At 39.8% G+C, this 41,982-nt stretch carries 47 protein-coding genes and 1 pseudogene; 11 read left to right on the top strand and 37 right to left on the bottom strand.

Features of this window, described 5'->3' with window-relative positions; genetic code table 11:
- Nucleotides 1-369: 369 nt before the first annotated feature.
- Nucleotides 370-693, bottom strand: coding sequence for a YuiB family protein (locus PZE06_RS18910; protein ID WP_275791876.1), 324 nt, complete (start codon nt 691-693; stop codon nt 370-372).
- A gap of 226 nt (nt 694-919) precedes the next feature.
- Nucleotides 920-2,137 carry an NAD(P)/FAD-dependent oxidoreductase gene (locus PZE06_RS18905; RefSeq protein WP_306421269.1) on the bottom strand — a complete coding sequence of 406 codons (1,218 nt, stop codon included), beginning with the start codon at nt 2,135-2,137 and terminating at the stop codon, nt 920-922.
- A 432-nt stretch (nt 2,138-2,569) separates the two neighbouring features.
- Between PZE06_RS18905 and PZE06_RS18900 the strand changes: the two genes are divergently transcribed.
- On the top strand, nt 2,570-3,565 hold the full coding sequence (locus tag PZE06_RS18900; RefSeq protein ID WP_275791874.1) for an NAD(P)/FAD-dependent oxidoreductase: 996 nt from the start codon (nt 2,570-2,572) through the stop codon (nt 3,563-3,565).
- Between the two features lie 258 nt (nt 3,566-3,823).
- Here PZE06_RS18900 and PZE06_RS18895 read toward each other — a convergent pair whose 3' ends face one another.
- From PZE06_RS18895 to PZE06_RS18820, 16 genes and pseudogenes are all read right to left on the bottom strand, one after another.
- Nucleotides 3,824-4,390 carry a GNAT family N-acetyltransferase gene (locus PZE06_RS18895; protein WP_275791873.1) on the bottom strand — a complete coding sequence of 189 codons (567 nt, stop codon included), beginning with the start codon at nt 4,388-4,390 and terminating at the stop codon, nt 3,824-3,826.
- 282 nt (nt 4,391-4,672) lie between these two features.
- Nucleotides 4,673-4,765: pseudogene (locus tag PZE06_RS18890) on the bottom strand (iron-sulfur cluster assembly accessory protein); the annotation flags it as partial.
- A 204-nt stretch (nt 4,766-4,969) separates the two neighbouring features.
- On the bottom strand, nt 4,970-5,365 hold the full coding sequence (locus tag PZE06_RS18885; protein ID WP_275791872.1) for a phBC6A51 family helix-turn-helix protein: 396 nt from the start codon (nt 5,363-5,365) through the stop codon (nt 4,970-4,972).
- A 76-nt stretch (nt 5,366-5,441) separates the two neighbouring features.
- Nucleotides 5,442-7,874, bottom strand: a complete 2,433-nt coding sequence (locus PZE06_RS18880) for a phage tail tape measure protein (protein WP_275791871.1) — start codon at nt 7,872-7,874, stop codon at nt 5,442-5,444.
- Nucleotides 7,846-8,130, bottom strand: coding sequence for a hypothetical protein (locus tag PZE06_RS18875; protein ID WP_275791870.1), 285 nt, complete (start codon nt 8,128-8,130; stop codon nt 7,846-7,848). The genes PZE06_RS18880 and PZE06_RS18875 overlap by 29 nt, the downstream gene beginning before the upstream one ends.
- A 189-nt stretch (nt 8,131-8,319) precedes the next feature.
- Nucleotides 8,320-8,952, bottom strand: coding sequence for a hypothetical protein (locus tag PZE06_RS18870; protein ID WP_275791869.1), 633 nt, complete (start codon nt 8,950-8,952; stop codon nt 8,320-8,322).
- Between the two features lie 13 nt (nt 8,953-8,965).
- Entirely contained in the window at nt 8,966-9,448 is a 483-nt protein-coding gene (locus tag PZE06_RS18865) for a hypothetical protein (RefSeq protein ID WP_275791868.1), read from the bottom strand.
- Nucleotides 9,445-9,840: a hypothetical protein gene (locus PZE06_RS18860; RefSeq protein WP_275791867.1), complete on the bottom strand. Its 396-nt coding sequence runs from the start codon at nt 9,838-9,840 to the stop codon at nt 9,445-9,447. The genes PZE06_RS18865 and PZE06_RS18860 overlap by 4 nt, the downstream gene beginning before the upstream one ends.
- A gap of 63 nt (nt 9,841-9,903) precedes the next feature.
- Complete coding sequence (locus tag PZE06_RS18855; protein ID WP_275791866.1) at nt 9,904-10,290, bottom strand: hypothetical protein; 387 nt, start codon at nt 10,288-10,290, stop codon at nt 9,904-9,906.
- A gap of 691 nt (nt 10,291-10,981) precedes the next feature.
- Nucleotides 10,982-11,209, bottom strand: coding sequence for a helix-turn-helix domain-containing protein (locus PZE06_RS18850; RefSeq protein WP_275791865.1), 228 nt, complete (start codon nt 11,207-11,209; stop codon nt 10,982-10,984).
- A 99-nt stretch (nt 11,210-11,308) separates the two neighbouring features.
- Nucleotides 11,309-12,151: a hypothetical protein gene (locus tag PZE06_RS18845; protein WP_275791864.1), complete on the bottom strand. Its 843-nt coding sequence runs from the start codon at nt 12,149-12,151 to the stop codon at nt 11,309-11,311.
- 244 nt (nt 12,152-12,395) lie between these two features.
- Nucleotides 12,396-12,890, bottom strand: coding sequence for a hypothetical protein (locus PZE06_RS18840; RefSeq protein WP_275791863.1), 495 nt, complete (start codon nt 12,888-12,890; stop codon nt 12,396-12,398).
- Nucleotides 12,891-12,947: 57 nt separating this feature from the next.
- A complete protein-coding gene (locus tag PZE06_RS18835; protein ID WP_275791862.1) occupies nt 12,948-13,415 on the bottom strand; it encodes a hypothetical protein in 468 nt (155 codons plus the stop codon).
- A 57-nt stretch (nt 13,416-13,472) separates the two neighbouring features.
- Nucleotides 13,473-13,931, bottom strand: coding sequence for a hypothetical protein (locus tag PZE06_RS18830; RefSeq protein WP_275791861.1), 459 nt, complete (start codon nt 13,929-13,931; stop codon nt 13,473-13,475).
- Between the two features lie 945 nt (nt 13,932-14,876).
- Nucleotides 14,877-15,113 (bottom strand): hypothetical protein, encoded by a 237-nt coding sequence (locus PZE06_RS18825; protein ID WP_275791860.1) that lies wholly within the window; start codon nt 15,111-15,113, stop codon nt 14,877-14,879.
- Between the two features lie 22 nt (nt 15,114-15,135).
- Nucleotides 15,136-15,555 (bottom strand): hypothetical protein, encoded by a 420-nt coding sequence (locus PZE06_RS18820; protein ID WP_275791859.1) that lies wholly within the window; start codon nt 15,553-15,555, stop codon nt 15,136-15,138.
- Nucleotides 15,556-15,732: 177 nt separating this feature from the next.
- Between PZE06_RS18820 and PZE06_RS18815 the strand changes: the two genes are divergently transcribed.
- Nucleotides 15,733-15,987, top strand: a complete 255-nt coding sequence (locus tag PZE06_RS18815; protein ID WP_275791858.1) for a helix-turn-helix domain-containing protein — start codon at nt 15,733-15,735, stop codon at nt 15,985-15,987.
- Between the two features lie 882 nt (nt 15,988-16,869).
- On the opposite strand, the gene PZE06_RS18810 is transcribed toward PZE06_RS18815, so the two are convergent.
- The 4 genes from PZE06_RS18810 to PZE06_RS18795 form a co-directional block, all read right to left on the bottom strand.
- Nucleotides 16,870-17,274, bottom strand: a complete 405-nt coding sequence (locus PZE06_RS18810) for a DUF3102 domain-containing protein (protein ID WP_483314078.1) — start codon at nt 17,272-17,274, stop codon at nt 16,870-16,872.
- 101 nt (nt 17,275-17,375) lie between these two features.
- Nucleotides 17,376-17,900: a hypothetical protein gene (locus tag PZE06_RS18805; RefSeq protein WP_275791857.1), complete on the bottom strand. Its 525-nt coding sequence runs from the start codon at nt 17,898-17,900 to the stop codon at nt 17,376-17,378.
- Between the two features lie 685 nt (nt 17,901-18,585).
- Entirely contained in the window at nt 18,586-19,620 is a 1,035-nt protein-coding gene (locus PZE06_RS18800) for a tyrosine-type recombinase/integrase (RefSeq protein WP_275791856.1), read from the bottom strand.
- 218 nt (nt 19,621-19,838) lie between these two features.
- Complete coding sequence (locus PZE06_RS18795) at nt 19,839-20,201, bottom strand: HesB/IscA family protein (RefSeq protein WP_275791855.1); 363 nt, start codon at nt 20,199-20,201, stop codon at nt 19,839-19,841.
- 248 nt (nt 20,202-20,449) lie between these two features.
- On the opposite strand from PZE06_RS18795, the gene PZE06_RS18790 reads away from it, so the two are divergent.
- Complete coding sequence (locus PZE06_RS18790; protein WP_275791854.1) at nt 20,450-21,145, top strand: DUF2225 domain-containing protein; 696 nt, start codon at nt 20,450-20,452, stop codon at nt 21,143-21,145.
- A 203-nt stretch (nt 21,146-21,348) separates the two neighbouring features.
- Here the strand turns inward: PZE06_RS18790 and PZE06_RS18785 are convergent, their stop codons facing one another.
- Entirely contained in the window at nt 21,349-21,588 is a 240-nt protein-coding gene (locus PZE06_RS18785) for a YuzB family protein (RefSeq protein ID WP_275791853.1), read from the bottom strand.
- 500 nt (nt 21,589-22,088) lie between these two features.
- Here PZE06_RS18785 and PZE06_RS18780 point away from each other — a divergent pair, with 500 nt between their 5' ends.
- Nucleotides 22,089-23,156 carry an NAD(P)/FAD-dependent oxidoreductase gene (locus PZE06_RS18780; protein ID WP_275791852.1) on the top strand — a complete coding sequence of 356 codons (1,068 nt, stop codon included), beginning with the start codon at nt 22,089-22,091 and terminating at the stop codon, nt 23,154-23,156.
- A 50-nt stretch (nt 23,157-23,206) separates the two neighbouring features.
- On the opposite strand, the gene PZE06_RS18775 is transcribed toward PZE06_RS18780, so the two are convergent.
- On the bottom strand, nt 23,207-23,542 hold the full coding sequence (locus PZE06_RS18775; protein ID WP_275791851.1) for a YuzD family protein: 336 nt from the start codon (nt 23,540-23,542) through the stop codon (nt 23,207-23,209).
- A 249-nt stretch (nt 23,543-23,791) separates the two neighbouring features.
- Between PZE06_RS18775 and PZE06_RS18770 the strand changes: the two genes are divergently transcribed.
- Nucleotides 23,792-24,025, top strand: coding sequence for a NifU family protein (locus tag PZE06_RS18770; RefSeq protein WP_275791850.1), 234 nt, complete (start codon nt 23,792-23,794; stop codon nt 24,023-24,025).
- Between the two features lie 49 nt (nt 24,026-24,074).
- Here PZE06_RS18770 and thrB read toward each other — a convergent pair whose 3' ends face one another.
- The 5 genes from thrB to yutH all read right to left on the bottom strand — a co-directional run bounded on the left by thrB (nt 24,075) and on the right by yutH (nt 30,087).
- Nucleotides 24,075-24,986, bottom strand: a complete 912-nt coding sequence (gene thrB / locus PZE06_RS18765) for a homoserine kinase (protein ID WP_275791849.1) — start codon at nt 24,984-24,986, stop codon at nt 24,075-24,077.
- Nucleotides 24,983-26,047, bottom strand: a complete 1,065-nt coding sequence (gene thrC, locus PZE06_RS18760) for a threonine synthase (RefSeq protein ID WP_275791848.1) — start codon at nt 26,045-26,047, stop codon at nt 24,983-24,985. The genes thrB and thrC overlap by 4 nt, the downstream gene beginning before the upstream one ends.
- Complete coding sequence (locus tag PZE06_RS18755) at nt 26,044-27,342, bottom strand: homoserine dehydrogenase (RefSeq protein WP_275791847.1); 1,299 nt, start codon at nt 27,340-27,342, stop codon at nt 26,044-26,046. Before PZE06_RS18755 ends, thrC begins: the two co-directional genes overlap by 4 nt.
- Nucleotides 27,343-27,948: 606 nt before the next feature.
- Nucleotides 27,949-28,926, bottom strand: coding sequence for a 2-hydroxyacid dehydrogenase (locus PZE06_RS18750; protein WP_275791846.1), 978 nt, complete (start codon nt 28,924-28,926; stop codon nt 27,949-27,951).
- A 147-nt stretch (nt 28,927-29,073) separates the two neighbouring features.
- Nucleotides 29,074-30,087, bottom strand: a complete 1,014-nt coding sequence (gene yutH / locus PZE06_RS18745) for a spore coat putative kinase YutH (RefSeq protein ID WP_309145451.1) — start codon at nt 30,085-30,087, stop codon at nt 29,074-29,076.
- A 307-nt stretch (nt 30,088-30,394) separates the two neighbouring features.
- Between yutH and PZE06_RS18740 the strand changes: the two genes are divergently transcribed.
- On the top strand, nt 30,395-30,895 hold the full coding sequence (locus tag PZE06_RS18740) for a phosphatidylglycerophosphatase A family protein (protein ID WP_275791845.1): 501 nt from the start codon (nt 30,395-30,397) through the stop codon (nt 30,893-30,895).
- 264 nt (nt 30,896-31,159) lie between these two features.
- Here the strand turns inward: PZE06_RS18740 and PZE06_RS18735 are convergent, their stop codons facing one another.
- The 3 genes from PZE06_RS18735 to PZE06_RS18725 form a co-directional block, all read right to left on the bottom strand.
- Complete coding sequence (locus PZE06_RS18735; RefSeq protein ID WP_275791844.1) at nt 31,160-31,927, bottom strand: TIGR01457 family HAD-type hydrolase; 768 nt, start codon at nt 31,925-31,927, stop codon at nt 31,160-31,162.
- A gap of 281 nt (nt 31,928-32,208) precedes the next feature.
- Nucleotides 32,209-32,646, bottom strand: coding sequence for a DUF86 domain-containing protein (locus PZE06_RS18730; RefSeq protein ID WP_095311352.1), 438 nt, complete (start codon nt 32,644-32,646; stop codon nt 32,209-32,211).
- A 30-nt stretch (nt 32,647-32,676) separates the two neighbouring features.
- Entirely contained in the window at nt 32,677-33,978 is a 1,302-nt protein-coding gene (locus PZE06_RS18725; protein WP_275791843.1) for an EAL domain-containing protein, read from the bottom strand.
- A 274-nt stretch (nt 33,979-34,252) separates the two neighbouring features.
- Here PZE06_RS18725 and glpX point away from each other — a divergent pair, with 274 nt between their 5' ends.
- The 3 genes from glpX (at nt 34,253) to PZE06_RS18710 (ending at nt 35,907) form a co-directional block, all read left to right on the top strand.
- Nucleotides 34,253-35,224 carry a class II fructose-bisphosphatase gene (gene glpX, locus PZE06_RS18720; RefSeq protein ID WP_095311356.1) on the top strand — a complete coding sequence of 324 codons (972 nt, stop codon included), beginning with the start codon at nt 34,253-34,255 and terminating at the stop codon, nt 35,222-35,224.
- 24 nt (nt 35,225-35,248) lie between these two features.
- On the top strand, nt 35,249-35,515 hold the full coding sequence (locus PZE06_RS18715) for a DUF3055 domain-containing protein (protein WP_095311358.1): 267 nt from the start codon (nt 35,249-35,251) through the stop codon (nt 35,513-35,515).
- Nucleotides 35,516-35,646: 131 nt separating this feature from the next.
- Nucleotides 35,647-35,907, top strand: coding sequence for a hypothetical protein (locus PZE06_RS18710; RefSeq protein WP_095311360.1), 261 nt, complete (start codon nt 35,647-35,649; stop codon nt 35,905-35,907).
- A gap of 38 nt (nt 35,908-35,945) precedes the next feature.
- Here PZE06_RS18710 and PZE06_RS18705 read toward each other — a convergent pair whose 3' ends face one another.
- On the bottom strand, nt 35,946-36,221 hold the full coding sequence (locus PZE06_RS18705; RefSeq protein ID WP_095311361.1) for a YutD family protein: 276 nt from the start codon (nt 36,219-36,221) through the stop codon (nt 35,946-35,948).
- A 144-nt stretch (nt 36,222-36,365) separates the two neighbouring features.
- Between PZE06_RS18705 and PZE06_RS18700 the strand changes: the two genes are divergently transcribed.
- The gene (locus tag PZE06_RS18700) at nt 36,366-36,929 is read left to right on the top strand and encodes a YhcN/YlaJ family sporulation lipoprotein (RefSeq protein WP_275791842.1); all 564 of its coding nucleotides are present in this window, start codon (nt 36,366-36,368) and stop codon (nt 36,927-36,929) included.
- 177 nt (nt 36,930-37,106) lie between these two features.
- Here PZE06_RS18700 and lipA read toward each other — a convergent pair whose 3' ends face one another.
- Nucleotides 37,107-38,024, bottom strand: coding sequence for a lipoyl synthase (lipA, locus tag PZE06_RS18695; RefSeq protein ID WP_275791841.1), 918 nt, complete (start codon nt 38,022-38,024; stop codon nt 37,107-37,109).
- Nucleotides 38,025-38,272: 248 nt separating this feature from the next.
- On the opposite strand from lipA, the gene PZE06_RS18690 reads away from it, so the two are divergent.
- Nucleotides 38,273-39,262 (top strand): M23 family metallopeptidase, encoded by a 990-nt coding sequence (locus PZE06_RS18690; protein WP_275791840.1) that lies wholly within the window; start codon nt 38,273-38,275, stop codon nt 39,260-39,262.
- Nucleotides 39,263-39,385: 123 nt separating this feature from the next.
- Here PZE06_RS18690 and PZE06_RS18685 read toward each other — a convergent pair whose 3' ends face one another.
- The 3 genes from PZE06_RS18685 to PZE06_RS18675 all read right to left on the bottom strand — a co-directional run.
- Nucleotides 39,386-39,499 (bottom strand): methionine/alanine import family NSS transporter small subunit, encoded by a 114-nt coding sequence (locus PZE06_RS18685; RefSeq protein ID WP_275791839.1) that lies wholly within the window; start codon nt 39,497-39,499, stop codon nt 39,386-39,388.
- A complete protein-coding gene (locus PZE06_RS18680; RefSeq protein ID WP_275791838.1) occupies nt 39,499-41,007 on the bottom strand; it encodes a sodium-dependent transporter in 1,509 nt (502 codons plus the stop codon). Before PZE06_RS18680 ends, PZE06_RS18685 begins: the two co-directional genes overlap by 1 nt.
- A 447-nt stretch (nt 41,008-41,454) precedes the next feature.
- Nucleotides 41,455-41,982: group II intron maturase-specific domain-containing protein (locus PZE06_RS18675; RefSeq protein WP_275791837.1), on the bottom strand; the 528-nt coding region annotated here is incomplete at its 5' end.

Below are 41,982 nucleotides of genomic sequence, written 5' to 3'. Positions count from 1 at the left end.
TTCCTCCTGGCTATTTATTTTCGGTTGGCGAACCAAAAATATTTTAGCACCATGAGGAAGTTTTTTTAATACCACGCTGTAAGCTTTTTGGAACCCTAGGCATAGCCCAGGGTTTTCTTTTCTATAAAACAAACAAAAAACCGTCATTTTGATCAATCACTTTTCAAAATCACGGTTTTTAATTGCAGTTGCATGTGGAGAATAGAGTTTTTTGTTTTAAGCTACAGTATCTGTTTCTCTCTAATGTCATTTATTAAAGATGCCCCCATAAGAGGACAGATCTTTAAACCTGTCTACTTTAAAGGGAGCATGTTACTACTTAAATGCTGTTTCAAACTGATTGGCATTTCACTTGGCACTCGAAAGACTTTAAAACATTTGATAGCCTTTTTTACGTAAAATCCGGATGACGATACCAGCTACGATAGCACCAGCTAATCCACTACCCAAAATTAATAAATCAGATAGAGCAAGGTTAGCAAATCCAGTGATTAATTCACTGAAAGCTGTTTTACTATTGGTAAAATATTCGATAAATCGCACATCATCAACGATAAATATCGTGATAATGGGATAAACTACAGCCATAATCCAAGTCATACGTAAAAGCATATTCAAAATAAAACCGATTCCAAAAAATAAAACAAAAAATAACAGCATGGAGATCGGCAAAGTAACAATCGTTATTTGCATTGAATACAAGCCTCCTTAATATCAACATAAGTGTACTGAATGTCCTTTTGCCCGTCAATGAAAAAGATGGTTATGAGCTAAAAGTTATTTAGCGGAAGTTCCTAAACGATACAACTATGCTCCAACACTTAAAAAGTGCTCAAACAAAAACAGCTGTAGACATGAACTCTTTACATTCGAGCCTGTCTACAGCTATCTAATTGCTTTTTTATGATTTTTTCATTTATTAAAGAATATTAAATTTTCCTTTTTTCAATACTAAAGAAGGTCCGCCAATCATGTAGAGAGAGCGATTATCGATCACTTTTTTCATAAATGAAGCGGTGCCGCCAGTCATTTTCTTACCAAAGGCTACACCAATTGCATCATCTTCCCCTAATGAACAAACTGTTCCTTTAATATCCGGTGTAAATGCCTCAAGTTCTTCCTTGCCACGAATGAGTGCGACCAGATTCTTTGCACATGTCACACCTTGCTGCATCGCAATTTGCGCTGTCGGAGGATATGGACGATTGATTTCTTCATTAATAATTAAAGAAGAATCGCCAATGATAAAGACATCATCATGACCTGGTGCCCGTAAATCTGGTTGCACCTTTACACGGCCACGCATTGCTTCAAAGCCAGATTTCTCAATAAGTGAGTTTCCTCTAACTCCAGCTGCCCATACAACCGTTCCAGCTTTAATTTCTTCCACTTCATCTTCGCCTTTTCCAACGATAATTCCGTTCTCAGTCGCTTCCTTAACGGCAGTACCGATCATGAAGGTAACACCTTTTTTCTCTAACTGCGCAACTGCATAATTCACAAGTTCTGGATCAAAGCCTGGTAAAACAGTTGGAGCAGCCTCTACACAAATAATTTTTACCTTATGAGGATCGATATCGTATTCACGGCATAATTCCGGCACACGATTAGCTAGCTCTCCAAGAAACTCAATGCCTGTGAATCCAGCTCCACCAACAACAATCGTTAAGCGCTCGTCCTTTTTCTCTTTTTCATTATTGTATGTCGCAAATTGGTATTCAATATGCTCACGAATTTGACGTGCTGCGTTCACATTGACGATAGAAAATGCATGTTCCTTTAAACCTTTAATTCCAAAAGTTTCTGCTTCAGAACCAACCGCAATGACTAAATAATCGTACGGTAGCTCTCCTTCTTGTAAAATAACTTTTTTCTCAGCAGTATTTATTTGTTCAACTGTCCCTTTAATAAATTCTACTTTATTGCGATCAATGACATCTTTAATATCATAACGAACTCGGTCATGATGCAATGTTCCAGCAGATGCTTCATGCAGCCAAGTCGTTTCATAATGATAATCATGCTTATTTACAAGCTGAATATCGACTTCATTCACTCCAACCGCCTTTTGTAGTTTTGTTGCGGTCATTAATCCGCCATATCCGGCACCTAAAATAACGATCTTTTGCTTTTTCAAAGTGATCACTTCCACCTTTTTGTTAGAATTTTTTTCTCTCTTCTCTGCATACTCTTATATATCTTCACCACATTCGCTAATTATAATAGTATATATCAAGAAAAAAGATTGTGATCTTCTTCACGAATGCAGACAAAAAAATGTTAAAAAATTGTCACAGAATGTTAACATATTATCTAAATTACATGATATTCTTTTTTATTTTGTTTTTCAAGTTAAATATGCTTAAAAAGAAGATATATTTATAGTCCTTATGTTATAAATCTTCGGAAAAATCATAAAATAAGACCTTCTTATACTAGACTATTTTCGTATACTCCACGCAAATTTTCCCATGAAGCCGCGGGATTGACAGAGACGGATGTAAGTTTCAATTTATTTATGGTAATATATAAGTTGGTAATCGTACTATTCAACCTGGGGGGATTTGGAATGAAAGAGGATCAAAAAATTTATGATATAACGATCATCGGTGGTGGACCTATTGGATTATTCACAGCTTTCTACGGGGGTATGAGACAAGCAACTGTTAAAATAATCGAAAGCCTACCTCAGCTTGGTGGACAACTTTCTGCTTTGTATCCTGAAAAATACATATATGATGTTGCTGGTTTTCCAAAAGTTCGCGCTCAAGAGTTAGTTGATAATTTAAAAGAACAAATGTCTAAATTTGATCAAACCATCATCCTAGAACAGTCTGTTGAAAAAATCGAAAAACAAGATGACGATGTTTTTAAGCTTACAACCAACAAGGAAATTCATTATACAAAAACGGTTATTATCACAGCTGGTAATGGAGCTTTCCAACCTCGTCGACTCGAGCTTGAAAACGCTACCGAATATGAAGGGAAAAATCTTCATTATTTCATTAATGATCTCAACCAATTTGCAGGACAAAAAGTCGTTGTTTTCGGAGGCGGCGATTCTGCAGTCGACTGGGCTTTAATGTTAGAACCAATTGCAGAAAAAGTATCAATTGTACACAGACGTGATAAATTCCGAGCCCATGAGCATAGTGTTGAAAATCTTCATAATTCGAAGGTTGATATTAAAACCCCTTATGTTCCTGCCGAATTAATCGGGGATGTTAGCGGCATTAAGCAAGTAGTTCTTCAAGAAGCAAATGGAGACGAAAAAATAACTTTAGATGTCGATGCAGTCATCTGTAATTACGGCTTTGTTTCTTCCTTAGGCCCAATTAAGGAATGGGGACTTGAAATCGAAAAGAACTCGATTGTTGTCAACTCAAAAATGGAAACAAACATACCTGGAATATATGCCGCAGGAGACATCTGCACATATGACGGAAAAGTTAAATTAATTGCCAGCGGCTTTGGCGAGGCACCTACTGCCATTAACAATGCAAAAACCTATATTGACCCTAAAGCAAAAGCACAACCACTTCATAGTTCTTCTATGTTTAAATAATTGAAAGAGAGCAAAGTCTTCCTTTGAGAGGCTTTGCTTTTTTTTTGAATTTCCCCATTATGTAATAATTTTTATGCGACATCCTCATTCAGAAAAATCGTTATGAATTAAATTTAGATTAAGAGCATCATGACGAAATACTTGAAAAATGGAGGTTTAACTTTCGTTTCACTAAGGTCGACTAAAATGAACCTAAATAATCATTTGAATTTTTTTCCATTCATATAACATAGAAAATTACTCGAAGAAGGAAATGCTTTACAGATATGTTCTTTGCCTCATCCAAATTTGCTTTGTTAAAAAATAATGATTTTCTATTAATTCTTCCTCTCTTTTTTCAAATAATTTTCTTTCGGCCTTAAGTAATACAAAACCGATGTTCTCCATCGATTTGCAGGAATTCGTATTATCTTTCCATGCACCTGCATGAATTTCTGTAATCCCTAATTGAAAAAAAGCAAAATCATAAACAAGCTTACGCGCTTCCTTTGTAAACCCCTTTCTCCAATATTTCTTTCCAATACGTTGTGCCTCAGTAGCTATTTTTTTATCGCCGTTATTTATGGGAGCAATCCAGTACGTACCAATAAAATCATCTGATCCATTTCGAATAACTGACCAAGCAATAATATTTTCAAAATCGCGATATTGGCAAAGAATTCGATATGTTTCATTCTCATTTGCTGGAATTTTATTTCTTGTCCATAAATGCATATCCGGTTCCTGAAATATTTTGTAAAACACTTGATTATCGAGATCAGGATTAATATTTCTAAGCGTAACCTTTGTTCCTATTAAAGTAGGAGCTTCTTTAAAAAAATTCATTCATCCCACCCTCTTGCATTAAATTGATCTCACTAAATGATATTGTTCTTTTTAGGAAAAATAAACCACCTGATTCGTTTGCAATTATACGAAATACATATTCACTCGCTTTACTCAGTTTTGCAGTTAATTTTAAAATTCGCTTTTTTAAACGACATTATTTCGTGTGGAAGTAAGGTTTCACACGCTTTTTAATTTAAAATAGAAAAAATAAAAAAACCTTCTCAATATCGAAATCTTGATTGAGAAGGTCAATTGTGGACAGTTTTTATTCAATATAGCTTAACAATTCTCCGGAGTACCTGTATTCGTAGCTGTTCTGAACGATGAGCCACATCCACAAGAAGCAATCGCGTTTGGATTGTCAATCGTGAATTAGTCGGATAGTTTTTCGCTAGCTTAATACGAAAATATCAGCGTTTCTTCTATTATAATAGGGTTGTTTTTCGCAAATAGTATTGTGGATAGCGAATCTTATGACGGTAGATGTCGCTAACACCATATTACCCAAACATTAATCAAAAAACAACCATATGTATCCGACGACGCCCCGTAGGACATCGCCGTCTTTCCGCTATATTACTTCGCTTGCCTTCGTGCTTTCATCGCCACAATTTGCGCCTTCATTTCTTCGACGTCGCTTAACGGCTGTTCGCTGCGTTTCGTCCTATCCTCTACGACAAGACTATCGTTTAGCATCGACACCGTTTTAAGCAATAATTCCGCCGCCTTTGCCGACGGTTGGTTCGGCTTAGTTGCTTGCGCAAATAAAGAATCGATGACGTCAGGAATGCGATTCATCGTGTTACGTCCGATTTCGCGTTTTATTTCGTCTTGAAACGCCACGTCTTGGCGCCAGCGATAAAGCGTTTGCCTGCTTACGCCCACCTTATCGGCGATTTCTTCGTGTGTAAGTCCTCCTTGTTTCGGTTGCGCTAAATACTTAATTGCTTCAATTTGTTCTCGTTTTAACATTTCATTTCCTCCTTAACGAGTTCAAACGGCGCGGAGGCGCCAAATGTGACGGACTCCCCGCGTGCGTTCGTAAAGATTAACCGCTCCATGTTAGCACCCCCATATCTTCCGCCATTCTTCGCATAATACGTTCTTGTTCCCTGCGTTCCTTTGCCGGCGAAACATCTTCCGGCAACTGCTGATTGACCGTCATGTTGACAACGCTTGGTCGGTGGTTTTCGTTTTCTAGCGCATGAGTAAACGCAAATGCTCGAGTCGCTACGTTCGGCGTATCGTAAGACATGTCGATAGATGACGAAACAGCTTCCGATACTTTTTCGCTCATTTTAATAAGTCCGTTAAGCGAGTCCGCCAACCCTAGTTCTAGCCCTTTTCCGATGTTCCGCCCTTGCCCTCGCGTTAATCGTGACGGCGAGTGTATGTCGAAAAAGCCCGTGACTGCGTTTGAGATACCGCTCGCGATTGATTCTACCGTTTCTCGCACTTCTCTTGTCATCGAACCGATTCCCTTAATTAGTCCTCGTATAATGTTTTTCCCTATTTCTACAAGGTCTACATCTTCAAAAAACTTTTCAATGTTGTTCCAAATGCTTTCTGCGGTCTCCTTAATAGATTCCCATGCGCCTTCCCAATCTCCTTTTAATAAATTCATCACCGTGTCAATAATGCCGTAAACGAAGTCAATTGAGTTCTGAACGGTTGTTTTTATTAATCCCCACGCTATAGTAACAACACCGGATATGATGGGCCAAACAGCTTCAAATATTCCTTTAATGATACCGAGGGCAGACTCTATATTATCTTTGATGCTACTAAGGGTTCCCTCAATTACTGATTTGATGGCACCCCACACCGTTGAAGCAATATTGGTGATAAAGTCGCCATGATTTTGCCAAAACTCTTGGATTTTACCTAAAATGTCTTGTATAAACCCCCACACCGTTGATAAAACCTCATTTATCACATTTAATATTGCTGTCCAGATTTCTTGCGCCTTTGACAATATGGAGTCGCTATTTTCAGACCAAAATTCTCGGAGTTTTGTAAGTTGTTCATTGATGAAGTTAATCGCTAGGCTAATGCTATCTTTAATAAAAGCAAAAGCTGTGTCTACTCCGTTTCGGAACCACTCTACGTTCTCATAGGCTGCTTTTAGACCTATACCTATCCCAGCAATCGCGGCTATCACTAACCCAATCGGACTCAGTATGGCACTAAAAACCCCACCTAATGCGGATAAAGCCGTTCCAAGCATCCCAAAACCGATAACCATCGACGGAATCGCACCAACTATCATCAAAAACAATCCGCCAAAAATTAATAAACCCGCACCTAATGCGGATATAATGGCAATCATTGACTTTGTTTTTTCGTTTAATCCGTTAAACCAATCGACGGCTTGTTGTACAACCGAAGTAATAGCCGACAACGCTGGTAACAACGCACTCCCTAACGATATTGAGGCTCCCTCAAATGCCGATTTAAGTAACGTTAGTTGTCCGTTTAAGTTATCAAGCTGCTTGTTGGCTACTTCCTCGGCTGTGCCTCCTGAGTCTCGTAGCGCTTGCGTCATGTTCTCAAGGTCGGTCGAGCCGCGATTCATTAAAATTTGCCAATGTTTAAACGCTTCCGCTCCGAATAGAGTCGTAAGGGCTGCCGATTTTTGTTGCGCATTCATGCCTTTCATGCCGGTTTCTAACTCTTTAATAACGTTTGGCATCGACTTCATATTACCTTCACTATCAAAAAAGCTAAGTCCTAATTTTTTCATCAACGTTTCCATTTTAGCCGTGGGTTTAGCAAGTCTACCGAGTGAAGTTGCGAAGGCTTGCCCCGCCATTGACCCTTTAACCCCGCTATCCGCTAATGCCATAATAGCCGCCGATGATTGCTCGATATCCCATCCGAGTGCATTTGCGTTTGCCCCTAGATATTTAAGCGCCTCGCCTAATTGTGCAACGTCCGTATTTGCGCTTGTTGATGCTTTGGCAAATACATCGGCAACATATCCGGCTTTACTAGCTTCAATTCCAAACATCGACATCATATCTGACGTAATATCCGCCGCTGTAGCCAAGTCGAGCGCTCCGGCACTCGCAAGGTTAAGCATGCCCGGAAGTCCCGCAATCATTTCCTCTGTTTTCCAGCCGGCAAGTGCAAGATACTGTAATGCCTCCGCACTTTGTGACGCCGACCACGCTGTCAACTCTCCGGCTTTTCTTGCTGCTTCGGTAAGTTTGGCTAACTCATCAGCGTTGGCCCCCGATATAGCACCGACACGGCTCATCGTGCTTTCAAAGTCCGCGGCAGTTTTAACCATTCCGCCAAGCCCAGCGGCGACTGCTATGCCCGCACCTGTTGCGATGGCACCGACTTTTTTTAGTGCTTGCGATGATTGATTTAACCGACTCTGCATATTCGTAATTTGACTCGTCGCATCTCGCATGCCGCGCGTTAAGCCGCTAATATCTGCACCGATTTTAACGAGTAGGTTTTGTACCGCCGCCATGCTGCGCCTCCTTCTCCATATTCGCAAGGTGTTGCGCCGCTTGTTTTTGGTCGCCCGTCATACCGGCATTTATAGCCGCGATAAACTCATCGATTGTTTTAACGAGTTTAGGGCCGTGAGTCTTGTCTTTGATTTTTAGTGCCGTCTTTTTAAGCGCTTGAAGCTCCGATAAAGCTTCGACATGGTTACGGTTTCCGCGAAGTTTTTGAACGGCTGCCCCAATGCGTAGAATTTTACTTACATCTCTTTGTCTCAACTTAGATACCCCCATATGGTATATTTTTAGTAAAATAAAAAGCAGCGTCACATGGACGCCACTCTTATCGTGTTACTCCCTTAAATGCTCGTTGTATAACTTACTAACCCTCGAGTTTACAAATTTGCAGGAAAATTGCGGGGCTATTAATACGGTATATGCAAACGGATGATAAGCGATAGTGCCTGCTCATCCCATTTTTTTATTCGGAAATTCTCTTCTATCATCAACTTCTCCAAATGATAGCGCTCTTTTTACTTCATATTCAGTAATCCCAAGCGGTCTATATTCACCCCTGTTCCAAAAAAAGTCAGGGTCGTAAATACTTACAATTCCGCCTTTTCTGGTAATACTGTTATACTCTCGATTTGTTGAGTCTTTTATATCGTGAAAGTACTTTACAGTCTCAAGATATTCTTTCTTAAGTTCCGCTATTTTCTTATAAATGCGTGCCTCTTCCGCACGATAATACTCCGTGTACTCTTTTTCAGCAAGCGCCTCAATTTGCGCATTTATTGACGCTAACTCACTAATATCGGACTGAAAAACTGTTGTTTCACGCTGTCGGGAACCCGCAACTTTTGCAGTCAATATCACTTCTTCCCTCTCGAGTTTACTTATTTTTTCCTCTAGTTCATCGCTAGGAGTTTCTGCATATTCAATAACGGCCTTTTTCAACTCTTGTTTTACTTGTGATAATTTGGTTTGATTGGCATCATTAAGTTCTTGAATCCTCCTCTTCTTTTCAATAGATTTCTCTTGCAGTTCTTCACGTTTTTTAATTAAATCTTCTAGTGCCTTGCTTTTTTTAAATTTTTGCATCCTATCAATCTCCCTATCTGATTATTTTATGCGGATTAATAAATCGGTCTTTAAACAGTTGCCACCGACCTTTTATTGTTCGTAGATTCTCCACTCTATCCACCGCTTCGTCTATGGCTGTTGCTTGGAAAATATCTGCATCCTCGATGTCGTATTCGCCAGCGCCTACCTCATATGAGTCAAAGCGACGGATTATCCGTTGAGTCGTCCGCTCAAGCGAAGGATATAGCGCACTTTCAACGCCCATGACCTCCAAAGCAAGTGGATAAAGTGTCGAATCGAAGTTAATGTGGAGTTGAATGACGCCCTCCATCTTGGCGGCTTTGCGTAACGCCCTTTGCATTGCAATATGTCCGCAATAGCTTTCGTCATGTCTACGCTCGCCAACAGCAACAAAAGTGCCGCTATCCTTTATGCCCTCATAGTTTGAGATAACATACGAGTAAACGGTGTGCTTATCGTCGCCCGCCGTTGCTAAATACAACGAGTATTTCATTCGCCAACACCCTCTGCCGCTTCAAGCGCTTGGATTTTCGTTTGGATTCTCATGAGTTTAGTTAGTTCTCTCGCGTCACCAGTAGGACGTGCAACAAAGCCCTCGTCTCCCCACGTTTTACCGTCGCCAACATAAGCCGCCTTTTCTTTTTCATACAGTTTTTTTAGTTGCTCAAGACTCATATCCGCTAATGGGTCAGCCGGCTTGTTTACCTCATAATCTCCTTGACTGATTTCCGATGCCGCCTCTATCATGCGTTTTTTAGCTTGCCGATACTCACTATCTGTTATGTCCCGAAAAGGTCGTAGTGTTCTTTCATACCTCATTACTTTTTGTTTTGCTTCTAGTACCTCGCGCTCTAGTTCCGCTCTTTTTTCTTCCCAATTTGTCATTTTAAAACCTCCGTAATATTTGTTTTATATAATCCGGCAGTACTTCGCTAATGGTATACGTCATTACTCGTTTCCGGACTCTTGGCTTTCGCTTTCGTTTATCCTTTCGCATTCTTTTTGTAACCTCCCTATCACATCGTCCGCCGATTCATGTCCAATTACACAAGGGACACTAGCGCAATAGTGTACTGCCTTAATCGCTTTTTCAATCGCTTCAATTTCAGCTAATTGTTTATTTTTAGCCATTGAATGCCAACGACTATATGCAACTTGCTCCCCTTTATCAGTTAATACCTCGTAATCTAGCAAATACGTGTTGTTGACTTCCGACGCGGAATATCGAATATGTGCGATTTCATTTGCAAAGAACGGGCGATACCCGTCTCGTTCTAAATAAGTCTCAGTAACACCACTACGACCGTATTCGCTAACTCTATAAACACACTCCATAAAGTCGCCTCCATTAATTTATAAAGTGTTCCCCTCATTACTTGTCACGCTTTTAAAGTGCAGTATTCAGTAAAGTAGGGTATTTGGTACGAACTCCAAATAATTGCATTTCAAAAAGTTGTTATATCAAGGTCTTTGCAACGTCAATCCCGTGACATTTTCCTACGCTCTTTCTGTTTTCTAGCCCTCGCCTTATCCCGTTCATTCAACTTCCGACAATCATCGCAGTATTTCGACCGATTACCTCGTTTTACAAACGACGTCCCGCATCGCAAACACTCCGCTAGATTCTTCTTTGTTCCTTTCAACGGATGCCTTCTCGAAAATGATTCGAGATACTCATCATTAAGTTTTGCGTCTATCGGCAACACATAGCGCATGAAATACGGGCAGACATTACCGGGTAGGCTGTCCGTCTTAATACATACGACACATTGACGGCTCATTTGTAAGTCGCATCGTCCGCCTTCTTTGAAATTAGCGCAGTTGTGGCGGGCAAGGCTTCCGAGTTTTGATTGTATCGAGTTAACTTTCCGTTGGTTCATGCGAAAGCCCTGTTGAATAAGGCCGCGATGAGTCGCCCGTTTTTCCAAACTTCGGCTATCGGCTGGCGCCCTTTTCCTATTTGTTCATAAATTTGTTTTCGATTATCTGTGTACACTGTTGATACTCCTCGTATTTTGTGATAATGTTAATTTGGGAAAATATCTTCCATTTTTCTATAAGACTCAAAAAAATATAATAAGTTGTCATCTATTTCAAATTTTTGAGCCAATCGCGCGCGTACTTTATCGGAAATTGGACGCCTGCCTGATTCGATGTTAGCGATTGCCGATTTCGATAAATTAAGTTTTGCGCCAAATTCTTCTTGTGTCATGCCTTCTCGCATCCTTAAAGCCCTAAAGAGATTTCCATTCATCACAAACCCTCCTTTTGTTTTCAAATAAACCAATAAAATAACGGACAAACACCGCGCGCCAGTATTTGTCCTTCTATTATATAATGGACTTTTCCTCGGCTAAATCACCCTTTTCGCCCGTTCTCTCGCTTTTATTCGTTCTCTCTCTAATTCGCAAGTAGATTCGTCCGTCACTTCATAGACTGGCGTTTTTCCTTTCACACGATGCGCTTTTATTCCGTATTGCATATCGCAAACATGACGTCGAAGGTCGTGAGCATAGAACGCACTTCCGCAAATCTCACATTCTCTTACTCTCGATAAATCTAGGCTCTTAATTTTACGCATCGTTTCCGCCTTTTTGAATCCGTATTCCTCTGCGAATGTCGTAGCATAAAACTCCGCAAACTGTTTAACGTGTCGTAGTTCTGCGCGAAATTTGATTATGTCCGGTGAATGTTCTGCGAAAAGTACGTCTTCGATAGAGTTTTCCGCGACAATACTATTTTCGCGAACAGAATACGGAGGTAAACGCGGCTCTTCTCCCTTTTGTTCTGCAATATCATCCTCGTATTGAAAATATATCGACCGTTCGTTTTCCTGGCGTTCCCTCGCACCGTTAACGGCATGGTCGGGATTATTGACGGGATATTCTTCCGAACGCTCTGCCACTTGGTCGACTCGCATGATAAAATCCGCCAATACTTCCGCGACCGTGTAATCACGGCTGAAATCTCTTTTGGCAGTCGCCGGATGCCGAATGAATGCCTTATCGATTTTCACCTTCGTCGGATCGAGCCATTGCTTCGCGAACTGTTCCGCTAGTCGATTGCGCTCGTCGGTCGTGTATGTTTTCGTGTAGTGCACGTACCAAAATACATTTAATGCGGCTTGTACGTCTTTTTCTTGCGGTGTCTTGAAATCTTTTCCGCCTCCCTCTTTCCGTACCTTAGTCAATTTCATTGATTCCCTCCTTTTTGCGTGACGGTCATCTAATGCCTGTCTGCTGTTGGTATATCCTTTTCTTTAAAAAAGAACTTATCGCGAAAAATAATATATATATATATAAAGGGCAGCGCGAATGAAATGAGCGCAATCTTTTGTTGTGTTGGTATGTTTACGTTGGTATGTTTACGTTGGTATGTTTAGAAGTATATCTAATACCTGTTAGGAAACGGTTATCTAATGCCATTCTCCTAACCGCTCTCTAATGCCTATCTCGCAAATAAATAGACGAATCCGGCACGACTTTTTCCCCGTCCTCATTCACGATATAGCCGTCGTCACTAATACGCGGACAGAATGAAACAATATACCACTTACCGTTCCAAACTTGCTTTTGACGAATGAGTCCGTTCGCTTCTAAAATATCGGACAACGGTTTAATACGTTTTTGAGCAATTCCCAAATCACTCGCGATGGTTGTAACCGCAGGAAAACTCGCCCCGAATCTATCGCTAGGGCTTCCGTCGGCTCGCGTATGAGTTCCGTCGACATACGAAAGTAGGTAAAAATATAGTGCAATAATGTCGCGAATCTGTGGCTTGTTCTGCTTTCGACCGAATGCAGCGTTATGCTCGGCAATTATCCGCGGAAATACCTTGCGCAATAGGTCGAGGTTATACATTTCGTAGTTCCTCCCCTCTAGTAGTTGGCGTTTGTTGTTCGGCAATGGCTTCGTTAATAGTTCTGTTTCAATCATTTCGAGTCCCCTCCTTATAAATTTTCGAAAAAGCCCGACGAGTGCCGGGCGGTTGCTTTATGCCGATGTTGCTATGTCGGATAACTCTTTAATCAATGATTCCGCGATAATTTTGTCACCTTTAACCTCTCTAACTAAAATTCTAAACGTTTTTTCTATAAACGATTGAGATTCCGATATATACTCCTCGCTTAATGGTTTTAGTTTTTCATCAATTGCTCCTTTTGTTATTGGTTCGCCACGAAATGCACTTTCAAGTAATAATTCTATTTCTTTATTCATACATCCAACCGTGAATAGCAATCTATCAAGCGAAGCTTTAGTTCCTTTTATCGGCCTTGAATTTCTTAGTTCATCGACATTTTTACTAATCATTAGGTCTAATTTATTACAAGATGCGTGAAAATAACTAAGGTTCCCACAATCCGCAGATTCTACCTTTTTAAAAACCAACCCTCTTGTTTCATTAAGCTTTCCGATGGTACTCTTAAAACGTAATACACTGATTAATTTAACTTGTGCCATTCCAATCTCTCCCTTAAATTTAATAGTTTGATATATGTCAACGCAGCCCGCCTGCGATTATTCCATTATTATTTCAACTTTTATGATGCGGCCATTTTCATCCCTCTTAGCAAAGACGTCATACAGTCCGTCACCATAACCCGGACTAAACCCTAAACAAAAACCGTTAAGTACCTGCCCACTTCTAGCCTCGTTGTCAATCAATTCGCCAATTTCCTCGCATTTATCTTCAAGCGATTCTTTTACGTAGCACGGGTCGGCAATCATTAACATTCCGCTATCGACACTTACATTGCCTAAGAACTCTTTAACAACAACCTCTTTCCTGTATAAGTTGTACCAATCCGTCAGTTTATCGACTAAACCGTCTGACTTAGTAACACGTTGCAACTCATACTTATCGCCGAGATCCATCAGTATCGCGACTCTTTCCGGGTCCTGCATTTTATCCAGAATGATAAAGTCCACCGCTTGTCCACTTTCTACTTCAATTACCTCATAAAATTTCTTTGCCATTAAAGTACATCTCCTTTTAATATGTTTTATAAAGATCGCAGTCACCTGCGGAATTTCCTCTTACCTTTATTGACGCACTACTTTTCATTTCGCACACATATTCGGAAAAATATGCTGTCGTACTATTAAACGAGACTTAATTTCGTTTCGCACACTTTCAAGTTTGAACGATTAATTAAGTTGAAGGAGCGGAACTGAAAAAATACCCCTCTATATATGATTTGCGCTCGATTTTGCGAATTTTGGGTCATCCCATTTATTGCCAAACACTTAAAACCCCATTATATAGCTACTTAGCATCGCCAAAAAAAATTTTCCACCTACTATAACTACCCCCCATCTCACAACGCAGTTTGGTACATCCTAATTATTTCCAAAAGGGAAGAAAACGCCATTATAGCGCGGTTTTAGCCCCGCAAAATATTTTTTTAAAAATTTCAAAACAAGTAGTAAGTTATATATGCGTTGGTGTAGATTAAAAAGCGTGAATCATTCTGTCATATAATAATACCCGCGAGTTTTTATTTTCGGACAAATTTTTCCGCCTTCACAAAATTAAACGCAAATAAAATCACGCCTGCGCACTTTTACGCAAAAAAAATTAAAAAAAACTATTGCGAACATACGTTCCTTTATGCTATTATTTAGACATAGCCAAATAAGCCTGATTTAAACGCCAATTTTAAACCAAGCTACTCAGCTATATTTTTTAAAATTTCGGGCACGGAGCCGCCAAACTCCACGCCCCAACTATCGACCGCCAAATCGATAGTCATACCGCAAGTGTTGCCGCACTTGCCTTCGGACTCGCCCCCGCCTAATTGAGCTGTCCACCTTTGACACGCTTGTTGCCGCAAGCATGTCCGAGCCAGTTCGCCTTTTGCATTAGGGCACTACGCTCAACCCTCCGCCAGCCGTTCAGCATCATCGGGTCGACGCGGCAATCTAAGCGGACTGTGCATCTGCGAAACTAGCAAATAGAGTTTTTGCAAACGTGCGGTCGAGTTCATCGCAGCCGAGACGGGCTTTAGGTGAAACCTCCGGAAAGATTTCGCGAAATTGAGCCGGTGAAAGATTAACGGGCTTAACATGCGGATAGTCAACGAGATATAAATTCCAGTAGCCAACGACAGTTTTAACGAATTTCACTTGAACAGGCTTAACGATTAATGGTTTTAACATAATAAATCACTCCTAAGATTAATTATTTTGCAAAACGACGAACTACTTCCAAAAACGAGGCTTTAGCCAGCCATTCAAAATCTACATTCGCGTCAAAGTCTATTAGTTCGAATCGCGAGCAGTCATCAAGGTCAACGTAGTTAGTAAATGACTTATGTACTACACGGAAAACCCAACTATCGCCGGACAAATCGATTAAAATGTTACCCGCCAAGATAACAACCTTTTGCTTCGATTCTCCAAAGTCCGGGTCATTTACCGCCGTATAAATTATTTCCTTATGTTCAACTAATTGCGAAATACGACCTTCGTCGTAAATCAAGTCAAATTCAGCAGAACATAACGGACATTTCGCGAAAATACTATCGGAATTAAAGCTAGTAACGATAAGGTGAGTGTACGACTTACATTCGTTACAGTATTCATTCTTTACGATTTCCACACGATAACCTCCATATTTTTTAATCTATAAATTCGTAATTTATGTTCGACTTCTTGTACATAGATTACAACATCTAAAATAACAAGTCAACAATTTTTGTGCAAAAAATTTGAGAAGTCGAATAAGATGTTTAATTTATGCTATAATTTATACAGTTAAAATATGGGGTGAAGTTGCATGGAAACGGCAAAAGGACGGAGAAAACCGGAGAGATTAAAACCATCCTACAAACCGATGGAAATTACGTTAATTAAGCGTGATAAAACAAGAACGGATTTACGCCGGGAATTAAAAATATCACCGTCTACGCTTGCGAAAATGAGCAACGGTGAGTTTGTTGCACTTGATGTTATCGCTCTAATCTGCGAATATTTAGATTGCAAAATTGAAGAAGTAGTCGAGTTTATTGAAATTAAAGAAACCGCCAATTAAGGCGGCTTTTTTTTGTTTCTTCGGGACGTTTGCGTTTTACTAATTCCCGCTTTTTTTTGAAAGTCGTTCTGAAGTACTCCCCTTTTTATCGTCTACATCATTTGATGTTAACGATATTTCTTGGTATTTTATTCCCCCCCCCTAGTTGGCGTTCTTTTTCTTTCCGCCTTTCTTTCTCATAATACACTCGGATAATTATTGCAGCTTTTTGTCGCCTTGAATCAGTCCGCGCTCGAGCGCCCGATAAATCAACCCGATTGCGTCGCTGTCCGTCAACTCGCCCGCAAGTAACTTCGCCCGCCATGACGGGTCGAGCGCTTTGTCGCCGTGTACGTCAGCGTTTGATAAACGGTTAAGCACGACGGATGTTGCGCCAATTCCCACGAACGGGAATCGGGCAAAACCGCCATCGATTTTACTAACCGTAGAATTTACGGTCACAAATTAAAAACAAGAATCGCTTTAATACGTTAACGTACGAAGTGTGACCTTATTCGTACAAATCGCCCGAAAGTGTGACCTTATTCGTACAACTAAAAACCGCCTTCCACCTTACTCCCCCAACGGTTACAGCGATTTTAGGTGTGAAATTTATTCTTAGTCTTGTAAACAAGCCTGTGTCGCTAACGCTCCACTATCTGCGATAAAGGTATTAAGTAATAAAAGCGCAGCGACATATATGAGCGATAGCGAATATTGGCGCAATCTTTTGTTTGTTATTATTAAGTTCGTTATTATTACGTTTGTTATTATTACCGTCACTGTACGGTGATTTAGGTCAATCACTATAGAGTGACTTAGGTAAATCACTGTAGAGTGATTAACGTTATCTAGCGTGCTTCTGCGCCCATTTCGCCATACCTTCGTGCACTTCTTCGTCAGTTAAAGCGCTGTAATATTGCGGATAATATAACTTATCGCGTTTGTTTCCGGCATAGTCGAAAGCCGTGCGCGGGCTTCCGCTTCCTTTAACGCCTTTTTCACCTCCCGAAGTTCCCGAACCGTCATTTCGTCGACTGTTTTCGTTTCGCCTGTTGACGGGATGGTATGCGGTTGGTCGCGTTGCTCTGGCGGTAACGTTGCGATTTCGTATAGTGCCCGGAAAGGTAAATGCGACCACGTGGTCGGCTTTGCGCTAAACTCTTCAGCAACTTTCATTAATCTTTGCGCTTGTCGTTCATGAATTTCGATACTTTCTAGCCACTTTCCGAACTCCCCATGCGCCAAATCGTTTTCCTTAACGTGTTTCAACCGGCGTCCAATCTCGAATATTGCTTCGCCAGCCACTCGTTGATATGCGTTTATCTCCGCCGTGATTACGTTTAGGTCAGTCGAGAGTTCCGAAGCGCCAAAAACCTCGGCTACTTAACCGAGGCTTGCTTACGCTTTTACCATGTTATTTTTGGCGACGTTCTCACCTTTGCGCCCTGTGCGATTATGTTTTCTGCCGGGTCTGCAATCGTAATTAAAACGTCAAACTCATCGTATAGTTCCCCATAGTAATCTTTCGTGGGCGTGCTGCCGTCTGTAAACGCGGATAATTGTCGGATGAAATTGTCGCCTATTTCTTGTGCCGTTTCTTTGTTGGTTGACGCACCTACAATCACCGCAAAGCTTATCGTATCGTTCTTTACAGATATAGCTGCGTCGCTCACTTCGGGCGTTTGCAAGGTTGTCTCAACGGCCATATCGATAGCTGTGTCAGTCACTTCAAGCACCACCGACTCGCGCTCTTTTTCCGGTTCGACTTCGACTTTTTCCGGCTTTTTATCATCGTTCACCTCTGCTTTCGGCTTGTCTCGCTCGAGTTCTTGCGTTTCCTCTCCTTGCGACGCAATGGCACCTAGTAATAAGAACACAAGAATCGCAAAAAACCACCAACGTTTGTAAAACGGTTTCTTCGCCTTTTCCATCGTCACCCTCCTTGTTTGTCTAACAACCTATACGTCTATTTTAGCGTAATTGTTTCGAATTTTGGAAAATTATTCTAGCGTGTGCAGTTCTTTTTTAGCGTGTGAATTTCGTGTGATGGCGTCAATTTACCCCCGGAGTATAAAATTTTGCACGAATTTAAGACGGGCCTGAGGAGGCGGCTAGGATTTTGACCACGCCCCCCCCCTTTATCACCCCACCGTATTAAAGCGGGTTGTATGTTGTCCTACGACTGAATATGAATGTATACCGTATGCAAATCGACTTCCCATAATATTGATTAGGTAAACTAGCGCCTTTATGTCGAATGTGTCAACGGTGCATACTCGCGCCCATTCCGTAGTTAACATAACGTATTATGCGTATGCACTCATTTATACAACGTTGATATAACGCTGTTCATACGACCGATAACCGAAGTATTTCCCGATATTACTGCATATAATAGCGCCTATTTCCCTTATTATTTCCGCATAGTTGTACGGTTGGCTGCCCTCGAGTTTTTGGCGGGGTCACGCGTCGGGCGGCGTCGGCTGGTAAAATAGCGGTCGTTATCGCTGTATTGTAACATCATGTAACGTAAGATTCCGAGTTTCTTCCTATATATACCGTATGGGGGTATCGATGTTACAAACGAAAACGCCACCCGTTAAGGTGACGCTTAAATCAAACTCGCTTATTTCGAATGCTATTAATCGGCGAATACTCGTCATGACTACGACGCATTTCCGTAGTATCCATTTGAATATATCGCCTCATAGTACGTATATCTGCCCATCCGCCCATCTTCTGCAAGGTGAACGGGTCACAACCGTTAAGTACCATATTTTTCGCCCATGTATGGCGGTAGACGTGGCTCGTTACTTTTTTACCGTTGATGCCTGCCTTCTTTGCATAGTATTTCAATCGTTTATTTAACTGGTTCCACCCGAGGTTTTCACCGTAACAGGACAAGAATAAGCGGTCTGTTTTAAAATGTTCGCGGTTCTCCGAGATTAATTGCAGCAATAATTTTGCAACATATGCGGAGAACGGAACTAGACGAGGCTTGCGGTTCTTATTACGATTACCCTCTAACGTTATAAACCTTGTTTGAAAGTCGATTTCAGAAACTCTTAGATTAATTAATTCATTCATGCGAATTCCTGTATCAAGTAGAACATTCATAGCGACAAAGTCACGAAAACCCACATAATCTTTCTGATTCGGTTGAGCAAGGATTGCCTTTACTTCATCGTCCGTAAAACAGTTTGTTAAATCGATATCTGTACGCAATTCCTTTAAATTACGAATCGGATTTACTTCGATGAGTTGCTCACGTTCTAAATGATTAAATATGGCGCGGTAAGTGCGAATCCGAATATTTATCGATGCCTCTTTAAGTCCGACGCCTTGCTTTTCCGTGTCTATATACTTATGCCCATCGTATCGCTTAGCGTCATAACGCAAATAGTTTACGTAGTTTTGAAAAACGTCTTTCGTAAGTTCGTCTATCGTTTCTATTTCGTAATTTTCTCTTAGCCAGTCCGTGAAATACTTCCACATCTTACCGTAATCTCTTAACGTCCGCTCGCGCAAGCCTTCCGCTTGCTTTGCCGCAATAGTTAAATCAATCGCTTGGTCTAGCGTAAGTTTCGGATATTTTTGCTTATCCGATATTTTGCCGACTTGCTTCCTTCTCGCCCGTTTTTGTAACGCCATAAATAAAAAGCCTCCCTAACGATAGTATTTGAACATCTACCGTCAAGAAGGCGTTATCCGCAACCTATATCCGCATATTTCGGGGTTGTGTTTATACAATTGCGGGGTTGTGTTTGCTCAAATTTCAAGCGTTATCCGCAACCCTCCGAAATAGTTTCCGATTAGCTTAACGACTAAATATCACGGAACCTAAAACGGCTTAAAACGTTGATATGACGCTAACAATTCTCCGGAGTACCTGTATTCGTAGCTGTTCTGAACGATGAGCCACATCCACAAGAAGCAATCGCGTTTGGATTGTCAATCGTGAATCCGCCGCCCATTAACGATTGCTTATAATCAATTTTCGTCCCTTTTAAAGCTGGAGCACTCTCTTTGTCAACTAAAATCTGAATTCCATGCTGTTCAAATTGAGTGTCCCCCTCTTCAATTTCATGGGCAAAACCCATGCCATACGACAAACCACTGCAACCGCCACCTTGGATAGCAACGCGGAGATAAGCTCCTTCTTCCTCATTTTCTTTCATCATATCCTTTATTTGCAAAGCAGCAGCTTCTGTAATAGTTACTACATCCATCAATTTTCCCTCCTATTCTTTAGGATAAAAAAGTTAGCAAGTAATACTTTCATTCTTGCCCTTCTTACTACTTAGTATATACAGCATTTCACCGTTCCTCAACTAGCCTGCTTGCTTATTAGCTGTTTTTTTATGGAAGCTAATGATGAAATTGAGTAAAAAGTAGTATGTATTTCGATGCGTTCATCTATAAAAAATGCGATATAATGTAGACATGTTAGAATTTTAGCATATAGAAAGGGTGAAGGGCTTTGACAGAATTACTTCCATTATATGATAAAAATTACGAATGCCTTATGTGTAACAATAGCTTTACCTCAAAGAAAGCTCGCTCCCGTTTTGTTAGAATGGTAAAATACGACACTGACTTTCGGCCGATCTATTCAACTGATGGTGTCAATCCGTTGTATTACTACGTGAAGGTTTGCCCACATTGCGGATTTTCATTCTCCGATGACTTTCTTCCGTTTTTTGCACCTGGAAGCAAAGAAGTAATAACGGAAAAAGTGTGCAATGAATGGGTTTCACAAGATTTTGGCGGTGAACGTAATGCACAACAAGCAATTCACACACTTAAGCTTGCATCATACTGTGGAACGTTAAAAAAAGAAAAGCATATTAATCTTGCTGGGTTATATATGAGACTTGCGTGGCTCTATCGTGAATTAGAAAATAAAGAACAAGAATTGCGGTTTACGAACTTGGCTTTAAACGAATATGTGGAATCCTACACAACAGATGATTATAAAGGAACACAGGTTACAGAAGTGCGCATGTTCTATTTAATAGGAGAATTATCAAGACGGACTAATAATATTGACCAAGCCACCAAGTATTTTTCAAAAGTGATTGAGAACCAGAAAAATACAACTGAAGCAACCACTGTCGAAATGGCGAAAGAACGCTGGCAAGAAATACGAGAAATGCAAAAAGCAGACAATCTTTAAAAATTGACGATAAAAAAGAGGCACAATGAATTCTCTGAGTTATTTTTTCACAAGTGTTCAATGAGGACAAATCCCCACTAAAGCTCCCCTTCTTTCAACTTTTGGAGAACATAGAGTGTAGTCCTCATTAAACGCTACAAACATCATTCATTTCACTATGTCCCAGTTCTTCTCTTCAAATAGCAAGAGCTTTAGCTGACTATCTAGATCAGCATCTGTTCTTCTAAATACTGATAAATATTCTCCACCAATTGTTCCGGTGTTTCCCCTGTGACGACTGTACCTTCAACTAATGCATAGTGGAAAGCTGCACATTTTCCACAATAATTTAGACAACCGTATTCGATAATATCCAAATTAGAGTCCTTTTCCAGAATCTCTCTTGCTTTTTGAGAGCCGCTCGCAAGATTGCTAATACAAAATTCGATCATCGGTCTAAACAATCACTTCACCTTAACATTCCCGTCGATGACATGGAATTCCTCTCATTTTAACTTTTATGTGTCATACTAATTCGATCTATTAGATAACTTTATTACTATTTCTATCATTATTTTAGTAAAATATTCGAAATTTTGCCATGAATATGTTGTGATTTTGTCACAATTTCGTTATACTTTGAATGAACTTTATAGTGTTTACCAGAGTATAGACAAAGTCAATAAATAAAATCAGTCACCTTCAGGCTGATTGAAAACGTTTGTTTTTCGAGGAGCGAAGCCTTGAGATGAGCGGAGTTACCATGGAGGTAATGAGCACCGGACAAGGCGAGCAACGAAGAAAGCGAGCGTTTGTCAACAACCTGAGTGTTTCCTTATTATTAACATGGAAACTTCGATTTTAATAGACAAATAGGTTTGACATCAAATGGATCATTCAATTAGCACTTATTTTGGCTTCAACAAGAAATCAACAATAGAGATGCATAAAGGGGATATTCAAAATGAAAAATCTAGTGATTTTAGGTGGAGGTTACGGGGGTATGAGAATCCTTTCTCGTCTCTTGCCAAATGAACTGCCAGAAAACATATCCATCACCTTAATCGATCGCACACCGTATCACTGCCTTAAAACAGAGTATTATGCTCTTGCAGCAGGGACCATCTCAGATCAACACATCCGCGTTCCTTTCCCTGAGCACCCAAGATTGAACATTCAATATGGCGAGGTTACTGAAATCAATCTTCAAGAAAATAAGGTTCTTTTAAAAGACAGCGAAGCGATTTCTTATGATGATTTAGTTATCGGGTTAGGCTGTGAGGATAAATATCACAATGTTCCTGGAGCACAAGAGTACACCTACAGCATTCAAACAATTGAAAAATCTCGCCAAACATATCAGGCTCTTAACAATTTGGCACCAGGTTCAGTCGTTAGCATTGTCGGTGCAGGGTTAAGCGGAGTTGAATTAGCTAGCGAACTCAACGAAAGTCGCCCAGATCTAAAGATTAAACTTTTTGATCGGGGAAACCATATTCTTTCCGCATTTCCTGTTCGTCTTAGCACGTATGTTGAAAATTGGTTTGATAATCATAATGTTGAGATCGTCAATAATTCTAACATCACAAGAGTTGAAGAAGGGATTCTATATAATCATCACGAGCCGATTCAAAGTGACATTATCGTGTGGACTGCGGGCATTCAGCCAAACAAAATTGTCCAGAATATGAATGTCGAAAAAGATCGTCAAGGTCGCATTGTCTTAACTCCTCATCACAATATTCCTGGAAATGAGCATGTCTATGTCGTCGGTGATTGCGCCAGCCTCCCACACGCACCAAGCGCACAGCTTGCAGAAGGTCAGGCAGAACAAATCGTCGACATTTTATTAAAGCGTTGGAATAACCAAGAACTTCCTGACGAACTACCAACTATTAAACTAAAGGGTGTCCTTGGTTCTCTCGGTAAAAAGCACGGTTTTGGTTTAGTTGCTGATCGCCCTATAACAGGAAGAGTCGCACGACTATTAAAATCCGGGATTCTATGGATGTATAAATACCATAAAGGATGAGTCTTTAAAGGCACTGTTCTCATGGAAAAGAACAGCGCCTTTTAATATGCCTAAGAACTTGCTTCTTCCTTATATCCATATTTTTCCATAGTTGCAAATATCGTTTTTAAACGTGGATTCCCTTCACCTACAACCTCGTCTTCAATCAAAACAACTGGGTAAAACATGTCCTCGTCTACTACTCTTTTAGCGAAATCCTTTCTTTCCTCATCCTCTGGTGGATTATAAATATCAACATATGAGATTTGAAATTCCTGATTTGGAAATTTTCTACTTACTGCCGCTTCCAACCACTCAAACGTTTCCCTTGATGATGGCAGATTCACACAGCTTGGGCACAGCTGTTCCGCACCGTATACGACGATGTCAACATTTTTTTTCACCATGTCAGTTCCCCCCTTGTTACTTAAGAATATTCTACAATAAGGAGTTCCGTTAGTAAATTTTCACTACTCAATAGCCGATCTCGTCATGTCCTTCGAAGGCTGATTACGATTGAGAATGTTGCCGCTCTAACAGAGAATACAATGTGAATGACCTCTTTTTGGAAATGCTGAATATTGGATTTCATCCTTTTTCAATAGATTTTTTATGAAAGAGAGATTATAATAAGTATTAAGAAAGGAGCGATTAAGATGGCAGAGCAAATGTTTGAACAAGTTCAAGATGTATTAGATAAATTACGTCCATTCCTTCTTCGTGACGGTGGGGACTGTGAATTAGTAGATGTAGAAGACGGTATTGTGAAATTACGTTTATTAGGTGCGTGTGGTTCTTGCCCAAGTTCTACAATCACTTTAAAAGCTGGTATTGAGCGTGCACTTTTAGAGGAAGTACCTGGTGTAATAGAAGTTGAACAAGTATTCTAAAATCAATTTCCAAAAAAGCGATCTCGAGTCCGAGATCGCTTTTTTTACATTATACGCATTTTTGTACCTTTACTCTGCTGCCTTGCTGATCGATTTTCAACCTGCGGTAGCTCATATTTGAATCCCACTTCTGAAAAACATCAAGAAGTTTTTCACTTTTACCTTTTTCAGAACAACAAATAACAGTCGGACCAGCTCCACTTAAAGCTACCCCAAATGCTCCAGAAGCAAGCGCTATTTCCTCAATTTCATTTAAATGAGGAACAAGCTTTCTCCGATAAGGCTGATGATACAGATCCCTTTGCATCATCTTTCCTGCTAACGCGTAGTCTTTTTTTAGAAGTGCTGCTACTAGGACATTGGCGATCGCTCCAGCCCGTACTGCCTCAGAATAGGGGAGTTGCGCTGGAAGTACGTTACGTGAGTCTTTCGTTAGAAGCTCTAATTTGGGAATAATAGCAATCAACTCAAGTTCAATCGTGTGTTCGACAATAGCAACAACTTCATCATCCATTTGACTTCCGATCACGAGCCCACCGAAAAGAGAAGCTCCAACATTATCAGGATGACCCTCAATTTCAGTTGCCAGTCTAAATTTTTCATCCTCGGTCAACCCCAACTTGCCCATAACGTTCGCCAGCTCAATCCCTGCAATAATGGCTGCAGCACTGGAGCCTAATCCACGTGCTAATGGAATCTCACTTGCCATCCTCACTTTACAACAAGGTAAACTTTTTTGAAAAAGCTCGGCTGTCTGTAAGGCGATTTGAATAATATAATTGCTTTCGTCAGTTGGAAAAACGTTTAATTCCTCTGATTCCATTATGATTTCCCAGCTATCTGCTCGTTCAACCTCTAATGTCAAATATAAATTAAGTGCCAATCCTAGTGAATCAAAGCCTGGCCCCAGATTAGCCGTGCTTCCAGGCACTCGGATCTGGACCATGTCATATTCATTCATGAATGGACCACTCCCCGAATGTGGCGTGCCACAGCCTCCTCATCGTTTGGAAGTAGGACAGGCTTAATCGTACTAAATTCAATCGCCGTATTTGGATCTTTTAAACCATTTCCTGTCAAAATGGCTACGATCTTGCTTCCTTTAGCGATTTTTCCGTTTTCAATATGCTTATATACTCCTGCTAATGATGCACATGAGCCAGGTTCAGCAAAAACACCTTCCGTACTGGCAATTTTCTTATAAGCTGCAATAATTTCCTCGTCGCTAACCTCATCAATCACTCCAGCTGATTCTTCCGCCGCAGCTGTGGCAAGATGCCAGCTCGCTGGATTTCCAATGCGAATGGCGGTCGCTATCGTTTCAGGATTTTCAAAAATTCGGTTATGAACGATCGCCGCAGCCCCTGCTGCTTCAAAGCCATGCATTTTTGGCAATCCTGTCTTTTTAACTTCATGATATTCTTTAAAACCCTTCCAGTACGCGCTAATATTGCCTGCATTTCCTACAGGGATTGCTAGAATATCAGGGGCTATGCCACCAAGCTGATCACATATTTCGAACGCACCTGTTTTTTGTCCTTCTAAACGGTATGGATTGACTGAATTAACAAGGGTGACTGGTTCCTTTTCACTAATATTGCGCACCATTTTCAATGCTTCATCAAAGTTACCTTCAATCGAAATAATTTCCGCTCCATACATGACTGCTTGCGCAAGTTTCCCCATCGCAATCTTGCCCTCTGGAATGACGACGATGCATCTCATTCCTGCTCTTGCAGCATAAGCAGCCGCAGCTGCTGATGTATTCCCCGTGGAGGCACAAATAACCGTGTCGCTTCCCTCTTCTTTTGCTTTTGCAACTGCCATCACCATTCCTCGATCCTTAAAAGAACCGGTTGGATTCGTTCCCTCCGTTTTTACATATAACTCGACTCCCCACTCAGCTGAAAGTCTATCAAGCTTGATAAGAGGTGTATTTCCTTCGTTCAAGGTCAATTTTGGTGTTTGTTCGTTTACTGGTAAAAACTCTTGATATTCTTCTATTAAACCTTTCCACCTCATGAATGGCCATTCCCTTCTACGCGATATGAACTCTTGATTTGGTGAACTGATGGTAATACTTCTAATTGAGCTAGGATGCCTTCAAAATCCTCTAGGGAAGTTGAATGCGTCACGATGACGATTTCTGACAAACCTTTTTCCTTCACTGGTAGTTGCAATATTTTCTCAAAACTCACGCCGCGTTCTGAAAAAAGTGCCGTAATATTTGCAAGCACGCCAACTTTATCAGTAACATGAAATCGCAAAAAATACTTTGAAAGAATTTCATGCGGAGCTTTTAATTTCTTTTCATATTGCGGTGAGATAATACTTTTCCCATTCACACCCAGCACCATGTTTTTAAGGACGACAACTAAATCTGAAACAATCGATGTCGCCGTCGGAAGGCTTCCGGCACCTGGTCCATAAAACATCGTTTCACCGACCGCTTCACCATACACATAAACAGCATTATACTCATCGTTCACAGACGATAAAGGGTGGTTATCCGCCAGTAAAGTCGGCTGTACACTAACCTCAACCTTATCATCTTCAATTTGAGCAATCCCAATCAACTTCATTGTGTAACCAAGCTGTTTGGCATATTGAAGATCCCTTTCCGTAATCGTCGTAATCCCTTGAACCTTTACATCGTCTAGGTCAATTTTCATTGAGAAGCCGAGCGTCGCCAAAATGGCCATTTTCCTAGCAGCATCTAATCCTTCCACATCCGAGGTCGGATCTGCTTCAGCATAGCCTAATTGCTGAGCCTCTTTTAATACATCTTCATATGCACTGCCCTGCTTGCTCATTTTCGTCAAAATGAAATTTGTTGTTCCATTGACTATTCCCATCATCTTCGTAATATGGTCAGAGGATAATCCATCTACCAAACTTCGTAAAATAGGAATTCCACCGGCAACGCTTGCTTCATAAAAAAGATCACAACCATTCTCCATAGCAACCGATAGCAGTTCCGAACCGTGAAGAGCCATTAAATCTTTATTTGCAGTCACAACATGTTTCTTATTTTTAAGAGCTTGAATAAGAGAGTTTTTTGTTTCTTCGATACCACCCATCACTTCAATTACAACATCAATTTCGGGGCTGTTAATAATATCCTCAATATTTGTTGTCAAAAGAGTAGGCTCAATGGTAACTGCTCTTTCCTTTTTCAGATCCTTTACAAGTACTTTTTTAATTTGAATCGGCCGTCCAATTTGGTGCATTAGCTTTTCCTGATGATTTTCAATAATTTGCACCACACCAGAACCGACTGTTCCAAGCCCTAATAATCCAATCGCTATTGGTTCCATTTCGATCCCCTTCCTGTTGTGTTCATTCCGAGAAAACAATTGTTTTTATATAGTAGACATTATAGAGGGAGTTGAGCTATTTTACAATATAATTTTTAAATCAATTGTTTAATAAGAAAAATAACGGTGATAAAATCTTAAAACCAAGTATACTCCAAATTTTCTTGATTAACATAATTTTCTTAATCTTTTTTAGGGAAATTTCACACACTTTCTCCTATTTCAGTCAAATCTCACTAGTGACCAAAATAAAGCTGACATGCTTAAACGTTTTTAATCCCAATCAACAAGTCCTGCGTTCAATTAAGCGCTTATCTAATTTTTTATCATCATTACAACACTGCAAGAAAGCCTCGCCTGCACTTACTGTTTTAAGCATATCGATCACATACCATACTTGCCTTTTTCATTGACTATGACGCGCAGCTAATTTTTGTGTGACCGAAAAATTCGATCACTTCTATAGCATCAAGCAACGCTTCAAGCTTTGCGTATCATTTAATTTTGTGATCTAACAATAAAAACTGCACGCAAACTCGATTTTATCGGGTGCATGCAGTCTGAGCCCAAACTCATTAACTTGGGGCTTTTTCCAACTACCGTTATTTATTTGTTCCACTCATTATTAACAAGTGTTTTAGGAGCTTGTCCTGAAAGAATTGCATCAATATTATCAAGGCAAAGATGGATCATGTTCAATCTTGTCTCGACCGTTGCACTGCCAATATGGGGAATTGCAACAACATTGGACAATGTTAATAATGGATGTGTTTGATCGATTGGTTCTTTCGCAAATACATCCAATCCTGCTGCGGCAATGTCTCCGTCCATTAGCGCAGCATAGAGGTCCTCTTCATTAACCACAGGTCCACGTGATGCATTAATAAAAATTGCCGATTTTTTCATGCGGCGAAAAACGTCACGGGTAAATAGATTTTTCGTTTCTTCTGTCAATGGTGTTAAGCAAACAACGAAATCTGAACGCTCAATCAGTTGTTCAAACGAACAATATGTAGCACCTAACTCCTTTTCAACATCGCTTTTTCTTGAACGATTATGGTACAATATCTCCATTTCAAAACCGGTTGCTCTTTTCGCCACAGCAGAGCCAATGCTCCCCATACCTACAATTCCTATTGTTTTATGATGAATATCATGTCCAGCAAGAAGAAGCGGGCTCCAGCTTTTCCATTGACCAGCTTTAATAAATTCCGCCCCTTCAACGATTCTCCGTGCAGTTGCCATCAATAGTGCAAAGGTTAAATCAGCAGTTGCATCCGTTAAAACATCCGGAGTATTACAAATGGCAACTCCACGCTTTGTTGCAGCCTCGACATTCACATTATCATAGCCTACTGCCAAGTTCGCGACAACCTTTAAACGGGTTCCTACACTCAGCAACTCTTCATCAATTTGATCTGACAACATAGTTAATAGAGCATCTGCTCTTTCAGCTTCTTCTAATAAAAGGGAACGGGGAACACCCACGTCCTCTTTCTCCCACATTTTCACATCATATTTAGCCCGCAATCTTTCTACTGCTTCATCTGGTAATTTTCTTGTTATAAAAACATACGGTTTCATCTGCTGCTCCTTTTTCCTCTTGTTTATTTTCTAAAAGTTTTTCACCCTCTAGAAAAGATTTCTATCCTTATTATACTTTTTTATCATGGGCTACTCCAAGTATTCCTATAAAAAAGTTATGATAAGAATTTAGGAAAAGAGAACGAACTATTTCGCTAGCCATTCCACTATTGGAATCTGATAGCGCCGAATGGGCGCTCCTGCAAGTCGATAAAAATCCCGGAGGAACTCTTCATAATCTTGTGATTGTGCTAAAATTTTCCTTAATCTTTCCTCTTGCACAAGCTTTACTTGCTCAGATGGATTAATATAATATTCCTCGACACAATCCATATAATGAAGGGGGAATAAAAGTCTAGAAAAAAGCAATCTCCAGGAAAATGAAGAAAGGGTTGATACGCTGGCATAATCTTGATAGAACTGACGTACATCAGGTTCATATGTTTTGATATTTTGGAAATACCGTTCCCTCGTCCATTCGGCTAAATCCCTTGCACAATGATCGAATACCCAATCAAAAGGATTTCTCAGCGCCCCATTTTCTCCCCAAGTTCTTGGAGAAAAATGAAGGTGACAAACGGTGCCGCTATCAACCGCTAATGGCTCATCATCTTGCTCAGTATCACTTAAATATTGAATCGCATTTTCCGCAAGTCCCATATAATAGGGAAAGGATTCAATAAACATTCTTACAAATTCGTTTTCTGGTGATTGAAACAACTGCTCATTCCAGACTCGCTCCATCTGATCCAATCTCTGCTCCCAAAAGGATTTCCACATTCCAATCCTACTAATGCTCTTTACTTCAAAGGGGACTGCCCTACCGCGATAATGAAATTTAGCTAATTTTCTTCCGACACGTCCCATTCTTTTTTCAGTTGCACCTGTTCGCAATACACAATAGCGCTGATTTTCTAAATCAACAAATGATTGGCCGTCATTCGTTTTAAGAAATTGGCAAACTGAGGAATCACCATAATTCACAAGATGCAGGGCTAATTGTTCAAGTTCGATCAAGCTCGCTTCTTCCATATTTGTAACTGGTACAAGGAAATACAGATTTTGTTGATCCCGACAGGCATCATATGGACCCAGTTTAAATTGTTCTTGTATACTAATTCCATAATACTGTTGAATAATCTGTTGAAGCACCTTTTTCACCTACCGCTTCTTATGTCCTTATGAAATGTATATGTCTGCACTCTTGGAATATTGTTTTTTTGTTTGCTTTTGCTTGATTTATGCAAAATAGATGATGAAATGCTATCATTAGTTTATGTCACTGTATTTCGTCCTTCATTATAGAAGGTACCGATGATAAAACCGAAAATAGTGCATATCCTAATTTTAATAAGAATCACGTAAGTAACTCGAAAAATGCACGCCCAAGTGAATGGTCCATTATTTGCCTTCCAAATCGAACATTTGGGCACTGAACCGCATAATATTTTTAAAAAGGGTGAATCAAATGTCTGAAGAAAAAAATGTTGATATTGTTGAGGAAACGGCAAGAAGGTGGTTACTAGAAAGAGGAGTAAAAATTCAGGACATCGCGGATCTCGTTTTTTACCTCCAAGAAAAATATCACCCTAATTTACAAATGGAGGATTGCATTGAAAATGTTGAAAGGGTACTCTCAAAAAGAGAGGTCCAAAATGCAATCATAACTGGAATCCAGCTAGATATGTTAGCAGATAAAGGTTTATTAGAAGAACCGCTTCAGTCCATACTTGCAACAGACGAAAGCCTTTATGGTGTCGATGAAATTTTAGCTTTTTCGATTGTGAATGTGTACGGTTCAATTGGCTTTACTAATTACGGCTTCATTGACAAAATGAAACCTGGCATACTAGGTAAGCTCAATGATAAATCTACTGGGAAATGTCATACTTTCCTTGATGATATCGTTGGAGCTATTGCAGCTGCTGCCTCAAGCCGCTTGGCTCATCGTGCTGCCAATACAGAATGAATGTACAAAAAAAGGCGGGGACTGCCCGCCTTTTTGGTTTTCGCTGATATATTTCGGTTTCTGCTGATATATTGGATTTTCCGCTGATATATTTCGATTTTCGCCGATAAATTTCGGTTTTCGCTGATATATTTCGATTTTCGCCGATATATTTCGATTTTCGCCGATATATTTCGATTTTCGCCGATATATTTCGTTTTCCGCTGATATATTTTAGTTATCCCGATATTTCAAAATGAACGCCAAGATTGGATAACACTCTTCTTATTTGAAATCCCATTCTGCTAGAGAATCAACTATATAGGTAGGCTTTACTTTAATAGATGGAAGATGTTCCTTTTTCGTTACACCGGTATGAACTAATAATGTATCCATACCAGCATTTATTCCTGCTAATATGTCGGTATCGTAATTGTCTCCTACCATGATCGTCTCTTCTTTAGTAGTACCAAGGACAGCAAGTGCCTGCTCCATTATGATCGATTCAGGCTTCCCAATGAAAACAGGTTGAGTTTGTGTCGATACAGTGATCACTGAGGTAAGTGAGCCATTACCAGGAAGCAGACCTCTCTCTGTCGGAATGGCAATGTCACCGTTTGTCGATATGAATGTAGCGCCATTTCGAACCGCCAAACAAGCGACAGCTAACTTTTCATAACTAATCTCCCGATCGATTCCCACTACGACAACATCAGCATTCTCTTCAGCTAAGCGAAACCCTTTTTCAGCAATCGCAGTCTGAATCCCTTCTTCACCAATCACATATATGGATGCATCTTTATTAAGGTCGTAAATATAATTAGCCGTAGCTTGACTAGTTGTAAAAACTTGCTCATCCTCTGTCGGAATGGAAAACGCCCTCAGCTTTTCAGCCACTTGGGCAGGTGTTCGAGAAGAATTGTTCGTAACAAACAAATATGGGATATTTAAACTTTTGAGTTGCTTCACAAACTCAGCTGCTTCATGGATAAGCTCCGTTCCTTTATACATTGTTCCGTCTAGATCAATTAAATAGCCATTGTATTTTCTCAATTTATTTCACCCCTAAGAAGTATCCTTTTGATTGTCTCATTCGATTCTAAAAAACGCAAAAACGCTCCTACTAGAGCGTCTAGAATGTAGACAAAGTCATAATTAATGGCTAGCAGTTACTTCAGGCTGTATTGAAATCGTTTGACTTTCGAGGAACGAAGCCTTGGAGAGAGCGGTTTACCATAGAAGGTAATATGCATCGGAAAAGGCAATGCAACAAAGTAAGCAAGCGATTATCAACCGCCTGAACGTTCCCTGCTAGAGCATCTTTATCATTTGCCTTAATTTCGAAATGCCGAAACTGGTCCAAGTTCATTGAGCAAATATTGCTGTACATTTACTTTGAACTTTTTTAAAGTCTCTAACTCGTGCTGAAATACGTTTTGAAGGTCTTCATGGACAATTTCTGTATAATTCTGTACGAGCATCTTGCGATATGAAATAATCGCTTTTAACCCTTTGCTCATTTCAACAGAGATGACTTTTTCGTCCTCTAATATATCAATAATATCGTCATAACTCCCTGGATCTCGCATAATAAAACCATCGATCATTGCATTTCCAACATCCAATATTCCTTCCATAACCGTATGACACACACGTTCAAGCGCTGCTTTTTCAACGGCAGTCTTCCATTCTCTCTTTTCTTCAAAAAGGGATAATTGTTGATCAACAAATGCCAATATGCTTTCGATTTTCTCTCGGTCAACAAAATACATCTGTTTCAATCCTTTCATCAATAAACAATATTAACTTGATGCTAAGCTCTTTTGGAGGGATTCTGGTCTCGCAAAAAAATAACCTTGAGCAAGGTCGACATTATTACGTAATAAGACCGATGCCTCCTCAGCGTTTTCAATTCCTTCTGCCACAACAAGGGAACCAGTTTCTTTTGCCACTAATAACAGTCCCTTTAGCATGGATTCCTTGACTGAATTTTTATCAATATCTTGAATGACAGAGCGATCAATTTTGATAATATCTGGCATAATCGCACTTATCGTATTCAAACTAGCATAACCTGACCCCGTATCATCTACTGCAATTTGAAAACCAATGCACCGCAATGCCTTAATATTATCTAATAGCAGTTCAATTCCCTCAATTGAATCACGTTCGGTTATCTCTATCGTAATTTGACTCGGCGGTATATTTTTGTAGCGCTCCAACAGTTTATTCAAGTCGCGAATAAAAGTCTGATTGCCCAAAGAAAGCGGAGTGAAATTAACAAAAATAGCATGCTTGCACGCTGTTTTTTGAATTTGTTCAAAGGTCTTTTCGAGTACGATCATTTCTAAATCATATAAATAGTCTGTCTGTCTTGCAACTGAAAACAAGGTTAGCGGGCTTTCATAAGCAGTACCCCTTGGTCCACGCGTTAACATTTCCCATGCTCTCACAACCTTTGATTCAACATCGATAATCGGTTGCGCTAAAAGTCTGATTTCTTTTTTAGAGACAATCTTTCGAATCATATATAACATTTCGTTAAATTCAGAGTCGACTCGCTTCTCAGCCATTGCCAAGGCCTGCTGATGAGCCTTGTAAATTGCTTCCTGGATCGAATAATGTTTCTTTTCAATAAACATGTAGCCAGATTCAAATTCTGGTTGAACGCAAGGAAATGATAGAGATAGCCTCTGCTCAACTTCCTTTATCACTTTACTCATTGCTGCATCAATTTCAAACACACAGCCCCGATTCTGGTCAACCTTTAAAAACAGTGTAAATCCGTCACTATAGTGATCGTGGAGGACTAACACATCCTCATCACTTAGCTCTTGTTGCACGACCCTACGAAAGGAGAACTTCAATTCTTTAATAAAAGTTCGATAATAGTCTTCTCCAAGCAGACCGTGCAACTCCTTCAAATTGTTGATGTTGAACACTAGTATAGCAACTTCGCATCCTTGTTTAAAAGCCATTTTGACCCCTTCAACAACAGGATTTCTAACAATAAATTGTGGAGGAAAATAACGCAGCCTCTTAAATGGCAAAATAATTCTTGTCCACTTCAGTACATTTGTACCAATATCTTTAAGGTGAGCCAATGGGATCAGTCCTCTCAAGTGTTCACATCGATGATAACGATATTGTAGCACAATTTTAGTATTGCGTATATTTCCCTTCTTTGTGAAACTCTACTATTTTTACAAAGAAGAAGCATTTAAAAGTTGTGATTCATTTGTCAAGAATAGCAATGTTGAACGACCTTTTTTTTGTTAAGATAGAGAAGTGAAATAAATTCACAATATACGGCACGATTGTGAATAAATTGTGAAATGTTGACATGCGAGTGGAGATGAGTTGAATGGAGGAAAGGCTTTGGAACGTGAGTTAGCACTAGAGATTGTTCGAGTAACCGAAGCGGCAGCATTAGCATCTGCCGGATGGATGGGAAGAGGGAAGAAAAACGAGGCAGACGAAGCAGCAACAAATGCTATGAGAAAAATGTTCGATTCCGTGAATATGGATGGAACCGTCGTCATTGGTGAAGGAGAACTGGACGAAGCTCCGATGCTTTATATCGGAGAACGACTAGGGACAAAAGCAGGACCAAAGGTGGATATCGCGGTTGATCCGTTAGAAGGGACAAGTATTGTAGCAAAGGGACATAATAACGCAATGGCTGTAATCGCGATTGCAGATAAAGGAACATTGCTCCATGCACCGGATATGTATATGGAAAAAATTGCGGTTGGCAAACAAGCTGCTGGGAAAATTAGCTTGCTTGATCCGATTGAAAAAACGATTGATATAGTAGCAAAAGCAAATAACAAGCGTGTTCAAGATCTCACCGTTATCATTCAAGAACGAGAACGCCATGAGCAATTGATCGAACGAATAAGAGCGAAGGGGTCTCGGGTCAAGCTTTTTGGTGACGGTGACGTAGGGGCAGCCATTGCCACAGCATTGCCGCAAACCGGAGTCGATTTATTCGTCGGAATTGGCGGAGCACCTGAAGGAGTAATTTCCGCCGCTGCCCTAAAAGCCCTTGGCGGAGATATGCAAGCACGATTAGTACCTCATTCTCCTGAAGAAGAACTGAGATGCATGAAGATGGGCTTAAAAGATCCACAACAATTATTATTACTACACGACTTAGTCTCAGGTGATGACGCAATCTTTGCAGCAACTGGAGTTTCTAACGGCGAGCTATTGAATGGGGTGCGTTTTCTCGGGGGCGATTTAGCTGAAACTGACTCGATTGTTATGCGCAGTAAAACAAAAACAGTTAGATACATTAAGACGCATCATCATCTTGAAAGTAAACCGCACTTACTCATGTTTACTTAATACGTAAAGCAAAGGAGGGGTATTATGTCAGAAAGGTTCTACTTATATAACGATTTAGTCGATACAAAGACTCGATTTGTAAGTTTTATGGGAGAAAACAATCGATTCGATTTAGCGATCGTTCAATCTGATCGTCATTATGGCAAACAAATCGTCCTTGATATGCAAGGAAGTCGCTATGCTATCATCGGTCCAGATGATTTGAAAGAAGAAGGTTATTTAGAGTATGCTTTCCAATTATCCGAGGAAGATGCGGAAGAATTAAGGCAGTTTTTATATGAAGTGATCTAACATTCATGAGGTTGTCGAAAATGACAGCCTCTTTTTTTGCCACTTCCACAGTACAAGACTGAAACAGCAAAAGTTACCTTTCCTTTCTGCAAATAATTCGTTAATACTACGAGAAAGGAGAGTGATTTAAAATGGCGCACAAGAGAAATGAACCATACCAAGACTTTTCCAATGTTGAGAAACAAAGAGAAGTTATAAATGCGGAAGAGTTTCCAGAAGGGCCTTTCGGATCGCCGTTTTCTCAGCAAAGACCAGTGCAAAATAAAGATGGTAACTGGCAAAAAGGGCAACGCTCTAACAGTGGTTTTACGTATGAAAATCGAACACTACATGAGGATACTCCAAGACAAATGGATGGTGCCCATCCTATCCACGATAAAGAGGATGAATAGAAAAAAGAGCGACCAGTGTGTTTTCACTGGAGCGCTCTTTACCCTTGAACTTTTCTTACAACAAAATAAGAACATCCAAAGTTACAAAATTCATAAATATATTCCGTCAATGTGCTGATTTTTGTATCAAAAGTAGCTTTTTGATTTTTATCGTCATAAAACCCTTTTAAGCGAAGTTGGCCATAGCCCCAATCACCAACTATATAATCGTATTTACTTAAAATATCACTATATCTGCCTTGAAAGGCCTCTTCGTTAAAACCTTCTCCTCTTTCCTCAATGATCTCGTAGCATAGATTATTGATGTAGATCAAACCCATCACCTCTTTTTGACACACTATGTTCTCATTATATACTGTCTACTGTCTTTTTCACAATAAGGGTATAAATTTGAACTAGATTAATTTACTAAGTGAAAAATTTCTACATTTGTTCATACTACAAATGTGGAGGTGTAGATGATGAAGAAACGTTCACTTATCGTTAGCATCGGTTTCCTGCTTTTAATAGCTGCCTGCAATAACGACTCAGCAGTAGAAGGGCTTTATAATGAAAGTGGAAATACGATTAATGTTAATGACCAACGTGCAGATATTTATAATGAAAATGGGAAAAATGAATCGGAAGATTTCGGCTATGTTCGCCATCAAAAAGCACCGATAACCGGGACAAATGTAGCAAATGATCACTATGCAGCAATGGATCGAGAAAAGACTGCTAATATCATTAGCAAGCTATGTACGGATATTCCTAATGTAGATGATGTCTCTACCCTTGTCACGGGAGAAGAAGTGATCATTGTTTATAAAACCGATTCTGATAATCGTAAGCAAAAAGCCGATCAAGTAAAAAAAACAGCGATGTCTGTCGTTCCACGTTGGTTTGATATTTTTGTCACCGATAATACTGCTTTACGGAAAAATGTCGAAAGCTTCGCAACGATGGACTCTGATAGTCGAAAAACCGAGTATGCCATTGATCAACTGATTAAAGAAGTAAAGAAATCACCTCAAGGACGATAGCAACAACAAAAGCGCAGGACCTGTTTTTCAAAACATTCGATTTTGTCAATGTGCAATAGTTACAGCACTTCTAGTTGCTTGTGCATCGATGGATCTATTTATTTTCATGCGTATCACTCGCTTTTTTTCCTAAAACGATAAAAAGAGTTCAGCTTCAAAGCCGAACTCTTTTTTTATCTATGCTTCTTTTGCTTGTTGCTCTGCAAGCATTTGCTTATGCTTCGTTGCTTCATTTACTTGCTCATCTGCATGGTATGAAGAACGAACCAGTGGACCTGCTTCACAATGGCTGAACCCTTTACTTAAAGCAATTTCTTTTAGCTCTTGGAACTCATCTGGATGATAATATTTAATTACTGGCAAATGCTTCTTAGTTGGCTGTAAATATTGACCAATCGTCATAATATCGACGTCATTAGCACGTAAGTCATCCATTGTTTCAATAATTTCTTCCTTCGTTTCCCCTAAACCAATCATTAAGCTCGATTTTGTCGGGATGTCTGGATTCATTTCTTTTGCACGCTTCAAAAATTGTAATGAACGCTCGTATTTTGCTCTGGCACGAACTCTTGGAGTTAATCTTCTAACAGTCTCAATATTATGGTTAAGGATATCTGGTTTTGCATTCATTAAGGTTTCCAGATTTTCATACACTCCGCCCATATCGGATGGGAGTACTTCAATACTTGTGAAAGGGCTTTTTCTACGTATTGCTCTAACAGTTTCAGCGAAAACAGCCGCTCCTCCATCCTTTAAATCATCACGTGCAACCGCAGTTACTACAACGTGCTTTAAATTCATAAGAGCAACAGAATCAGCGACTCTTTCTGGCTCTTGCCAATCGAGCTCTGTTGGTAGTCCTGTTTTTACAGCACAGAACCGACAAGCTCTTGTACATGTATCACCTAAAATCATGAAAGTTGCTGTTCGTCTTACAGCCCAGCATTCATGAATATTAGGGCATTTTGCTTCCTCACAAACTGTATGAAGGCTTTTTTCACGCATCATTTTTTTCAAGCCGGTATAATTCTCGTTTGTGTTCAGCTTTATTTTTAACCACTCAGGTTTACGTAATTGCTCCTGCTTCTGACTCAATTTCTACACCATCCCTTTAATGATTAGTGTTTATATGTACCAAAATTACTACTCATGTCACTTTATCATACTGAAAAGCATCAGACAAGAAAGTTGTTTTTATTGTCCTTTATTACCATTTATTGATATTTATTTATTCCAATCAATGTCACAAACTAAGTTATGTGAATCACTTGAAAGAAAGCAGCTTTGGAATTATTTCTAACTCCTTAGTTTTTAGGATAGACCATTTTTAAAGGAGGATACTTGTGCGCTATTTTCGATTAATTTTGCCCCTCATCCTATTTTTCCAGTTGATTAGCTTCAGTTCTGTTCAAGCAAAAGAAGAAGACGATATATATAAACAAAGAATGAATCTCTATAAAAGTGTTGAAGCCGTTACCAATATTCCTTGGTATTACATGGCCGCGATCGATCAGTACGAGCGCAATATTCGCAACGCAAGACGTGATCTCCCTGACACAGGTGGTATTATCGGTATTTATTTTAAACCTGAAGAGTGGGTCGGAATCTTAAATCCTAACCTTGAGGATCAAAACCCTACCTCAATCAAATTTTTCAATGGAATGGGCTATGACGGAAATGGTGATGGAAAAGCCGATATGAGTGACGATGAGGATGTCATCCATGCTTTTGCTCAATACCTTCTGACATACGGAGTTGATCATGACAATATAAAAATTGCCTTATGGGACTATTTTAAACGGGATAAAACGGTCGGAATCATCATTGACAAGGCGAAAATTTATAAGCATTTTGGCAGAATTGATCTGGAAGGCCATGCTTTCCCCGTTCCTTTAAGAAGCAATCATAGCTATAAAAATACATGGGGAGATGCCCGGGGCTGGGGCGGTCGAAGAATTCACGAAGGAACAGATATCTTTGCCGATTATGGGGTTCCAGTACGGGCAACATCCTATGGGATAGTTGAAATGAAAGGGTGGAACCGTTATGGCGGTTGGAGAGTCGGTATTCGTGACATTAATAACAACTATCATTATTTTGCACACTTAAGCGGATTTGCTAAAGACTTAAAGCTCGGACAAATTGTTGAGCCTGGCATGCCTATTGGCGGTGTAGGTAGCTCTGGTTATGGACCACCAGGAACATCAGGGAAATTTCCGCCTCACCTCCATTATGGAATGTATAAGGATAATGGCTATACTGAATGGTCGTTTGATCCGTATCCACACTTACGGCTTTGGGAAAGACAAGAACGGCAAAGGGCGAGAAAATAAAGGTTAATTTCCGGCAGCAAAAAATGGCAAAGAACATGATGTTCTTTGCCATCTTCGGTTTTGTTAATGTGAAAGTTGCATCGCAAGCTTATGGTTTAAAGCTTTGAAGGCGCGCCCATTTTTTTATCTTTGCTTAGCTTGCTTTGATTTGTTAACAGCGTGGAGTATACTTGCTCCCAAGCCTCCCCAAATAATGACCATTCCTAAAATCATCATCACAATTGAACTAACTGACATTATTTAGAGACCCCCTTTTGTTCAGGTAAAGTTAAAGACCCTTTTTGCCACTTAAATGCTGCAAAAATAAAGCCAATGATAATCGCTGCAACCGCTACTGCCCAACCAGAGTATAGAAGGAAGCTCGTTGGATATCCTTCATAATTATCCTTAATATTGGTAATGATATTTTGTATCATCATATATCCTAATACAATTGGAGTAATGATTCCTAAGCTTATTCTCCACCATGTTCCAACTTGAATGTCAGACATGCTATTTGCATGAGCTTGGAGATTTTTAAGTTCCTTAAATACCCAAGCGACGATGATAACTTCAACAAGGCCAGCAAGCGCAACACCAAATTGATTAATAAAATAATCTGCCGCATCTAAGAAGTTTAAGCCGCCTTTTGTTGCAAATAAGATTGAAATGATGGCTGCGAGCCCACCGCCAATCATGACTGACTTTGTACGAGAAACCTTAAACTTATCTTCCACCCCTGATACAAAGGTTTCAACAATCGAAATAAGTGAAGATAAACCAGCTAATGTTAAGCAAATAAAGAATAAGGAACCAAAGAAGCCATTAAAAGCAGGGAATTGATTAATAATTTCTGGGAATACTGCGAACGCTAATAAAACCCCACCTTTTACAACTTCATCAACCGGTACCCCTGCGTTGGCTGCCATAAATCCAAGGGCAGCAAATACGCCGATACCCGCCAATAATTCAACACTTGAGTTTGCCAAACCAGTAATAAAAGCATTATTTGTTATATCCGTTTTCTTTGGCAGATAACTAGAATACGTAACCATAATGGCGAAGGCAATCGATAAACTGAAGAAAATTTGCCCATATGCTGCTACCCAAACCTTTGGACTTGCAATTTGACTCCAATCTGGCTTGAAGAAAGCATCGAGACCAGCAGCAGCACCATCTAATGTCACAGCGCGAATAACTATAATTAGAAATAAAATAACAAGTGCAGGAATCATAATTCTATTCGCAACTTCAATTCCTTTTTTAATCCCTTTAACTAAAACACCGAGCGTAATGATCCAAACAATGACTAGTGGAATAAATACACCAGGGACAATGCCGCCAAATACTCCTGGATCTGCTACTTGGAGATAATCTCCTACGAGGAATCCGACCGTGTCATTTCCCCATTTTTGGTTTAAGGAAAAAATAGTATAAGATAATGCCCATGCAATAATAACTGCATAATAGGTTGCAATTACGAAAGAAATCGCAACTTGCCACCAGCCAAGCCACTCGGCTTTTTTATTCATTCTAGCAAATGATAACGGAGCAGAGCCACGATATTTATGACCGATCGTAAATTCCATGATTAGTAATGGAATCCCAGCTGTTATTAAGGCAAATAAATATGGGATAAAAAATGCTCCCCCACCGTTGTCATACGCTGTAGCAGGAAAACGCCAAATATTTCCTAGCCCTACAGCTGAACCGATTGCCGCTAAAATAAAGCCAGCTCTAGTCCCCCATTGCGGACGATTTTCCATAGTCCTTTCTACCTCCCATGACGAATCCATCCTTTTTCCCTAATTCAATGAAGAATGGAAACTTTTTATATTTTCAGATTATTTAATATAACTAAAGTTAGTATAGCTAGTTTTTTTCTCTCTGTCAAAACATTATTTTAGAAAAAATAAAAATTTTTTTTAAAAGAATGTTTTTTCTGCTAATTATTATATTAAAAAAGTGTTTACTCTATTAAACCTATTAAAATGATTCGTATTTTTAAAAAGTCTATTCTCAAATCGATAAAGTTATGTTATCTAATAGAATAATTTTAGACTGCCTTTCACATCAAACGGCAAGGCTGTAGAAAAAGCTGTTTCAAGCAGAAAAACTTCAACAAAATCGAGTAGGAGGATAATCATTAATTGATTATCCGACCTCTCACACCACCGTACGTACGGATCCGTATACGGCGGTTCAATTCTATACTAAACATGCACTTTCATGTAATGTTGTCGACTAGAGAGTAGTCCGAATTGGGCTAATCTCTTATTTGTTATAGTTGTGCTGAGTACCCATGAGTTAGCAATTCGAGCCGCACCTTTACTTGTGTGGCTGTTTTTATAGGCATTATATTTATCCATACCTAATTTAATAAGGTTTTTCTTGCGATTTTTCGCTGTTTTCCATTTCTTCCAGATACACATTCGCAATCTAAATCTTGTATGGGCATCTATCTTACCAAGCGCAGTCTTCATATAACCCACCCTGAAGTAATTGACCCATCCTCTTATTAACTGATTGATTCGCTCCACTTGATACTTTGTATCGACACTCCAATTCTTCCTTGTGAGTTGTTTAAGTTTGAACTTAAAACTTTCTAGGGATCTTTGATGTGGTCTTGCTTTATACAAATCAGCTCGATAGTCTTTAAAGAACCCGAACCCTAGGAACTTCATATCGGGGTCACTAGGCTTCGTTACTCTTGATTTTTCCACATTTACAATTAATCCTAG

Source organism: Robertmurraya sp. DFI.2.37, assembly GCF_029211245.1.
In the GTDB taxonomy this organism is placed as follows: Bacteria; Bacillota; Bacilli; order Bacillales; family Cytobacillaceae; genus Robertmurraya; species Robertmurraya methanolica_A.
The sequence above is the reverse complement of the archived record's forward strand: the minus strand, read 5'-3'. Positions and strand labels throughout refer to the sequence as shown.

Excerpts from the sequence above, each read along its gene's own strand:
- PZE06_RS18910 (WP_275791876.1), bottom strand. The coding sequence starts at position 693 with ATGCAAATAACGATTGTTACTTTGCCGATCTCCATGCTGTTATTTTTT.
- PZE06_RS18900 (WP_275791874.1), top strand. The coding sequence starts at position 2,570 with ATGAAAGAGGATCAAAAAATTTATGATATAACGATCATCGGTGGTGGA.
- PZE06_RS18895 (WP_275791873.1), bottom strand. The coding sequence starts at position 4,390 with ATGAATTTTTTTAAAGAAGCTCCTACTTTAATAGGAACAAAGGTTACG.
- PZE06_RS18885 (WP_275791872.1), bottom strand. The coding sequence starts at position 5,365 with ATGTTAAAACGAGAACAAATTGAAGCAATTAAGTATTTAGCGCAACCG.
- PZE06_RS18880 (WP_275791871.1), bottom strand. The coding sequence starts at position 7,874 with ATGGCGGCGGTACAAAACCTACTCGTTAAAATCGGTGCAGATATTAGC.
- PZE06_RS18870 (WP_275791869.1), bottom strand. The coding sequence starts at position 8,952 with ATGCAAAAATTTAAAAAAAGCAAGGCACTAGAAGATTTAATTAAAAAA.
- PZE06_RS18865 (WP_275791868.1), bottom strand. The coding sequence starts at position 9,448 with ATGAAATACTCGTTGTATTTAGCAACGGCGGGCGACGATAAGCACACC.
- PZE06_RS18860 (WP_275791867.1), bottom strand. The coding sequence starts at position 9,840 with ATGACAAATTGGGAAGAAAAAAGAGCGGAACTAGAGCGCGAGGTACTA.
- PZE06_RS18855 (WP_275791866.1), bottom strand. The coding sequence starts at position 10,290 with ATGGAGTGTGTTTATAGAGTTAGCGAATACGGTCGTAGTGGTGTTACT.
- PZE06_RS18850 (WP_275791865.1), bottom strand. The coding sequence starts at position 11,209 with ATGAATGGAAATCTCTTTAGGGCTTTAAGGATGCGAGAAGGCATGACA.
- PZE06_RS18845 (WP_275791864.1), bottom strand. The coding sequence starts at position 12,151 with ATGAAATTGACTAAGGTACGGAAAGAGGGAGGCGGAAAAGATTTCAAG.
- PZE06_RS18840 (WP_275791863.1), bottom strand. The coding sequence starts at position 12,890 with ATGATTGAAACAGAACTATTAACGAAGCCATTGCCGAACAACAAACGC.
- PZE06_RS18835 (WP_275791862.1), bottom strand. The coding sequence starts at position 13,415 with ATGGCACAAGTTAAATTAATCAGTGTATTACGTTTTAAGAGTACCATC.
- PZE06_RS18830 (WP_275791861.1), bottom strand. The coding sequence starts at position 13,931 with ATGGCAAAGAAATTTTATGAGGTAATTGAAGTAGAAAGTGGACAAGCG.
- PZE06_RS18825 (WP_275791860.1), bottom strand. The coding sequence starts at position 15,113 with ATGTTAAAACCATTAATCGTTAAGCCTGTTCAAGTGAAATTCGTTAAA.
- PZE06_RS18815 (WP_275791858.1), top strand. The coding sequence starts at position 15,733 with ATGGAAACGGCAAAAGGACGGAGAAAACCGGAGAGATTAAAACCATCC.
- PZE06_RS18805 (WP_275791857.1), bottom strand. The coding sequence starts at position 17,900 with ATGGAAAAGGCGAAGAAACCGTTTTACAAACGTTGGTGGTTTTTTGCG.
- PZE06_RS18800 (WP_275791856.1), bottom strand. The coding sequence starts at position 19,620 with ATGGCGTTACAAAAACGGGCGAGAAGGAAGCAAGTCGGCAAAATATCG.
- PZE06_RS18780 (WP_275791852.1), top strand. The coding sequence starts at position 22,089 with ATGAAAAATCTAGTGATTTTAGGTGGAGGTTACGGGGGTATGAGAATC.
- PZE06_RS18775 (WP_275791851.1), bottom strand. The coding sequence starts at position 23,542 with ATGGTGAAAAAAAATGTTGACATCGTCGTATACGGTGCGGAACAGCTG.
- PZE06_RS18770 (WP_275791850.1), top strand. The coding sequence starts at position 23,792 with ATGGCAGAGCAAATGTTTGAACAAGTTCAAGATGTATTAGATAAATTA.
- thrB (WP_275791849.1), bottom strand. The coding sequence starts at position 24,986 with ATGAATGAATATGACATGGTCCAGATCCGAGTGCCTGGAAGCACGGCT.
- thrC (WP_275791848.1), bottom strand. The coding sequence starts at position 26,047 with ATGAGGTGGAAAGGTTTAATAGAAGAATATCAAGAGTTTTTACCAGTA.
- PZE06_RS18755 (WP_275791847.1), bottom strand. The coding sequence starts at position 27,342 with ATGGAACCAATAGCGATTGGATTATTAGGGCTTGGAACAGTCGGTTCT.
- PZE06_RS18750 (WP_275791846.1), bottom strand. The coding sequence starts at position 28,926 with ATGAAACCGTATGTTTTTATAACAAGAAAATTACCAGATGAAGCAGTA.
- PZE06_RS18740 (WP_275791845.1), top strand. The coding sequence starts at position 30,395 with ATGTCTGAAGAAAAAAATGTTGATATTGTTGAGGAAACGGCAAGAAGG.
- PZE06_RS18730 (WP_095311352.1), bottom strand. The coding sequence starts at position 32,646 with ATGTATTTTGTTGACCGAGAGAAAATCGAAAGCATATTGGCATTTGTT.
- PZE06_RS18715 (WP_095311358.1), top strand. The coding sequence starts at position 35,249 with ATGTCAGAAAGGTTCTACTTATATAACGATTTAGTCGATACAAAGACT.
- PZE06_RS18710 (WP_095311360.1), top strand. The coding sequence starts at position 35,647 with ATGGCGCACAAGAGAAATGAACCATACCAAGACTTTTCCAATGTTGAG.
- PZE06_RS18700 (WP_275791842.1), top strand. The coding sequence starts at position 36,366 with ATGATGAAGAAACGTTCACTTATCGTTAGCATCGGTTTCCTGCTTTTA.
- PZE06_RS18685 (WP_275791839.1), bottom strand. The coding sequence starts at position 39,499 with ATGTCAGTTAGTTCAATTGTGATGATGATTTTAGGAATGGTCATTATT.
- PZE06_RS18680 (WP_275791838.1), bottom strand. The coding sequence starts at position 41,007 with ATGGAAAATCGTCCGCAATGGGGGACTAGAGCTGGCTTTATTTTAGCG.